This is a genomic window from uncultured Rothia sp., assembly GCF_916715725.1.
GTDB lineage: Bacteria > Actinomycetota > Actinomycetes > Actinomycetales > Micrococcaceae > Rothia.
Genome location: NZ_CAKAPD010000004.1, coordinates 115344 through 166930, shown reverse-complemented (window position 1 = coordinate 166930; position 51587 = coordinate 115344). Strand labels below are relative to the sequence as shown.

Sequence of the window (51587 nt, the reverse complement as noted above, 5' to 3'; positions counted from 1 at the left end):
TCCCGTGGGGAGGAGCCGCCGCTTGCGTGTCTGAAGGTTTACAGGTTTGGGGTTTGCTGTTTGGAAGTTAAAAGGCGATGCCCCCGACCCATACTATCGGGGGCATCGTGGAGTGGCGGTGCGGGCTATGGCATTCCGCGCACTCTCTTCACCGCGGGTAGAAGAGCTCGTCCTCTGCCGGAATCAGGACGGGCGGCGGTGAAGTCTGGGTGAACCTACCGGTGATTGTCTGTCTCGGGTTCATGTGTGGAGGCAGGAGGTGGTTCAAAGCTTTACTTGCGGCGCGCGGTGATCAGCGCGTCGATGGAGAACTTGCCTGCGCCGGTGTATTTCATGGTGTTGTTGTTCATGCCTTTAAGCTTGATAGGTAAAGTTTTACGTTTCAAGTAAGTTTAGTTTGTAGAGAAACAGAGTGCAAAAAGTGGCGAAAATGGGCTCAAGAAGTGACGTGCACCTCAAAAATCGAGGCTTTAAATGACGTTTTGTGACGGGGATCCACGCCCCAAAACACCCGCGAACCGTCTTCCGGAGCTCAAAAAACGTGAGACCCTATAAAGAGACACCGCCACAGACGCACCCCCGCCTGAACGGGGTAGCAGAGTCAGAAAGGCACAGCATGCAGACTAAGCCCTCAATTATCGCCGTCGATATGGATGGAACCTTCCTCACCGACTCCAAAACCTTCGACACCGAACGGTTCGCGCGCATCCTGCCCCGCCTGCAGGCGCATGGAATCCACTTCGTCGTGGCGAGCGGAAATACTCATGCCAAGCTGCAGGATTATATGCGTGGCTTCGAAAACCAGGGCCTTACTTACATTGCTGAGAATGGCGCGTATCTTGCCGATGATAGCGGTCGGCTGGCGGTGCATCCTTTCGTGGAAGAAGACGTACCGCGCATTATTGAAACCGTTCAGGGTCTAGACCAGATTGGTCTGTTGGTCTGCACTACCGAAGGTATTTACCTGCCCAAGGACCGTTGCGACCAGATTGTGCACATGATTCGCGGCTATTTTGAAGACACCGGCCAGGAGCTTCCCGAAACCCTCACCCTGGAGGACTTTGCCGCGTTTTTCTTCCCTGGTGCGGTCATGATTGACTCCATTGAAGACTTTGAGGGTGCCCCCATCAAGTTCCCGCTGTTGACTCCTCCGAAGCAGACCCAGCAGCTGAGCGTCTACCTGCGTGAGGTTCTTCCGCAGACCGTTACCCCGATGGTCAGCGGCTTTGGGGCCATCGACCTGGTGCGTACCGGCGTCAACAAGGCGACCGGTCTTAAGGATCTGTGCAAGCGTTTGGGTGCTGACCCGGCGGGTATTCTTGCCTTCGGTGACGGCGAGAATGACATGGAGATGCTCCGCTATGCGGGCTGGGGTGTTGCTATGTCTAACGCTCCCAAGGTTGTGCAGGATGCGGCAGATGAAGTGATTGGCACGAACGAGGAGCAGGCAATTCTGGGGTACCTGGAGCAGCTTCTGGATCGTTTGGAAGCCTCGCACTAGGGGCTTTATTGCAAGCCACGGAGGGGGCCTCCGTACAGGGGCGGTGTGAACCTGGGTAAACCTCAGGTAAACGCCACCCCGAAATATTCTGGCAAGGTCGACAGAAGCCCTTGCTCGTAACGAACAGGGCCCGTGAGCGCAGAGTCTATCCGATAGAATTAACAAAATTAGTTTTGTTCCATCTAAGGAGAGAATGATGGCGGGAAACCCGCTTATTAATTCAATGACGAAGAACGTCACCCAGGGTGACTCTCGCTTCGGTCGCTTTGGCGCTGGTGCGCAGGCTCAGCCGAACAACCAGCAGGCGTACGGTCAGCAGCAGGGCTACGGCCAGCAGACTTACGGTCAGTACGGTCAGCAGTCCTACGGCCAGTACGGCCAGCAGGGCTACGGTCAGCAGCCCTATGGCCAGCCCCAGTATGGTCAGCAGGCACAGTACGGCCAGAACGCTTACGGCCAGCCCCAGTATGGTCAGCAGGCACAGTACGGTCAGCAGCCCTACGGTCAGCAGGCACAGTACGGCCAGCCGTACGGTGAGGCTGACTACGGTGTAGCGGCTCCCACCTACTCGGAGTCCATCCCCGCCGGTGAGCGCCTGACCATGAACGATGTCATGGTTAAGACCGGCATCAACCTGGGCCTGGTCGCTGTCGGTGCCGCCGTTGCATGGTATGCACCGGTGCTGCTGCTCCTGGGCATGGTTGGCGGTCTGGTCCTGGGCCTGGTGAACTCCTTCAAGAAGAAGGTTTCCCCGGTCCTGGTCATGACCTACGCACTCATGGAAGGTCTGCTGCTCGGCGGTCTGTCCGCTGTTGTGGACATGCGCTACCCCGGCGTGGCAATTCAGGCGGTTCTGGCAACCCTCGTGGTTGCAGGTACCACCCTTGCTCTGTTCGCAAATGGCAAGCTGCGCGCAACTCCTAAGCTCAACAAGATCTTCATGATCGGCGCTATTGGTTACATGGCGTACGGCTTCATCTCGATTCTGGGTGCGGGTATCTTCGGTTCCTCGCTGAACAGCTTCTCTATCGGTGGTATTCCGCTGGGCCTGGTGGTTGGCCTGTTCGCTGTTGCGCTGGCAACCTACTCGCTGCTGCTGGACTTCACCACCACCTCCGAGGCTGTGGAGGCTGGCCTGCCCGAGCGTGAGTCTTGGCGCCTTGCTTTCGGCCTGACCGCTTCTCTGGTCTGGCTGTACGTTGAGATCCTGCGTGTTCTCATGTACCTGGCAAGCATCTTTAGCAACGACTAAAGCTCACTTTGAGGCGGCGGTACCGTGATGGTGCCGCCGCCTTTGCCGCTTTACTTCCCTGCTGTATCGAGGCGCGGGGGAGAGCACACAATAACAACACCACACACCGCCTCCGATGGGGTAGCTGAAGCTACCCCGCACGAGTGCGACACCGATAACGATTTGGAGACACCGTGAAAATTACACCTGTTGCAGAAGAACATGTAGCCGAGGAGGAGCGCGGCTACCGGGTTCCTTTTGCCATGGAAGTTGCCGGTGCTTGGGCGTGGCGCATCATTATGATTGCCGGTGCCGGCTGGATCCTTTGGAAGGGTCTGGGGCACGTCTCCCTGCTGGTTATTTCTCTTCTGGTGGCTTTGCTTCTGGCGGCTCTGCTGAGCCCCGCTGTGATGCTTCTGCGTAAGAAGGGTGTTCGTGCCGGTGGCGCGGCGGCTATTGCCGAAATCGGTATGATTCTGGTGCTCGCCGGTATTATTTCGCTGACCGGTCAGCAGATTCTGCGTGGTTTTGTGTCCATGGCGGATAAGGCGGTGCAGGGTTACCAACAGCTGGTTGGTTGGCTGAAAGGGCTCGGCTATGAGTTTGGTGCCGATCAGCTGAATCAGTTGCTGGATCAAGCAGAAAGTGCCGTCAGCAATAACCCCAGCTCCGTGCTGCACGGTGTGTCTCAGGTGGGTTCGACTGCGGCTGAGGTTGCGACCGGCACCCTGCTGACTCTGTTCACCCTGGTCTTCTTCCTGATGGAGGGCGAGCGTATCTGGCTGTTCGTCACCCGCCTCTTCCCGAAGGATGCGCGTGCCGCAGTCAACGGCGCGGGTCGCGCGGGCTGGAAGTCCCTGGGTGCGTACGTGCGCGTTCAGATTCTGGTGGCGGCTATTGACGCTATCGGCATCGGTATTGGTGCCGCAATTCTGGGTGTTCCGCTGGCTATCCCGCTGGGTGTGTTGGTCTTCCTCGGTTCCTTCGTTCCGGTGATTGGTGCCCTCATTTCCGGTGCTGTGGCTGTGCTGCTGGCGCTGGTTGCTCTGGGGCCGGTGCAGGCGCTGATTATGCTCGGTATTGTTCTGCTGGTTCAGCAGCTTGAATCCCACATTCTGCAGCCGCTCATTATGGGTAAGGCTGTCTCCCTGCACCCGCTGGCGGTTATTTTCTCGGTGGCTGGTGGCTCCATGATTTTTGGTGCGGTGGGTGCTCTGTTCGCCGTGCCGACTCTGGCTGTGGTCAACTCGGTGGTGCGTTACCTGGCGAACCGTGACTGGGAGAAGGAGGCGCCTCGTGAGGAGGAGTTCCTCTTCCCGCATGAGTTGGAGCGCCGTAAGAAGGCTGAAGAGTCTGAAAAGGCGAAGGAAGCTAAGACTTCCGAAAGCTCTGAAGAATCTAAGGAATCTGAGAAGGCTTAGAACTCAAGTCAATGTGACTAACCGCGGGCTAGACGCTCGCACATCACCTAGAGTAGGGGCTGTTTCTGCACTATCTGTTGAGAGTGTAGGGGCAGCCCCTGCTTTATGCCTGTGCATCCTCTAGAATGGAGTGTGCACTGTGCCACCGCGCGTCTTTCAGCGTGCGGGGCTAGGTGCCGCCAGAATACGTACCATCAGAATGGAAACCTCGTGAGCGTAGATCTCGACTCCCTGCCCGTGACCCTCACCGACATTGAACGTGCCGCAGAGCTGCTCGAAGGCGTTATTGAACGCACCCCCGTCGCCCATTCGCGTGCGCTGAGCCAGCGCCTCGGTTCAGAGGTTTTCTTTAAGTGCGAGAACTTACAGCGTGCCGGTTCCTTCAAGGTGCGCGGTGCGTACGTGCGCATGGCGAAGCTCTCCGAGGAGGAGAAGAAGCGCGGCGTTGTGGCGGCGAGCGCGGGTAACCATGCGCAGGGTGTGGCTCTGGCGGCTGACCGTCTGGGCATTAAAGCCCGTATTTACATGCCGCTGGGTGCGGCGCTGCCGAAGATTACCGCGACCCGTGATCACGGTGCTGAGGTTGAGTTGCACGGCGTGACCGTGGATGAGGCTCTCGCGGAGGCAAAGCGCTACGCCGATGAGACCGGCGCGGTGTTCGTGCACCCCTTCGACAATGAAGACATTATTGCCGGTCAGGGCACGATCGGTCTGGAGATTCTGGAGCAGGTTCCGGACGTTGACACCGTCATTGTGGGCGTCGGCGGCGGCGGTCTGCTGGCTGGTCTGTCCGCTGCTATCCGCGCGAAGGAGCAGAAGCTCGGCAAGAAGATCAAGATTATTGGTGTTCAGGCGGAACACGCGGCAGCGTACCCGCTGTCGCTGGCAGCGGATGCTCTGGTGCCGCTGAAGAAGGTTTCCACCATCGCTGACGGTATTGCGGTGGGCCGCCCCGGCCAGATGCCTTTCTCCATCATCAAGGAGCTGGTGGACGATGTGGCGACCGTGAGCGAAGACGATATTGCTCGCGCTCTGATCTTCCTGATGGAACGTAACAAGCTTGTGGTGGAGCCTGCCGGTTCGGTGCCCGTGGCGGCGCTGATGAACGGCAAGCTGAAGGAAGAGTACGGCGACCTGGGTACGGTCGTGTGTGTGCTCTCCGGCGGTAATATTGACCCGATGCTGATGCTGAAGGTGATTCAGCGCGGTCTGTCTGCGGCTGGCCGCTACATGACCGTGAAGATGATGCTTTCTGACCGCCCGGGTGAGCTGGCGACCATCTCCCGCATCATCTCTGAGAACGACGCGAACGTGACCGGCGTGGACCACACCCGCGTGGGTGGCTCGCTCTCCATGGGCGACGTGTCGATTACCATCGACATGGAGACCAAGGGTGTGGAGCACTGCCGCCAGGTTATTTCTGCCCTGGAGGATGAGGGTTTCAAGCCCATCATCGTTTACTAAGCCGATATATTTATTAGCCGACGAGCTGTAATAGGTGCGTCTGAGCTTTATCGGCAGAACGCAAGAATAGACAAAAAACAGTGCGGGGTGCTGACCGTTATAGTCAGCACCCCGCACTGTTTGTTTTAAATCTAGTGCTGTCTCGCAGTCCTAGCTTCTTAGCTAGTCTCTTAGCCCTGGTAAGGGGTCACGGAGACAATCTTGGCGCTCAGTTCCTTACCGTTCGGAGCGGTGTAGGAAACCTCGTCGCCCTGCTTAGCACCCATAATTGCTGCGCCGAGGGGAGACTTCTCGGAGAAGACCTTCAGGTCGGTGCCGGCAGGGAGGGTGTCCTCAATTTCGCGGGAGCCGAGCAGGAACTTCAGGGTGCGGCCTGCAACCTCAGCTTCGATGACCATGCCGTGGCTTACCACGCCGTCATCAACGGGCGCCTCACCAATCTGTGCGGTTTCGAGCAGGTGCTTGAGCTGCTTGATACGCGCCTCGTTCTTAGCCTGCTCATCGCGTGCTGCGTGGTAGCCGCCGTTCTCGCGGAGGTCACCCTCATCGCGTGCCTGCGCGATGCGGTCAACGATTTCCTGGCGGTACGGGCCGGAGAGGTGCTCCAGCTCCTGGGTGAGGCGGTCGAAGGCGTCCTGAGTGAGCCATGCACCGGTGTTTTCAGCCATGCGTGTCCTTTGCTTATGCGCCGGCTCTGCCGGTGCGAAACGAATAAACCCGCTACCGCGTGCCGCGTTCAATGCGCGGCGGTGCCGGTAACGGAATGAATCAACAGACCTATTCTAGAGCACCGGAGGATTTTCGGCTGTTATGCCGGTCGTATCTTCCCCTCTGAACGCATCTTCGTCGGTACGCACGCCGGTAGCTGAACACTCCGCCAGCATCAGCCTGTTTCATGCCCGTGAATCTGCTGATATGACGGAACGTTTCACGACGTCACACGGCGTCATCTGCGCTAGTGCACCGGCGCTATCCTTGGGTATCATACGAGAAGCTACAACCGTAAAATTTCTGCCGTGTAGCGCTCGTATTCGCGAGTCACAGACACATCATCGACCCCTGGCGCATCACCTAAAGGAGACCACCGTGAGCGAAGCCATTGAACAGCTGAAGGCAAACCTGCCGACTCACCCTCCCGTGGACTCCCTCAAACCGCTGGAGGAGGACTACACCGGTCTGCGCATCCTCGCGGTGCACGCCCACCCGGATGACGAGTCCTCCAAGGGTGCCGGTACCGCCTCGGCGTATATTGCTCGTGGCGCCCGCTTCATGGTGGCGACGATGACCGGCGGCGAGCGCGGTGACATCCTGAATGAGGAGATCGATAAGAGCCCGCGTGCGCACCGTGACCTGCCGGGTCTGCGCCGCGCTGAGATGGCGGCTGCCCGCGAGATTATGGGTATTGAACACCGCTGGATTGGCTTCTTCGACTCTGGTCTGCCCGAGGGCGACCCCATGCCGCCGCTTCCCTTCGGTAGCTTTGGCACCATACCCCTGGACCGTGCCGCCGCGCCGCTCGTGCGTCTGGTGCGTGAGTACCGCCCGCACATCATCATCACCTATGACGAGATTGGCGGCTACCCGCACCCCGACCACATCATGACTCACAAGGTTGCCGTGGAAGCATTCGAGAAGGCAGGCGACCCGGAAGCCTACGTGGGTGAGGGCGATCCCTGGACCCCGCTGAAGCTCTACTACGACCGCGCATTCAACCCCGAACGCACCCTAGCCCTGCACGAGCATCTGCTCGATACGCACGGTGAGAGCCTGCTGAGCGGCTGGATTGAGAACCTCGCGCACCGCGCCTCCTCGGGGGAGGCACCTCGCCACGAAACTACGACCCGCATCCTGGTGACCGATCACTTTGAGCAGCGCGATCAGGCTTTGCGCGCGCACGCCTCGCAGGTGGACCCGAACGGCGTGTTCTTCGCCGTTCCCAGTGAACAGCTGAAGGACATTTGGCCCTGGGAGGACTACACGCTGGCCGCCTCGCATACTGAGGTTCAGCTGCCCGAATCTAGCCTGGACGAGGGCCTGAGCGACTACTACGTTATCTAGGCTGGGGTGCATCGCCCCGCGCGTTACAATGATGCCCTTCACCCACGATATGAGTCGTGGGTGAAGGGCATCATCCATTCTTAGGCACGCGATGTGTGCAGCCCCTGTATGCAACCTCGCCTGCCGCTACCAGCCGCCACAAATTTTGAGCCGATTCTCAGCCCATCCGTGATGCCGATTGCCGCGAAGGTACGGCGCGGCGGCGTAGAATAAGAGCTCGGGCTCTTTCGTGATGAGCCCGCTGAATTATCTGCCACGACAGCCGAATGAGGTATGAGCTATGAGCGCCAACGCCCTGCCCGTGATTACTGTGCACGGCCACGCCAGCAACCCCGGCACTGTCACTGAGCCTACCGTCTATGAGCAGGCTCTGGCGCGCTCGCTGAGCCCCGAATCCCTGCCGGCACATATTGGAGTACTGGTGGACGGTAACCGCCGCTGGGCGGCTCAGCGCGGCTTGAGCACCCGTGAGGGCCACGCCGCCGGTGCGGAGCGAATTATTGATTTTCTGGCGTGGTGTACTGAGCTGTCGATTCCGCAGGTGAGCCTGTACATGCTCTCCACTGAGAACCTGAAGCGCCCCGAGAAGGAACTGACCGGTCTGATCGCTGTGATTGATGCGTTCCTGGTGCGTCTGGTGGATTCCGCCTGCGGCCCGGTGCGCGCCATCGGCAACATTGACCTGATTCCTCGCCAGCTGCACGAGCGCCTGGACTGGGCGATTGAGCAGACGGCGCACCTGCCCGGCGTTCGCGTGAACATTGCGGTCGGCTACGGCGGTCGCCAGGAGATTGTGGACGCGGTCCGTTCGGTTCTGCGTGAGGCCGCCGCTGAGGGTGCCTCCTTGGAATCGCTTGCTGAACAGCTGAGCGTGGAGGATATTTCTTCGCACCTGTACACCGCCGATATGCCCGACCCGGACCTGCTGATTCGCACTTCGGGCGAGCAGCGCCTGTCCGGTTTCATGACCTGGCAGAGTGCGTATTCTGAGTTTTATTTTTGCCGTGCCCTGTGGCCGGATTTCACGCGCGTTGATTTTTTGCGTGCCCTGCGGGATTACGCGAACCGTTCCCGCCGCTTCGGTTCCTAGAACTTAGATGCTCTAGCATCTATGTACTCTGGTGCCGCTGGCTAGTAGTTACCGGTAGTACAGCCTCCAGCAATACAGAATGGACGTTCTATGCTCGCTGAGCTTTCCCGCCTCTACAACGCAGGCGGCGCCTCCGTTATTGCCGCTCTGGTGCTCGGCAGCTACCTGCTGTATTTTCTGTGGTGCGCCCTGCGGCTGTGGCGTATTGACGTGCGGGAGCACCGTCTGCCGCACCGCATCCTGATTCCTTTGGCTATTGCCACCTATACGGCGTTGCCGGTGTCTTTGCTTTTTGCCGGTCGCCCCGCCGATATTTGGCGTGTGATGGGTGCCGGTCTGGTGCTGTGGTTCTGCTACGGGCTTCTGCGTATTCTGTCGTTCGGGGCGCTGGGCCGCGGGGATGTGAAGCTTGCCAGTATTCTGGGCGGCGTGCTCGGGTACCTGTCCTGGGCGAACCTGGGGTGGGCGTCGCTGGTGACGTTCCTTGCCGGTGGTCTGGTGTCTTTGGCTCTGGTTCTGTTTACGAAGGTGCGCGGTAGCACCCGCATTGCCTTCGGTCCGTTTATGCTTCTGGGTGCGCTGGTGGCGTTGGCGGCTCCGGTATATTCTCTGTGGTAGATTCCGAAGTGGGGTGACCGCCCGGCTACGTGGCGGGCTTGTTCTTCGTATGGTTCATTCTCCGTGCGGCTCGCGGCTGTTTGCTCTGCTCTCTAGCACCTATTTCTCGGCAGAACTGCCGGGGCTTTTGAAAGGTTGATGTTATGCCTACTCCTCCCTATATCCGTAAGCTGCGTGAGCGGATCGGCTCGGATTACCTGTGGCTGTCCGGTGCGACGGCTGTAGTGTACCGTGAGCAGGATTCTAAGGTGCTGCTGGTGCGCCGTAGCGATAACGGGGCGTGGACCCCGATTACGGGCATTGTGGACCCGGGGGAGAGCCCCGCACTGACCTGCCTGCGTGAGGCGCAGGAGGAGGCGAACGTGCAGATTGAGGTTCTGGAGTTGGCGCAGGTGAAGGCTGACCCGCCGATGCAGTTCGGTAATGGTGACCGCTGCCAGTTCTTGGATCATACGTTCTTGTGCCGCTGGGTTTCTGGCGAGGCGAAGGTGAACGACGAGGAGTCTTCGCAGGTGCGTTGGGTGGATGTGTCTGACCCGGCGGAGCGTGCGTTGCTTTCGGAGCGGATGCTGGACCGTATTGATGCGGCGCTAAACTATGACGGCCACTGCCGTTTTGGGTTGGAATCGGTGCCGCCGGAAGAACTTTAGACCGGCTACTAGACTCCGTAAAAGCCGCCGAATGAGGCGTGTAGATACAGAAGGAGGGGCGACCCGCCGTCATGGCGAGTCGCCCCTCCCAGCATTTTTACAACAGTTTGTTACATGTTATTGGGTGGTTCTTCCTGCTTTTCTGTGGGAGTGAGGGGCTGGAGGCCTAAAATTTGCCGTGGCTTTATTTTGTTTTTGTCTTTTTTACTTTAAGTTGTGCCTATGTGTCGAGTTATGGGTGGTGCGCATGAGATGCTTTATATATGACGCGGGTTACATTGGGAGTGACGGCCCCGTATTAGTCAGTAACCCGAAAAAATCCGTTCACGTGATGTTCTGGTGAGCGTGGTCGCTTTCCTTTTACTCTGCCTATAAATCTTTAAGGCATGCCATTTTTCTGTGAACTAGGCTCATTGTGTTCATCGCAATTCTTGGTCGCTATTTTGACGCGCCCTGGAAGGAGTAAAGCATGACAACACACAAAATACCCTGGAGAATCTACGTAGCCCTTATCGGCTCTCTGGTAGGTACAGGAATATATTCCTTCGCCCTACCCATCGCGATTCTCGCTAGTACAGGCGAAATTGGGCTGGCTGGCGTGATGGCAGTAGCCATGCAAATCCCTAATATCGCCTTGGCATATCCACTAGCAACCCTATCTGATAGTCTGCCTCGAAAACCTATGATCGTGATTGCCGGGGCAGTAAACATCCTCAGCATCCTTACCTTGGCGTTGATGATTGAGCAGCATATGCTGTCATGGTTCACCATCGCCGCACTAGGATTTGTGAGTGGTGTCTTCTCTGAACTGGCTGCTGCCTCAGAAGCAGGATATATTCCGCAGCTTCTCGGACGAGAAAACCTTCTTTCGTACAACGCACGTCGTGAAATTTGCGAGGGAATATCCGCAATCATTGCGCCCCCTACAGCAGGATTTATTGTTCTTGTCGCGGGCGCAACGGTCGGTCTTATTGTCCCGGTGCTCCTTTTCGGGGCGGCAACTATTTCATACGCAACGTTGCCTTCCGTAGAGATGGAAACTAAAACTGAGCAACGCGAAACCGCACAACATGGGTTTATTCACCGGATGTTCGACGGCATCCAATACATGTTCTCCGGCGCCCCGCAGAGACTTATCCTTGTCTACACGTTTTTCTTGGCGGCAGCTACGGCATCGTATTCACTCATCATTATTTACCGCCTGTATGAGGAGCTCACTTTTGAAGCCTCAGTGGTAGGCATGATTATGGCCTGCAGCGGTATCGGTGGTATCGTCGCGGCGCTCATCATCGATCGTTTCCTCTCTTTCGAGAACACACGAGGAATGCTGCTGGTCGCCAATGTCGTATCCCTGCTCGGAATACCGCTCGTCACCATCAGCAATAACCCCGTAGTGCTCGGAGCCTTGCTCTTCATTCTGGACGTAGGATGGGCATCAGCTTTCATCTTCTCCAACAATCTGCGTGACTGCATTACACCGAATGAGCTACTGGGGCGTGCCAGCTCCCTTGACGGTGCCGTGTTTGGATTAGGAACGCTGTACTCCATGGGCGCGGTAGCACTGATGCTTGACCATCTCGGCTCCTTCAACGCTGCGCTTGTCGTCAGTATCCCGGCTGTACTCTGCCTCATCTACACGCTGGTCCACTATAAACAGTTCAAAGTGTTCAATATTGTTGAACAATAGTGAGAACCCGCTACCAACTCAATGACGGGGCAGAGAACACATACAGAGGGAGGGGCGACCCGCCGTCATGGCGAGTCGCCCCTCCCTCTATGGTTAAGCCGCGAACCTCAGAGGAGGTTCAGGCGGGGTGAGATTAGAAGTTGCCCAGCATCTTGGTGACGTCCAGAGCCGCATCCAGCTGCTCCTCAGTCACTTCGCCGCGCTCCACATAACCCAGAGCCACAACTGCCTCACGGACAGTCACCTTGTGAGCCACCGAGTACTTAGCGATCTTCGCAGCAGCCTCGTAACCAATCAGCTTGTTCAGCGGGGTCACGGTCGACGGCGAAGCCTCAGCCAGGAAGCGGCAACGGTCAACGTTAGCGGTCAGACCGTCAATCATCTTCTCAGCCGAAACACGGGAAACATTAGCGAGCAGGCGGATCGACTGTAGCAGGTTAGCAGCCATCACCGGGATACCCACGTTCAGCTCAAACGCGCCGTTAGTGGAAGACAGAGCAATGGTTGCGTCGTTACCGATAACCTGAGCGGCAACCATGATGGTAGCCTCACAAATCACGGGGTTGACCTTACCGGGCATAATCGAGGAGCCGGGCTGCAGATCGGGGATGTGCAGCTCGCCGAGGCCGGTGTTCGGGCCCGAACCCATCCAGCGGATGTCGTTGCTGATCTTCATCAGGCCGTACGCCAGGGTGCGCAGCTGACCGGAAACCTCAATCAGGCCGTCACGGTTAGCCTGAGCCTCGAAGTGGTTACGAGCCTCGGTCAGGGGCAGGCCGGTCTCCTCAGCGAGCAGCTCAATCACGCGAGCGGAGAAGCCGTCCGGGGTGTTAATGCCGGTACCCACAGCGGTACCGCCCAGGGGAACCTCAGCCACGCGAGGCAGGGAAGCGTTCACACGCTCAATGCCGTAACGCACGGTTGCGGCGTAGCCGGAGAACTCCTGGCCCAGGGTGATAGGGGTTGCGTCCATCAGGTGGGTACGACCGGACTTCACAACGTCCTTGAACTCTGCGGACTTGCGCTCCAGGGACTCAGCGAGCACCTCGAGAGCGGGAATCAGGTCCTTCACCAGAGCCTCGGTCACAGCAACGTGCACGGAGGTGGGGAAGACGTCGTTGGAGGACTGGGAAGCGTTCACGTGGTCATTGGGGTGAACCTCAATGCCCTTGGATTCCAGAGAACGGGTTGCCAGGGTTGCCAGAACCTCGTTCGCGTTCATGTTCGAGGAGGTACCGGAACCGGTCTGGAAGACGTCAATGGGGAAGTGGGCGTCGTACTTACCGGTTGCTACCAGATCCGCTGCGTCGCGGATAGCCTGGGCGCGCTCAGCGTCGAGCACCTTGAGTTCCTCATTGGCGGTCGCGGCTGCCTTCTTCACGAGGGCAAGCGCACGAATATGAGCGGATTCGAGGGTCTGACCCGAAATCGGGAAGTTCTCGACTGCGCGCTGGGTCTGTGCACGGTAGAGTGCATCAGCCGGAACGCGAACTTCGCCCATGGTGTCATGTTCAATGCGGTATTCAATGTTTTCAGCCATACCTCTAGGATAGGCGTTCAAAGTGGCTTACGTCGCCTCGAAAAGGTGTCAAAAGAGGAAAAACGCTCATAAATTTTGAGGCGTGAGAAGGCACGTAAAAACCCCGCCCCGGTAGATGTGCGAACACGCTACCGTGGCGGGGGTATCCCATAGAAAAATCTGTTCTTAAGTGCGAGCATGTGGGTTCTCGCGCTAAGGCTCGTAATGAGCGGAGAAGAGGAAACCTAGTCCAGGTTCTCGGCAACCACAACGCGCGGGGGAGTCTTCACGACCACCGGAAGCGTCTGAGTCGGCGGGTTCTGCGCGTCGTTCTTCTCCTCCGGCAGGGTCAGGTCCTGCGAGCTGAACACCAGCTCTGCCTTACCTTCCTTCAGATGGTAGAAGACACCAATCACGGCGACCTTACCCTCAACCACTGCATCCGAAATGATGTGGGACTGCTCAATAATTCGGATGGCGGTCTGGCGGGTGTGCTCACGCACCATGTCGTTGACGACCGGGTTCTCCGGCAGCTTCGGGGACATCACCGAAGGCAGGATGTGCTGCACCAGGTTACGGATGAAGCCGTGCGGCATCTCACCGGACTCCAGGGACTTGCTGGCCGCAGTCACAGCACCGCAGGAGTCGTGACCGAGAACCATCACGATAGGGGTCTCAAACTCATCAACCGCGTACTCCAACGAACCGAGCGCGGCATTCTCCAGCACATGACCGGCGGTACGCACCACGAACGCGTCGCCCAGGCCCAGATCAAAAATAATCTCTGCCGCGAGGCGAGAGTCACCGCAACCGAAAATCGAGGCGAACGGGAACTGACCCGATGCCAGGTCGGTACGGCGAATCGTGTCCTGGTTGGGGTGCTCATTGCTACCCTCAACAAAACGGCGGTTACCGTCCTTCAGACGCTTCCATGCTTCTGCGGGAGTCGGTTGGATGCCAGCCATGTGATGCTCCTTAGCGGACAAATACAGATAACGCCTGCGCCAGAGCAAACGAATCTGCGAACGGGTATGTGGGGCTTCAGGCGCTCGTGCTGAAGCTCAGCTCCTTGCCGGGAGCCTCCCGGAGAAAGAACCTACCTCAAATATGCCTTAAATATGCGAAAAATAGCTAGTTTGGCACGCCTTCACAACACCCAAAATCAGCGCCTCAGAGCACAAGAAACGTCGAAGAGAGACGCAGCCCTCACCGATTTGCCGCATCTGCTCACCTTAAAGTCAACACGCACGCAAACTCGTTCAGAACAAGAAAAACGAAGCCTGAGCGCGCTATCCTGAAAGGAGCACTACTGCGTCGGCGACTTCGTGCTGGAAAGAACCAGCCAGCCGACGGTGTATTCAGAAATCTCGAAGGTGAGTCTATGACTACGAACAACAACCACGGCGATCGCAACCTCGCAATGGAACTGGTCCGCGCGACTGAAGCAGCAGCAATTGCTGCAGGCCCCTGGGTCGGCGCAGGCGAAAAGAACCTCGCAGATGGTGCAGCCGTAGACGCAATGCGTTACCGCCTCTCCACCGTCAACTTCAACGGCACCGTCGTCATCGGTGAAGGCGAGAAGGACAAGGCTCCCATGCTGTACAACGGCGAGAACGTCGGCGACGGCTCCGGCCCCTCCCTCGACGTCGCGGTTGACCCCATCGACGGTACCCGCCTGACCGCACTCGGCATGGACAACGCCCTCTCCGTGATTGCTGTGGCAGATGGCGGCACCATGTTCGACCCCTCCGCAGTGTTCTACATGGAGAAGCTGGTCACCGGCCCCGACGCCGCAGAGTTCGTGGACCTGCGCCTGCCCGTCAAGCAGAACCTGCACCTGGTCGCTAAGGCTAAGGGCAAGAAGGTCAGCGAGCTGACCGTATGCGTGCTGGACCGCCCCCGCCACGCCAAGCTGATCCAGGAGATTCGCGAGGCAGGTGCCCGTACCCGCATCATCCTCGACGGTGACGTCGCCGGCGCTATCGCAGCCTGCCGCGAAAACACCGGCGTGGACCTCATGCTCGGCACCGGCGGCACCCCCGAAGGCGTTGTCGCAGCGTGCGCTATCAAGGCAACCGGTGGCGTTATCCAGGGCCGCCTGGCACCGACCGACGAGGCAGAGCGTGAAAAGGCACTGGAAGCCGGTCACGACCTGGACCGCGTGCTGACCACCAACGACCTGGTCACCAGCGACAACTGCTTCTTCGCCGCAACCGGTATCACCGACGGCAAGCTGCTGCGCGGCGTGCGCTACAGCAAGAACGTTGTGACCACCCAGTCGCTGGTCATGCGTTCCTCCTCGGGCACCGTGCGTACCGTTGAGGCTGAGCACCGCCTCTCCCGCCTGCGCGAGATCCTCTCGCACACCAAGAGCCCCGGCGAAGCCTAAGCCTTTGAGGTAGCCCCCAAACATACGGAGCCGCCCCCAACCGAGTGATTCGGTTGGGGGCGGCTCCCTTGTATATTTAAGCCCATATATTGGCTCGTATATTTAGCTTTTAGCTCTCAGAACCTACCCAGATTGGGGCGCCTGAAGTCGTTAGCGAGAGCGGAAGGACTGAACCTTTGCCTTCGCCTTTGCCACTGCATCGCAAACCGCAGGACGAGCCTTGTACGCCAGGGTGTAGGCGCGGTAACCCAGCGAGGTGACCGGCACATCCCAGGTACCCGGGTACTCCACGGACTCGCCGCCGAAGGACTTCTTGAACTTCGTGAAACCGGCCCACTCGTGATCCGGCTGATCCTCCGGCGCGATGCCGAAGAGGTCAACGTACTTCAGGCCCTTACGCTTAGCGTCCAGGATTAAGTTCGTCATCACCACAACACCGGCACTAAGGGTGCGGTGCTCGAAGGATGCCGCCGCGTGCGCGTAGGTGCGGGTATCGTCCGAATCGTACACGAACGCCGCCGCAATCGGGGTGCTTTCGCCGTTCTCGCCCGCCAGCTTCGCAATGTAGAGCGACGCCGCACCGGCGGGCATCAGCACGCGAGCCGCCTGCATCAGGTAGTCGTCGTGCTGACGGTTGAAGCCGTTACGCTCCGCGGTCTCCTCGAGGAAGCCGAAGAGAATCGACATATCCGAGGGATTGGTCGACACCTCAACGGTCACGCCCTTCTTGTGGATATTACGATGACGAGTACGATAACCGGAAATCATTCCCTTGATGATCTCATCCTCGGTGCCCGAGAGGTCAATAATCTGCGTGTGCGAAGGCTGCACCTGGCGAGGAGCCAGAACCGCACCGCGACGAGCCAGGAACGCCGCAGCATCCTGATCGCCCCAGATGGCGGACTCAGTAGGCTCAATACGCACAAACAGACAACGAAGCTTCGCGGCCTCTTCCTTCAACGAGGCAAGAGCCTCGTCGAAGGCCACAGCGCTCGAAGCAACCGGTCCGTACGGGCTGTACAAGTAGCGGCCGGTAGCACCGCCCTCAACGGTCGCAAGGTACGACCAGCCGTTACCGCTCTTACGAATTACGGTGTGACCATTAGATTCCTGAAAACGTGCCCAAATATCGGACTGAAGAATATTGCTCATACTTCTAGTGTATCCGAGCTTAGGGAACGTAAGCCTGCGGCTCCGAGGAAGCCTCGGGAGCAGGTGCCGGGCGAGTCGAGGAGGTGCTCTCCTCAGCCTCATGCTCGGCAGCAGCCTTCGCCTTCGCCTCGGCTACGCGGGTGCGCAGGGCGGCGCCCTTGTCCATAGCGCTCTGACGCAGATCCTGAGAGAACTGACGCAGGTCGTCATGCACCTGGCGGGCGAAAGAATCAGTACCCGAACCCAGGATGCGCAGGGCCAGCAGACCCGCATTGCGAGCACCGTTAATGGACACGGTAGCCACCGGAACACCGGCGGGCATCTGGACAATCGACAGCAGCGAGTCCATGCCTTCGAGGTTCTTCAGGCGCACCGGAACACCAATCACCGGCAGAGCGGTGACGGAGGCGAGCATGCCCGGCAGGTGAGCGGCACCGCCGGCACCGGCAATAATCACGCGGATACCGCGGCTGTGAGCCTTCTTGCCGTACTCAATCATGTCCTCGGGCATGCGGTGAGCCGAGACGACGTCAGCCTCGTAGGGGATGCCGAACTCGTCCAGAACCTCGGCTGCGGCCTCCATGACCGACCAGTCCGAATCCGAACCCATCACAATGCCAACGATGGGCTGGGAGGAATCATAGGGAGACTGAGACATAATCCTCATATCCTTTCAGGATGCGGTGGCGAACCACCATCACTAGGGGGTACCGGATATGCAGGATGCACTCACCCCGCGCACCGGCTAAAACAGGGGCTACAGGGGGCGGCCGTCACGCAAAATGGAGGCGGCATTCGCGGCGCTGTGGCGCAACTCGTCAAGCTCAGCCACCGTGCCAGTAATGTTCACGTGACCAATCTTGCGTCCCGGACGGGTTTCCTTGCCGTAGAAGTGAATCTTTGCGCGCGGCTCAGCCGAAAGCGCCAGCGGGTAGACGCCGAAGATATCCTCGTTCTCGCCGCCCAGGTAGTTCTTCATCACTGCAACGCCCTCCAGCACGGAGGTATCGCCCAGCGGCAGATCAAGCACCGCACGCAGGTGCTGCTCAAACTGGCTGGTCACCGAACCGTCCTGAGTCCAGTGGCCGGTGTTGTGCGGGCGCATCGCCAGTTCGTTGATGTAGAAGCCTGCGGGGGAGCCGGGCACCTCAAAAAGCTCAGCAGCCATCACACCGGTGACACCCAGCTCGGAAGCAATAGTCACGGCGGCGGAAGCGGCAGCCTCAGCAATCTCGGGGTCCAGATTCTGCGCGGGGGCAATGACCTCGTCACAGATGGAGTTCACCTGGATGGTCTCAACGACCGGCCAGGGGCGCACCTCGCCGCTTTCACGGCGAGCAACCAGCGCGGAGAGCTCACGGGTGAAGGGCACCTTCTCCTCAGCGAGCAGGGCGGAGAAATCAGTGCGGGAAGGCAGCTGCTCGAACCACTCGGCGCTGCGCTCGCGAGCATCGGCGGGGGAATCCAGAACGAGAACGCCCTTGCCGTCGTAGCCGCCGCGCGGGGTCTTCAACACCACGGGCCAGCCGATCTCATCACCGAAGGCGAGCAGCTCGTCCAGGGTAGAAACCTGAGCCCAACGCGGGTTCGGCAGACCCAGGCGCTCAACGGCCTGGCGCATCAGGAGCTTGTCCTGGGCGTACTGCAGGGCTTCGGGGCGGGGCTGAACGTTCACGCCCTCTGCCATGAGGGTGCGCAGAAATTCGGTGGGCACGTGCTCATGGTCGAAAGTGATGACATCCTTGCCGCGAGCAAATTCGCGGAGGGTGTCCAAATCTTTGTAGTCCCCGACGGGTGCGGTACGTACCGCCGCCACGGCGCCGACGGTGGGCGCCTCCGCAAGAATCTGCAGGTCGAGGCCAAGGTTAGTTGCTGCGGGTGCCATCATGCGGGCCAGCTGGCCTCCACCGATGACGCCAATTACGGGTCCAGTCACAGGGTAAGTCACAGCACCTAAGTGTACCGGTTTCAGAGTGCTTATGGGAGCAAGACCACATTAAGGTCACAGAATGGGTGTCAGAGAGGTGAAACGATCCAACGCATAGATTCTTGCGCGGTCGATGTAACGCGGCGGATACGCGGGTAAAGCCCTCAAGCTTGCCTCTTTGGCATCATCAGGGGCGAGGTGAACGGAGGCGTCCCGATAGCTGGGAGGTCCATGGAAAAACTCTCAGAGGTACAGAGAAGACAGCAGGACTGTATTAACATATAAGAGCTTGTAAAAGAGGCTGAAGCATTCGACCGTCGCCGCGTAACTAGCGCCCACCGTCGCATATCGCCCCTTTTTCCCGATAAAACTCCGCTAGATAGGCCCCGTATGAGCGCACAGACGAAACCGACCCTCACCGAACGCTTGAAATCCCTCTGGGACAGCTACGGTATTGAGGTGCTCAAATTCGGTACCGTGGGCGGCGCCGCCTTCATCGTGAACTCTGTGACGGTGTGGATGCTGATGATGACCATCATGTCGGAGTCCCACACTAAGGCGAAGGTCGTTGCAAGTGTTGTCGCAACCATCTTCTCCTGGCTCATGAATCGCCTGTGGACCTTCCGCGACTCCCGCTCCGAGAACTGGAAGCGCGAAGCTATCGAATTCGGCTTGGTCAACCTGCTCGGCATCCTCGTTGAGGCAGGCTGTGTGGCATTCAGCACCTACGTGCTGAACCTGCGCACCCCCGAGGCGTCCTTCATCTCCGGTACGATCATCGGTACCATCCTGGGCACCATCCTTCGCTACTTCCTTTACCGCTTCTGGGTGTACGGTTCGCACCGCCAGAAGGTTGACGAAGGTGAAGGCACCGACCACGAGGAGCTCGGCCGCATGTTTGACGATGCCGCCGCTATCCTCGACGGCGAAGAGCCCGCAGCACGTAAGGCAACCTCTGAAGCGGCTGCATCCGAGGCGCAGTCGAAGCCCGGTTCGCAGAACTCCTAGACCCGCCTAAGGCCGACCATCAGCTAAGACTTGTTCCAAAAACTTATCCCCCGATACACGCTGTATCGGGGGATAAGTTTTTTAAAAATCTAGAAACTTTGGAAGACTCACTAGGCGCGGGAAACTAGCTGCGGGGAATCTCCACTGCACGCTCGGAATCCATCAGAGACGCCAGCTGCTCATCCTGCCAGTCCACGCTCGGGTCAGCCACAAACACCGCATGACCGGAGAGCAAAATCGCCAGAACCTCCAACAGGGCGCTCATGGTCGCCTCCGACGCATCAAAAGCGTAATCGGGGCTCAACTCCAGCGCGAGCGCACGCTGACCCGAAGGCAGCGCATAACCCGCCGTGCGATAAATCTGCGCCTGTGCAAGCGCCTGCTCGTACGCCTCTGCGTATGTGAAGCCCTCAAGCACCTCTGCCGAGTCATCCGGAAGCATACCGGAGTACTGGTCGCCAAAGCTACGCACCAGCGCGCAATAATCGAGCACCTCATCGGCATAGGAGGACAGCGCCTGCAGGTCACCGGTGTAAGAAAGCGCCAGCGGGGCACGATCAACCGCCAGAAGGTACGCGGGGTCGTTCGTGTAGCCAGCCTCCTGCTCGGTGCAGACTGCGGCAACCAACGGCTCATCCTGGTTCAGCAGAGCGCCCACACGCAGCGCCGCCAAGCCCAGAACAATAGTGCGCCAGTGCAGGGGAGCCTGAAGGTCAAAGTCCTCACCAGGCTCCAGTTCGCATTCTTCAACCAGCAGGTTTGCGCTCTTATCAACCCAATTCATGAGGACCCTGCCGGAGAGCTCGATGCGCTCGCCATTTACCGAATACCAGATGAGGGCGGGAGTCTGCTGGCTGCTGAGCTTCTCAAAGAAGCGGTTCAGAGTTGTGGGCACGGAGGCGCCGGTGGGGGAGAGAGTAACCATGGGTTTCACTCTACCGCACCGTGTGGTGGGGCGCGTGGAGAAGCCGACGCGGGAGTAAAAGATACAGGGGTAAAGTAAAAACGCCTAAGGATGCCTTAAAAAATCTAATGGCTCAAAATGTTTGACAGCCCTAATGTCTCATTTTGGAATGTGGCATAAATATAAATTGGAAATGTAAATGGTTCGCAATGCCTCGAAAAATATTCAGAAACCGCATGGTGAAAAAGATAAGTTTTTCTTATCTAATTATTAGAATCTTTCCTCGCACTCGAGATGGGGTGGGTGGGGTGGTCGTCGTGAACCCTTATATTTGCGGTCAGCATGCGGAATTTACGGGCGATGGAAACCACTCCTGGAGAAGGGAAAACCTGGGTGTCCCTTAGGTGTGAGCGAGGGTAAGTGGTGCGTGGGAAAATATATAAAGGTCAAATTTACATTAAATATGACGCCCCTAACACATACATCTAAATATTGTTTAAGTCTAGTTTGACGAAACGGCGTGTCGCACGTCTAATAGATATATAAGCGTGTTTGCCTTGGAGGGACCGTAGAGGCCAAAGCGAACCATGCCACACCATACACACTAAGATTCCGTCGACGACGGATCCGCAGACTCATTAAGCTCACAATGAGAACACGGAAGGAAAACCCATGGGCTCCTACATTGCATCGGACCGCTCCATCGCGGCCGCGCGCGCATCAGGCGCTCAGCACCGTAGCATGAATCCCACTCAATCTCTCGAAAAAGCCACCGACACCTTTCTCGCAGACGCAGAACGAAACATGCCTGCCTGCACCGACGTATGGACCGCAGCGGCAGGACTCTACGGAACCGAAGGCGAAGACGGAGAACTCGCCTGGCAAGCTGAAGCACTCTGCGCCCAGACCGACCCCGAAGCCTTCTTCCCCGAGAAGGGCGGCTCCACCCGAGACGCCAAAAGGGTATGCGGTGTATGCCCCGTGCGCGAAGAATGTCTACAATATGCAATGGACAATGACGAGCGCTTCGGAATCTGGGGCGGGCTGTCAGAACGTGAACGCCGCCGACTGCGCAAGCAGGCGAGCTAAGCCAGGAAGGTACCATCTACATGCAGACCGCACGACTGTGCTCCCGCCAGACCTGCCAGCGAGAGGCGACTGTTACTCTCCACTACTCCTACGCAGATTCCACGGCACTCATTGACGCGCTCTCTGAATTTCGCGAACCCCACGCCTACGACCTCTGCGACGACCACGCCGCACGACTGACGGCACCTCAGGGTTGGCGAGTGGTCTACAAGGTACCCCTCCAGGGTGCGGACACCACCGAATCCTAGAATTCGAACCCAAGATTTAAACACCCGAATGCAAAGAACCTTCCGTGAATTCACACGGAAGGTTCTTTGCGTATGAGAAACTGGCAGATAGTACAGACACCCGCAACTCACTCAAACACCATTCACTCGAAGAAGAACGCGAGATCAATGAGCAAAGAAACACACCGAGGAATGTGGGGCGCACTGCGCCCGGCCATCCGCCGCAATAGCGCCGAAGAACTTCTCAAGGCCCGCCGCGCAGAGACCGTCACCAGCGAACCGGCACCGCACACCGGCGCATTCGGTCGCATCGCAGCAGACGTACCCACCGTCGCTGAAGAACCCGACCTGCCCACCGGTTCCGTACCCGTCGTCCCGGCACGCAGCAAACTTCGTGAGCAGGGCGTCGGCACCCGCGTGCGCACCCGCACCAACGTCTCCACCGGCTTCGTACCCCTCGTCCGCGATTCGAAGAGTACCCCCAAAAACCCGACCCTCAGCGACCTCAACCGCGAAACCATGCAGCGCGCCGCCGAAGCAGAAGCAGCGGCAGCAGCAGAAGCCGAAAAGGCCGCTGAAGCAGAAACCGTCGCCACCGCGGAGGCGGCAAGCGCCTCCACCGCCGGACGCAAGTACCGCACCGAAACCACCCGCACCGGTCACACCCATGCGGTCGCAGACCCCAACGCGCCGCTGTCCTCCCTGGCAGCCTCGCCCGAAGCGGCAGAACGCGCCGCAGCACGCGAAGACGCCGTGGAAGACACCCCGCGCTTCCTCAAGCTCCGCGCAACCCTCATCGCGCTCACCGTACCGCTGACCGTACTCATGATCGCGATCCGCGCCGTAGCCTCCGCACCCTTCCTCTGGCTCGAATACCACCGACCCGGATTCCCCGAAGACAGCTACGGCTACTACCTGGTCGAGAGGATGCGCCTGGGCTCCTACGGCGTGGACTACATCAACAACTTTGCGCCGCGAGAATACCTTGCCCGCGTCACCACCGGCGCCGACAATACCCTTGCCTTCACCGAAGCAGAAGTGAACCACATGCACGACGTGAAGTGGGTACTGCTCATCGCCACCGTAGCCGTTGCCGTGCTCTTCCTGCTGACGCTCTTTAGCAGCATCTCCCTGCGCGAGCGCGCCCCCGGAACCATCCGCCGCAGCCTCTTTAGCGGCGCATGGATTACTCTGGGACTCATTATGGTGCTCGGCGTCGTGGGCGTCTTCGGCTGGGAATGGCTGTTCACCACCTTCCACCAGGTATTCTTCCCGCAGGGCAACTGGGAGTTCTCCGTGCGAAGCTCCCTCATCCGCCTCTACCCGCCGCAATTCTGGATCGATGCAGCAATCACCGTAGCGGTCCTCGTTGCCGCGCAGATTACCCTCCTGCTCGTGACCACCTGGCCCACCAAATACCGAAAGCTCAAGGCAGAACGCCGCCGCCAGGAACGTCAGGAACTGCGCGTCAAGCTCGCCTCCGCACGCGTCGGCGACAACTAAAAAACATCAGCCACTTCACCGCACGAACCAGCGCGGAAAGGGCACAACAAAGGGGGCTGGGCTCTACCACACGGTAGAACCCAGCCCCCTTCGCTATACCCAAGCTCGCATCGCCCGATCCTAAAACCCCAGCCTAAAAACCGAGCCTAAATCCAGGACTTAAACCACATATGCGAATACCACTGCTCATACGGAATTACCTGAGCAGTCCACAGCGGCATAAAGTACGCGCTCAACACCAGTACACCCACCAGGTAAATCGCCACCAGCGTCACGCCCAAACGAGCACGCAACACCGAACCACGAGCACCCGACAGCGCCAGACCCAAAACACCCGCCAACAGCAGGATCAGGAACGGCTCAAAAGACAGGGCGTAGAAGTAGAACATCGTGCGATTCGGGTACATAAACCACGGGAAATAGCCAGCACCGAACACAACCAGCAGCGCACCAAAACGCCAATCCCGCTTCAGCAGCAGAACCAGAAGCGCCACAATAATCGCCGGAATAAAAGCCCACCAAATCGCCGGGTTACCGATATTCAAAATAGCCTCGGAACAGGACTTCACGGTACAGCCAGAAGAACCCAGCTTCGGCGACTCATAGTAGTACGAGGTCGGGCGGCCCAAAACCAGCCACTGCCACGCCTGCGAAGAATACGTATGCGGGCTGCTCAAACCAGAATGGAACTTAAACGCCGACACATGATACTCCCACAAGGAACGCAGATCCTCAGGAAGCCACATGACGCCCTTGCCCGGGTTCTCAACAGCCCAACGGCGGAAATACGCATTCGACGACTGGAACCAGCCCGCCCAAGTGCTCAGATACACCAGCAGACCCACACCAATCATCTGGAAGAACGCGGGGATGCCGTCACGCACCAGCGCCGTCAAACCCCACTTGTCCAGGCCAACAATACGGCGAGCATTAATATCCCAGAACACCGTCAGCAGACCCATCGCCGCAATAAAGAACAGCGAATTCCACTTCACACCCACCGCAGCACCGGCGCACACACCGGCAGCAAAACGCCACAGGCGCAGACCCATACTCGGGCCCCACGGCATCGGCGGAAGCACACCGCTATTCTGGCGTGCCGCCTCCGCAATATTGCGCGCCAACACGCGCCGCGCCTGAATACGGTCAAGCACCAGGCACACAAAAGTCGCCAAAATCCAGAACATCTGGAAAATATCCAGCAGAGCCAGGCGAGACTCCACCAGCATCAGGCCATCCACAGCAGCCAGCAGAGCCGCAATAGTCGCCACCGTCATCGAACGGAACAGCAGCCAGCCAGCATACGCAATCAACGCCACCGACAGGGTGCCAATCACCGCAGCAGAAACACGCCAACCAAAGGGATTATTATCACCAAAAATCGCCATGCCCGCGGCAATCATCCACTTACCCAACGGCGGATGCACCACATACTCCGGCGAATCCGTCAACAGACCCGACGGGTGACCCGCCGCAAAGGAAGCATTAGCGTCCTTCGACCAGCTCAACTCATAGCCATAATGCACATACGAGTAGGCATCCTTGGCGTAGTACGTCTCATCAAAAACAATGGCATTCGGATGCGCCAAATTATAAAAACGCAGAATGCCGGCAACCAGCACAATCAATGCGGGCGCCAACCAACCCCATCGCGGGGCACGAATATAGGCAACAGCGAGCGCATCCAGCAGAGAATCGAGGCTGTAACGACCACGCTCAGACGAAGAACGGGCAGAACCAGCCGAACCAGCCGGAGCGGCAGATGCGGGAGAAAGTAGCTTAGGTATCTTCACCCCATCAATCCTAAAGGGTCAGAACGCACGATGCACCATTTCAGCCCGTGAACGGCTTATATGAAGCACCCTGAACCTGCTCCTGACGCAGCGCCCCGCCCGGTGCCTCACCCGGCAAGATCACCCGGCGCCGGATTGAGCGCGGGCGTTACACTTAGTGGGTACACGAAGACCAGACACAGACACGAGGCCTGCCATGACCGCACCCGCAGAATACACCGAAGAGATTGTCGACCCCTCAGAAACGGTCGAGGCACCCGAGACTGACACCGCTGACGCTACTGTCACCTCTGAAGAAGGCGGCGTGCTCATCCTCGGCGGCACCCCCATCGGCAACCTTGCCGACGCCTCCGACCGACTGCGCTCGGCTCTTGCCACCGCAGACCTCATCGCCGTTGAAGACACCCGCAAGCTACGAACCCTCGCCTCCGGGCTTGGCGTGCGCACCCGCGGTCGCGTCATCGTCAACCACGACCATAACGAAGAAGAACGTAGCGCAACCATCGTGCAATCGGTACAGGACGGTCAGCGCGTGCTACTGCTCTCGGATGCGGGCATGCCCACCATCTCCGACCCCGGCTACGTTGCCGCCGCAGCCGTCGCGGAAGCCGACCTGCCCGTCACCGTGGTGCCCGGCCCCTCCGCTGCACTGACCGCGCTCGCGCTCTCCGGCCTGCCCACCGGACGATTCACCTTCGAAGGCTTCCTCGCCCGCAAGGGCTCCGAGCGCACCCGCCGCCTTGCATCGCTGGCGGGGGAGGAGCGCACCATGATTTTCTACGAATCCCCGCACCGCACCGCCGCAACCCTGGCAGACTTCGTGCAGACCTTCGGCGCTGACCGCCGCGGAACGGTCAGCCGTGAGCTAACTAAGCTTCACGAAGAGGTTCGACGCGGTACCCTGGCTGAGCTTGCCGAATGGGCTGACTCTGAACGCGTCCGAGGCGAAATCGTCATTATTGTTGAGGGCGCACAAGCCCCCGAAACCCCCGAAGCGCAGGACGTAGTGCAGCTGGTCCTCGACCGCGTGGCTGGCGGCGAGCGCCTCAAGAGCGCCTGCACCGCGGTTGCCGCCGAGACCGGCACCTCCAAGCGTGACCTGTACGAGGCGGCATTGGCTGCCCGCTCCGAATAACCCAGAAACACCCCGCAGCTTTACCCCGCAGTTTTATCCCAAGGATTTATCAATGTGTCAGAGCCACCCCGGTCCTGAAATCACCCAGGAGTACCTGAATTCCCTCGCCGCCCTGGCGAACTACACCCTGCCCACCCCCATGGCACTCCAGGCAACCGCACTGCCTAACGGCTGGGAACCGGTGCCCGGTGAAGTACCCGCACCCTATAAGGCGGAACTCTACACCGGCATCAGCGACGCCGAAGGCGGAGAAGGAACCCGCCGCCGCTCCACCACCGGCGAGAACGGCCGCAGCCGCAACCTGGTCTTCCCGCCCGCCCCCGAGCCGCTACCGTACCCGATTGTGGATAACCACACCCACATGGACCTGCTCGACGGCGAAGTAGAAATCAGCGCCCGCGACGCACTCGACGCCGGCGAGAAGCTCGGCATCGCCGCCATCGTGCAGGTCGGATGCGATATCCCCTCCTCCCTGTACGCGGTCGCCGCCGCGCAGGCTGATGAGCGCGTCCTCGCCGCCATTGCGATTCACCCCAACACCGCCCCCGAACTGGCTGCAGCCGGTCAGCTGGAGGCGGCGCTCGCCACCCTCGATGAGCTCGCCGCCGCCGACCGTGTGCGTGCTATCGGTGAGACCGGCCTGGACTATTTCCGCACCGGTGAGGAAGGCAAGGAGGCGCAGCACTACAGCTTCCGCGAGCACATCCGCCTGGCGAAGAAACACAACCTGGCACTGCAGATTCACGACCGTGACGCCCACGAGGACGTCGTGCGCATCCTGGATGAAGAGGGCGCGCCGGAACGTACCGTGTTCCACTGCTACTCGGGCGGCCCGGAGCTTGCCGCGATCTGCAATGAGCGCGGCTGGTATATGAGCTTTGCCGGCACGGTGACTTTCAAGAACTCGAAGGGTATTCAGGAATCGTTGGCGATGGCTCGCCCGGAGCTGATTCTGGCTGAGACGGATGCACCGTTCTTGACCCCGCATCCGTTCCGAGGCCGCCCGAATGCCTCCTACATGACGAACTACACGGTGCGTTTTATAGCGGCTCACCGCGGTGAGGAGCTGGAGGCGCTCTGCCGCCGTATTCGTGAGAATTCTGAGCGGGTTTACGGTCAGTGGTAGGCGTGCACAGCATGTAGCTGATAGCTACTCCGGATCGCCTGCGTATTGCCTTGGCTCCAAAGATGCGTTTGGCGAATGCAAAGAACGCCCTGGACGCCACCATTGATGAGGTGAAGCAGCGGCTGGGCAAGGCGAAATAAGTAGGCCTCTTTGAGAAAGCCTTTCTTTGCCATATATGTATGGCGGGGAGAGGCTTTTTTGTAGCTATTTTCAGCTCTAGTGCGTGAGGTAGCGCGTAACGTGCGAGATATAACAGGGGGCTGTACGCCAATTGTTGGGTGCTATCTTCACTTGAGTGATAGTGTATTTCATACATACGATTCATCACTCACTGACTAGGCGACGTGTTATCGTGCGTGCATATTTTCTGCGCGCTTTGTGTTTGTCGTTGCCAAGTCAATACGCGGCACTCATGCGTGGCTTCTGTCGTTTTAGATAAGGACTGTGTGGGTGTGCCACAGCAAAGGGAAAATTATGGCAAAAATCCTGAAATACGTTCTGGGGCTGGATGACGCTAACCGGTTTGATTCTTTCTTCTCGGTGGGGGCACCCGCTCAAGGTTTTCAGCGTTATTCTGCGGTGGATAACCGTGATAATCACGTCACTGATGCACAATTCGATAGCAAGCTGTTCTTGACTCGTTACGGTAAAGAGCCGAGGCCTGCCGAAAAGGGTTGCGCTTTGAGCCACTACCACATGTGGAAGGACTTCCTCGCTTCGGATGCCGACTGGGCTTTGCTGGCAGAGGACGATGTTCTCATTTCCCCTGACCTGCAGCCTGTAGTGGAGAGGATTATCGAAAAGTATCCTCACGTGCAGATGGTTAACCTGGGCGATATCTACGCTTCTGAAGCTGGCAAGCTCAACCCGCAGGTTGATTACCCCCGTCTTTCGTTGCTTTCTCCTTTTGTGTACGGCAAGTACCGTATGGGTAGTGCCTATGGTTCAAAGCCTCTGTATGGTGCTGCCTTGTATCTTCTTTCGCGTTCTGGGGCTGAACGACTCGTAGAATGTTATGGCGAGACGGTTCCCGGCGTTGTTGCTGATGATTATTCTCTCTACCGAGAATGGGGAGTGGACGTATATTTGGTGCAGCCCGGCCTGTGCGGTTGGGAAGGTACCAGCCTCATTCAAACTTCTGGCGTTCGTCACTTGGAAAGTCTCAAGAGCACGCAGCATGGCACCGGTTTTATCGACCGGTTGCGCATCGCTCTGGCGCCGAAGAAGCGTATTGCGAACGCGAAGAATATTCTGGATGCCACTCTCGAAGATGTGAAGCAGCGTCTAGGACGATAATCCAGAGACGGTAACCCAGAGACGGATTGGGCTACTACTATCGCATAAAAATGTGAATACGTGGATCTTCTGCCCTGTCATTTATCCCCTCCCTATCGTGTATATGCGGTAGGGAGGGGATTGTTTTTGCTGTGCACTGGTACACGCGTGCCGTACCGCGTTTTAACCTGCGGACACAAGAGATTGGTGCATGGTGAATGATAGAATTTTTTCTACGTTGCACAGTAGTGTGCGTATTTATCACACGCTCAATATTCAGACTTCATGCCATTAACGCACCGATTTTTAAGATGGATGAACTTTCCTGTCGTGCAGGGGGTCTGATGTTCTGAAAGCTCGCCAATAACCGACGCAATCTTCTATTGCTTAGGTTTTCTGGATGAGCTGTTGAAAGGAAAAAATATGGCAAAGATTCTGAAGTATGTTCTGGGCCTGGACGGCGCGAACCGTTTCGATTCGTTCTATTCGGTGGGTGCGCCGGCGCAAGACTTTATCCGTTATTCTGCGGTGGATAATCGCGATAATCACGTCGCTGATGAAGAATTTGACGTTGAGTTTTTCCGTAGCCGTTGGCATCGTGACCCTAGCCCCGCGGAGAAGGGCTGCATGCTCAGCCATGTGAATATGTGGCGTGACTTTATTGCAAGTGACGCCGATTGGGCGCTGATTGCCGAAGACGACATCCTTATTTCTCCGGATGCTGAGGCGGTCGTGAACGCAATCATCACGAAGTACCCGCAGGTTCAGCTGGTGAACCTCAGCGATTCTTTTGCAAATGATGCCGGCAAGCTGAACCCGCATGTGGAATACATCCGCCTGTCCCTGCTGTCTCCTTTTGTGCACGGTAAGTACCGTATGGGTAAGCCGTACGGTACCTGGCCCCTGATTTGCACCGGCTTGTATTTGATTTCCCGTTCGGGCGCTGAGCTGCTGCTCAAGCAGCTTGAGGACAAGGTGCCGGGTACCGTGGCTGATGATTACAAGCTGTACCAGCAGTGGGGTGTGGATGTGCGTTTTGTGCAGCCGGGCCTGTGCGGCTGGGAGGGTAGTAGCGTCATCTTGGAATCCGGTAAGCGTCATCTGGATAAGGTGAATAGCCTCCAGCACGGTACTGGTCCTCTGGATCGACTGCGCATTGCTTTGGCTCCGAAGAAGCGTATTACAAACGCTAAGAACGCTCTGGAAGCCACTCTTGATGAGGTAAAGCAGCGTTTCTCGCGGTAATCTAAACTGTAACCTCCCCACCATCCACCTATGTGAAGGAACGCTGTGAACGATCTGCCCCTGCTCGGCCCTGCTGAGATTCGTGAGCTTGCCGAGATGCTCGGGATTCGCCCGACGAAGACTCTTGGGCAGAACTTTGTGATTGACCCCAATACGATTCGTCGTATTGTCAGCGCGGCAGAGATTTCACCGGAGGAGACGGTGCTGGAGGTCGGTCCGGGCCTGGGCTCGTTGACCCTCGGCATCCTGGATGCGGCGAAGGATATGGTGGCGGTTGAGATTGACCCGCCGCTGGCTCAGCAGCTTCCGCACACGATTGAGAAGTTCCGCCCCGAGAAGGCGGGCGATATTGACGTGGTGCTCATGGATGCCCTGAAGGTCACCGAGCTGCCCCGCACCCCGGATGCACTGGTCGCTAACCTGCCCTATAACGTGGCTGTTCCGGTTCTTCTTCACCTGTTTGCGCAGTTCCCGAGCATCCGTCACGCCCTGGTGATGGTTCAGGACGAGGTCGCCGACCGCCTGTCGGCGACCCCGGGTTCGAAGATTTACGGTGTGCCCTCGGTGAAGGCTAACTGGTACGCCGAGGTGTACAAGGCGGGCGTGATCGGTAAGAACGTGTTCTGGCCTGCCCCGAAGATTAACTCGGGCCTGGTGGGTTTCCGCATGCGCGAGGAGCCGCTCTCTACCGTTGACCGCGACCTGGTGTTCACGATTATTGATGCGGCATTCGCTCAGCGCCGTAAGACTCTGCGCGCCGCGCTGAGCTCCTGGGCGGGCTCGGGCGCGCGTGCGGAGCAGATTCTTGTGGCTGCCGGTATTGCCCCGACGGAACGCGGTGAGAAGCTGGACATTCACGGCTTTATCCGCATTGCGGAGGCTTCGCTGACTGTCCCGGCTGAGCCTGTAGCGGAGTAGCTTCGCCCGCTGCGGAGTAGTTTCTACCTGCTCTGAATTTTCACTGACGTTCTCACGCGATTTCCCGCACGAAAGGTGTATGCGCTGATGAGTACCGCCTCCCAGACTGCTATTTCGGTTGATGCTCCCGGTAAGGTCAATCTGTACCTTGCCGTGGGAGATGTGCGCCCGGACGGCTACCACCCGCTGACTACGCTTTTTGCTGCGGTCTCTCTGACGGAGACCATCACGGTTTCTGAAGGGGCAGCACCGGGGCTGAGCTTGAGCATGGATATTGTGCCCGGCTCCCTGGTGGACCAGCAGATGCAGGCGGGGCAGTTCGACCCCGCCGCTGTGCCGATGGATGAGCGGAACCTCGTCTACCGGGCCGCCGAGCTAATTCTTGCTGAGCACGGTATTGATTCCGCTCCGGCGCTGCACCTGCATATTGCGAAGGCTGTGCCCGTGGCTGGCGGTATGGCGGGCGGCTCAGCGGATGCGGCTGCCGCCCTCATCGCCACGGACCGCTACCTGCACGCAACCGGCCGCACGGCTACGCTCCTGACACCGGCCGATTATGAGCGCCTCGCCGCACAGCTAGGCGCAGATATTCCCTTTAGCGTGCGTGCCGCGCTCGGGCAGACTCTCGCCCTGGGGCATGGGACCGGAACCGAGCTGCAGAACGTTGCGGCGCCTCAGGAACCTCTGCATCTGGTGATTGTCGCCGCGCAGTTTGGTCTCTCAACCCCCAGCGTATTCAAGCAGCTGGACGCCGGCCGCACCTCGGGTCTGTACCCCGCCTCCGGTGAACTGGTGGAACCCGTAGAGCTTCTTGAAGCTCTGAACTCTTACGACGGTTCGGAGGCGGCGCTCGCCTCCATAGCACCCCTGCTGCGTAACGACCTGCAGGCTCCCGCGCTTTCGTGCGCGCCGCAGCTGGAGCAGACCCTGAGCCTGCGCGATAGTGAGGGCGTGTACGCCTCCCTGGTGTCTGGATCCGGCCCGACGGTGCTTCTGCTGGCTTCTTCGCAGGCTCGGGCGGATGCTCTTGCGTCCGCTCTTCGCGATACGGGCAACCACGCTGTGAGCGCAGTCATTGCGGTTCTGTATCATTAGTATTTGACACATATATACGATCTAATATTCATTCGCTTCCGCTAGCTACTATTCACTGTCTTGAAAAGTCTCGCACTTTCTCTCCCGAATATGTTGTTCGGCATTGGGAGAAGCTTTTCGAATCTATTCACCGTTAGTAGCCGCTGCAACGGATAACCGAATATATACAGAATGCCGGTTCTAGATTGAATCTAGAACCGGCATTCCTCTATATCAGTAGGCGTTAGCCCAGCAGTTCGGAGAGTTCGAGCCAGCGCATTTCTAGCTCGTCAATCTCGTCCTGAAGCGCCTGCTGCTGCTCACCGAGTGCCGCCAAACCGGCGTAGTCCGAGGCATCGTGCGCGCTCATCTGCTCGGAGAGTTTCTCCTGCTCCGTGGCAAGCTTCGCCAAGCGGCGCTCAATTGCACCGGATTCCTTCTGCGCCGCACGCTGCTCGGCACCGGAAACCTTCGGCTTAGCAGCTGTCTCAGCCTCCTGCGCTGAAGCTTTCTGCGTCGGGGAGGCGGAACGCGCCTGTGCGGAACCGGCGGCAGAGCCACCAGCACCTGCCGCCGAGAGCGCCAGGTACTCGTCCACACCGCCGGGCAGATGGCGGAACGAACCGTCAATCACGGCGTACTGCTGGTCGGTCACGCGCTCCATGAGGTAACGGTCGTGGCTGACCACCAGCAGGGTGCCCGGCCAGGTGTCCAGCAGATCCTCCATCGCGGCGAGCATATCGGTATCCAGGTCGTTGGACGGCTCGTCGAGAATCAGTACGTTCGGTTCATCCAGCAGAATCAGCATGAGCTGCAGGCGACGCTTCTGACCACCCGAAAGGTCCTTGACCGGGGTAGACAGCTGTGCACTGGTGAAGCCCAGACGCTCCAGCATCTGCGAGGGGGACAGCTCCTTACCATCGGCAATGTAGCTACGCTTCTTGCGACCAATCACATCCGAGACGCGGTCGTTAGCAACCTCGTTGAGTTCATCGAGCTGCTGGGTCAGGGTCGCAATCTTCACAGTCTTACCGTGCTTGACGCGGCCCTCGGTCGGCTTCAGATCGCCGGTCACCAGGGAGAGCAGAGTGGACTTACCTGCGCCGTTCACGCCCAGGATTCCGGTGCGCTCGCCGGGGGCAATACGCCAGGTGACCTTTTTCAGCACGGGACGCTTACCGCCGGGCATTGAGGGGTCGTCGTAGACGACGGAAACGTTTTCGAGGTCGACCACGTCCTTGCCGAGGCGGGAGACCGCCATCTTCTTCAGCTCCACGGTGTCACGCACCGGCGGAACGTCCGCAATGAGGGCGTTGGCGGCATCAATGCGGAACTTCGGCTTGGAGGTACGCGCGGGCGCACCGCGGCGCAGCCAAGCGAGCTCCTTGCGCATCAGGTTCTGACGCTTCGCCTCCGCTGCGGCTGCCTGACGGTCACGCTCCACACGCTGCAGGATGTACGCTGCGTAGCCGCCCTCGAAGGGCTCGACGATGCGGTCGTGCACTTCCCAGGTGTCGGTACAGATTTCGTCGAGGAACCAGCGGTCGTGGGTGACGACCATGAGTCCGCCAGCATTCTTGGACCAGCGGGACTTCAGATGGTTAGCGAGCCAGGTGATGGCTTCAACGTCCAGGTGGTTGGTGGGCTCGTCGAGCATCAGCACGTCCCACTCCTGCGCGAGCAGGGAGGCGAGCGCTACGCGTCGACGCTGACCGCCAGAAAGAGAAGAAACCGGCGCGTCCCAGGGCAGGTCGGAGACCAGACCGGAGATAACGTCGCGGATGCGCGCCTGCGACGCCCACTCATATTCGGGGGTGTCGGCCACAATCGCGTAGCCGACCGTGTGGTCGTCGTCGAGTACGTCGGATTGGTCGAGGTAGCCGATGCGGGTGCCGCCGCGCACGGTGACGCGGCCGGAGTCTGGTTCGAGCCGGCCGGCAAGGATCTTCATGAGGGTGGACTTGCCGTCGCCGTTACGGCCGACAATACCGATGCGGTCGCCTTCGTTCAGACCGACCGTGATGCCTTCAAAGATGGTTCGGGTAGGGAATTCGAGGTGCAGCGATTCGCCGCCAAGTAGATGTGCCACGCCTTCTAGGGTACAGGGTGAGTCTTCGGTTCAAGTAGCGCTCCAAGCTTTGATGAGGGGCTACATCAGTGTTGAGAAATGCCGCGGGGTTTTGCCTGGGTGCGCGGCGAGGTTGAGGACAGATATTTGATAAACTGAGGAAAGCATTTCCTGCATTGCGCTGTTCTGTGCCCAAAATGGCGGCTAACGACGGTGGGGACCTTCGGGGGACTATCGGCGATGTATGGATAATCCGCCATGGTGTAATGGCAGCACAGCGGCCTTTGGAGCCGTTTGTCTAGGTTCGAGTCCTAGTGGCGGAGCGTAAGCACTCAACGGCACCGTTGATTAGAGAGTTAGCGGTCCGCGCTCGCTCCTCGCTCTTACAACCTCGTCTAAGGAGTCTTCCCAGTGAATACTGAACTGGCACCCTCTGCGGTAATTGTTCTCGCCGCAGGCGCTGGTACGCGCATGAAGTCCGTTACCCCCAAGGTTATGCACGGCATTGGTGGTCGTTCCATGGTTGAGCACGCTGTCGCCGCTGCACGTGACCTGAACCCTGAGCGCCTTGCTGTTGTGGTGCGCCACCAGCGCGATAAGGTTGCTGAGCACGTTTTGGCTTTTGATTCTGAATTAACCATTGTTGACCAGGATGAGATTCCCGGTACCGGCCGCGCTGTTGAGGTCGGTCTGAACGCTCTGGATGCTCAGGAAACCGTTTCCGGTACCGTTTTGGTGACCTACGGCGACGTTCCTCTGCTGCGCCCCGAGACCCTGCGTGAACTGATTGCTTTCCACGAGGAAGATAAGAACGCTGTCACCGTGCTGACCACCCACGTGGATGAGCCCGGCGCTTACGGCCGTATTGTCCGTAACCAGGCTGGCGAAGTCACCGCCATTGTTGAGGCGAAGGACGCTTCCCCCGAAGAGCTCGAAATCACCGAGATCAACTCCGGTATTTACGCTTTTGATGCTGCAGTCCTGCGTGAGGCGCTGCTTGAGGTGACCACCAACAACGCTCAGGGCGAGAAATACATTACTGACGTTCTGTCCATTGCTCGTTCGAAGGGTCACCGCACCTCCGCTCTGGCTATTGAGGACCGTTGGGAGGTCGAGGGCGCTAACGACCGCGTGCAGCTGGCTCAGCTGGGTCGTATGCTCAACAACCGCATCCTCGAGGCTCACATGCGTAACGGCGTGACCATCGTTGATCCTGAGAACACTTGGGTTGACGTCACCGTCACCATTGAGAACGACGTAACCCTGCTGCCGGGCGTGCAGCTGCACGGCTCCACCACCGTCGCTACCGGCGCCACCATTGGCCCGGACACCACCCTGACCGACATGACCGTTGAGGCTGACGCTACCGTCATCCGCGCTCACGGTTTCGGTGCTGTCATTGGTGAAGGCGCAACTGTTGGCCCCTTCGCATACCTGCGCCCCGGTACCACTCTGGGCAAGGACGCTAAGCTTGGCACCTTCTGCGAGGCTAAGAACTCGCAGATTGGTGATGGCGCAAAGATTCCGCACCTGTCCTACGTTGGTGACGCCACCATTGGTGAGGGCGCAAACATTGGTGCTGGCTCTATCTTCGCGAACTACAACGGTCTGGTGAAGAACCGTTCCGTTATTGGTGCTCATGCTCGCATGGGCTCCGCAGGCATTTATGTTGCACCTGTTACCGTCGGTGACGGTGCCTACTCCGGCGCGGGCGCGCTGATCCGTAAGGATGTTCCTGCGGGCGCCCTCGCCTACTCTGAGACTTCCCAGCGCACCATCGATGGCTGGGTCCTGAAGAACCGTGCCGGTACCGAACCCGCCGAGGTAGCTAAAGCTGCTGGTGCGCAGGAACCGGCAGAATCCTAATTCGAGGAAAGAACAACACCATGAGTAGCGAGATTACCAACCCCGGTGAGCGCAAGCTTGTAGTGGTCTCCGGTCGAGCACACCCCCAGCTTGCCGAGGAGATTGCACAGGCACTTGATCACGACCTGCTGCCCACCTCCGCATACACCTTCGCCAACGGCGAGACCTACGTTCGCTTTGAGGAGTCGGTGCGCGGTGCGGACGCTTTCGTGATTCAGTCGCACCCGGCACCCATCAACGAGTGGCTCATGGAGCAGCTCATTATGATCGATGCGCTCAAGCGCGCATCCGCTCGCTCTATTACCGTGGTGTCTCCTTTCTACCCCTACGCTCGTCAGGATAAGAAGCACAAGGGTCGTGAGCCTATCTCGGCACGTCTGATTTCTGACCTGTACAAGACTGCTGGTGCTGACCGCCTGATGTGCGTGGACCTGCACACCTCGCAGATTCAGGGTTTCTTCGACGGTCCGCTGGATCACCTGTTCGCAATCCCGGTGCTGGCTAAGCATATCCGTGAGCGCGTTGAGGACCTGTCGAACGTGACCGTGGTTTCTCCGGATACCGGTCGTGTGCGTGTGGCTGAGCACTGGGCTGACCTGCTGGATGGCGCACCTCTGGCATTCGTGCACAAGACTCGCGACATTAATGTCCCCAACCAGGCTGTTTCTAAGACTGTTGTAGGTGACATTGAGGGTCGCACCTGCGTGCTGATTGACGACATGATTGACACCGGCGGCACCATTGCTGGCGCTGTGAAGGTCCTCATGGACAAGGGCGCGAAGGAAGTTATCATCGCAGCAACTCACCCGGTTCTGTCTGACCCGGCTGCTGAGCGTCTGTCTCAGTGCGGTGCTGTGGAGGTCGTCGTGACCAACACCCTGCCTGTGCCGGAAGAGAAGCAGTTCGATAACCTGACTATTCTCTCCATTGCTCCGTTGATTGCTCGCGCTATCCGCGAGGTCTTCGACGAGGGTTCTGTGACCGAGATTTTCGATCACTAAGCTTCTAAAGCCTAACGAAAGTCCCCCGCTGACTACTGTCGGCGGGGGACTTTCTACTCTTGAGGCTAAGTTGTAGAGGCTAAAGCTAACCCGGCTGGAACAGATATCTGTTCCAGCCGGGTTAGCGCTGTATTTAGCCTCGTATGGTTAGCGATGCGCCTGTGCGAGCCAAGGCAGAATCACGCGCAGGGACTGCTCCACCTCGTCCACTGCGACCTTAGCGGCTGCGGGGCCACGGCGGTAGGGGTCTTCCAGCTTGTCGGTATCAAGCGGGCGGGCGCCGTAAGAGTAGAGGTAGGACAGCGGTTCGGCGCGGCGAGCATCTTCGCGGATACGTGCAACCTGCTTGAGCAGCTTAATCTTGGAGTGGTGTTGGGGCCACTCGCGCACAATCCAGTCGGCATGCACCTTCTCAGCCACCAGGATGATGGTGGCGTTCTCAATAATCTGGCCGTTGAGCTGGCGGGACGCGAAACCTTCGGGGTTGTAGCCGCGCTCAATGAGTTCGTTGGCCACGTGTTCGTAGACGCCGTGGCCGACGAGGGCACCGGTGCCTGCGCTGGCGAAAATCCACTTGTCTTCCAGACCGTACTCGGCGGCAAGGTGCTTGGAGATGACCTCGCCGGATGCGCTACGGGCAATGTTGCCGGTGCACACGAAGAGCGCTTCGAAGGGGCCGTCCTTACGTGTGCTGTCAGCCTGGTTGAGGGTGCTGGGGGAGAACTTGAAGAGGGAGGGGCGTTCGCTGCGGGGTTTCGTTGTCTGGCGGGAAGCCTGCGTATTCTGGCTGTTGGCTTCTTCGGGGTTGGCAAGCTCTTCGGCATCAACGGTGGGCGCGTTGCGCTGACCCACGCGGATAATGTTGGGTCCTGCGGGCTTTTCGTCTACGTCGAGAATGTCACCGGGGGTAGCCTCGATATCGGTGTGGGTGAGGGGCTGCGCGGAGACGGTTGCGGTGCCGTCGGCGCTGAGCTCTTCTTCCGGGGTGACTTCCTGTACGGTTACCTTGGTGGGGGAGTGATCTTTATAGTCCTCGATGGCTTCGCGGAGCGAACCGTCGGGGGTGATGGTACGACCGGCTACCCCGCGGCGGTTCTTGCCTGCCAGTTCGGGGTTGCTCTTAATGAGGGAACGGACTCCATCGGCAATATTCGCGGAGGAAGAAGCGGGGGGTGCCGGGTGCTCCTCGGCGGTTTCTGCGGAGTTGGTTTTGTCCTCGGAGGACCCCCACGCGTACTTGTCCTTGAGGGACTTAATGTTGAAGATGCCCATCAAAAAGCCTTTTCTAATTGACGTACCCAACAGTGAACAGGGAAGCCGGAAGTGTCGGGTTGGTTGAATGAATAGTATCTATCATACCGAGTTACTTGCACCTTCAACGGTTCCTTTTCCTGCGTGTGGCGAATACCCTACAGATGTACATAATGTTGACGTAACTATTGAGTATTCTCGAACGAAAAATGACCTAAAGTACAGAAAACTTTCTGAGGGCGAGGAAAGCCTGCGTGTTAGAATTATGGCTAGCATCTACTCATCACTCCTCAAACTCATGGGCTCGTCTATATCTTGTGACGGGTCGAGAAAGGCATCATGAACCTTCTCTCAAAAATCCGCTCAGAATTGGGTCAGCTTAGTTATTCCTTTAAACGGCGAAACACCCCTAAACTCTGGCGAGATCAGGTTGAAGCCATTCGTTTTCTCAAAGTCCATAACCTTCCTGCACCGCGTCTTAAAGGTCCTCGTCAGGAAGTGTGGGCTGTTTCTGTCGTTAAGAACGAGCTAGATATTTTGCCCTCTGTGCTCGACCATCTTTTTGCCCAGGGAATTGATCGGATTATTGTCGCTGACAACCTCTCGACTGATGGTACTCGTGAGTACTTGCGTCAGCGAGCAAACGAGGATTCGCGACTTATCTTTGCTGAAGATAACTGCGACCGGCATATTCAGTCTGAGAAGATAACCTATCTTTCGCACTTGGCTTGGCGTAGTGGCGCTCGCTGGATTATTCCTTTTGATGGTGACGAATTCTGGTATGCGGAGGATGAGAAGCTTGGTGATTTCCTGCGCAACGCACCCGATAACATGGGCATCTACTATGCAGGATTCCACCACACTGTACCTACCGTTGATTCGCCTGAGAACATCGTGGACACCGAATTGGTGATGGACGCTTCCTACCCCTTCCCGGGTAAGTGCGCTTTCCGTTCCCACCCCTTCGCTGTGGTCATCCCAGGTAATCACGATGTGTGCCGTCTTGGCGATATTGAGCAGCGACTTGAGATTGTTCACCTGCAGTACCGAGGCATTGCTCAGATTGCCCGTAAGGTACGCGTGGGAACCGAGACCTCCCGTCGTACTGGTGAGGATTTGAGCTACTTCGCGCCTCACTGGGAAGCGGGTAGCAAGCTCAGCGATGCTGAAATTGCTGAGGTATGGGAGAACATTTCGCATGGCCGTCCCGATGAGCGTATTAAATTCGTAGCTAAGGGGCCGATGGTGTGGGGCAAATTCCTACAGTGGCGTTACTGGAATGAAGACGGTTCGATTGCTAAGGGAGATGCTTAATGACAGCGCCCGTACGCCCAGCATCCAGGATTATGTTGGATTCTCTGACTGCTGTGCGCGGTCCGGCGGCACTTCTTGTGTTCGGGTACCACGTTATCCACGGGACTCAATGGGCTAACTGGCTTCCGGGTGCGCGCCTCGGTTATGTGGGTGTTTCGCTCTTCTTTATTCTTTCTGGATTCGTGTTGGCATGGTCGTATAACAAGAACGCTGGGGCGAAGAACTTCTATCTTCGCCGCTTTGCGAGGGTATACCCTCTGCATCTCTTCTTCTATTGCGTGGCGTTGCTGGGTCTTCTACTGTTCGGAGTGTCTAACTCTGCTGGAGACCTCAACCCGCTGAGTGCATTGCTGAATCTGGTTCTGTTGCAGGCATGGGTACCGTCCTGGGAAGTTATTTTCTCAAATAATGCGGTGAGCTGGTCACTCTCCTGCGAGGCATTCTTCTACCTCATGACCCCGTTCGTACTGAACCGCCTGGATGGTATGCGCTACCGTGTGAAGGCTGCTCTACTGGGTGGCTGGTTCCTACTGATGGCAACGGTCTCCTATATTCTGGCCGCCCAGTCGAACTTTATGGACGTGGTGGTGTACGCTAACCCACTTCTGCGCTCGGGCGAGTTCGCACTCGGCCTGGCTCTGGGCCTCTTTGCTCTCAAGGTGCGTGATGGTTACCGCGTTCCCGTGATTCACGGTTACCACTGCTTGGCCATGATTGCTATAGCTCTCGGCGCCATGTACGTCAGCTCGAAGTTCTACCTGCTACAGACGGCTCATGGCCTGCTACTGGCACCGGTCTGGGCGGTATTGATTCTTGTATTGGGGCTCTGGGATATCCAACGTTCCGCTCAGCCTCGCGAAAAGAACGTGTTCTGGAAGATTGGGGTCGTTGCTGGTGAAGCAAGTTTCGCATTCTACCTGGTGCATGAGCTGGTGCTGGCTTACGTGCGATCGGTACCTTCGGCTGCATCCGCTCACGGCGGTATAACGGGTCTGGTGTACGTCGTAGTTTCTCTTATCATCGCGAGTATTCTCGCGCTGCTGGCTCATTATTATATTGAGCGTCCAGCTCATCGTTTCATTGTGAAAAAATATTCACAGAAGGTATAGGTTTTATTGTGAAGAGTGTTTACTCTAAAATTCGGGTTTTTTTCCCGGGTAAAAAGTTTAGGCTCTTGGTACTAAACATTTTGGGTCTCTTTGCGGTATCGCTTTTTGAGATGCTTGGTGTGGCTCTCGTGCTTCCTCTGGTGAACCTCGCTATGGGAACCCCACGTGAAGGCTTCATCCTGAAAGTTTCTAACTTCTTCGGCGATCCGGATACCCCCACCCTAATTGTTATCTTCGGCGTGGCTCTCGTCGCAGCATTTGTTTTCAAGGGTGTCTTCTCCCTAATTATTCGTCGCTGGAGCCTCGGCTTCATCGCCACCCAGCAGAGCGCTGTTTCAGTGACTCTGCTAAACCGCTACATGCGCGAGCCCTACCTGGACCACCGTAAGCGTGGTACCGCCCCGGTGCTGAACTCCGTAAATGATGTGGTGGGTCAGGCCTACGGTACCTTTGTCAACGGTGTGCTTGGCTTTATCGGTGACTTACTGTCAATTATTGTGTTGATGGTAATGCTACTAGTCATTATGCCGGTGCCTGCTCTTCTCGCCTTTATCTACTTCGGTCTGGCTTCGTTCGTGCTACAGGCTGTGCTCAAGCGCAAGAACCGCGAACAGGGCGTCATCGTACTGAATGCGACTAAGGGCGCGCTGGACGCGGCTATCGAAGCTGTAGTGGGCTTCCGTGAAATCCGCATGTACGGTGTGACTGAACGCTACACCTACCGCTACCAGGAAAAGCGAATTGACTCTGTTAATGCGTCAATGCGTAGTGCTTTCCTCTCCGATTTCCCGAAGTACACCTTGGAAATCATCTTCATTGTTGGTATTGCTGCTCTCTTGGCCTTTATGAGCGCTACGCAAGGTGCTGATAGCACTGGCTATTTGCTTCTCTTTGCTGGTGCCTGCATTCGTATTTTGCCTAACTACACCCGTATGGTTGCCTCTCTTGGTAGCATCCGTGCAGGTGAACATGCGAGTGATACACTGCTGGAAGAGCTTGAACACCTTACCCCTGAAGAGCGTATGTTCAAGATGCCCTCCGCACCGGTCGTCCCGAAGGATCACGACTACATCAACAAGAGCATTGAGCCTGTTAATATTCAGATTGATAATCTGACCTTCCAGTACCCTGACGGTGATAAGCCTGTGCTGAAGGACATCACTCTTGATATCCCGATGGGCTCCTCAATTGCTTTTGTGGGTGGTTCTGGTTCGGGTAAGACTACTCTGATTGACCTTATTCTGGGTCTCTTTGCACCGACCCGTGGTCAGGTGCTGCAGAATGGTGAGTCGATTCTGAAGGACCTGCGTTCCTGGCACCAACATATCGGCTACGTTCCCCAGGATGTCTTTATCGCAGATTCCACTGTGCTGGAGGCTGTAGCATTCGGACTAAAGCCTGAGGAAATTGACGTGGAACGTGTCAAGTACTGCCTCGAAGTGGCTGCTCTGACCGAGGTTATCGACTCTCTGGAGAATGGCCTGGAAACTAAGATTGGCTACAACGCCACCCGTTTGTCGGGTGGTCAGAAGCAGCGCCTGGGTATCGCCCGTGCACTGTACCGTAACCCGAGTGTGTTGATTCTGGATGAAGCAACCAGCGCATTGGACAACGAGACCGAGCACAAGATCACGAAGACCATCGAGCGTATTTCTAAGGACATTACGGTCATTATCGTGGCTCACCGATTGTCGACGGTTCGTAATGTTGACCAGCTGGTTTATCTCTCCAAGGGACAGATTGCTAATCAAGGTACCTTTGTGGAGGTGCAGCAGGCCAACGCTGAATTCGCTAACCTGGTGAAGCTGGGCCAGTTGCCGGATTAGTCTCATAGGTTGCATATCTAAAGCAGAAGGGGCTCTCGTCATGAACGAGAGCCCCTTCTTTTGTTTATGTTGTATTTTTTACCGTCTGGAAATATCCGTGTTAAATACCTGTAGCCGTCTTTTCTTTGAGCAAATGAACGATTTCTTTAAACTCTTGAGGTAAAGAGCCAATAGATGTAAGAGGGCCAGTTGGATGCCAAGTGACGGTTTCATGGTTAACTTCGCCGCGCAAAAGTGCTTCCCATAGGGGGGTAGCACTTTCAACGGTTATATCACCATTACGTCTCCAATGGTATCCCATCTCTTCAGGCAGATTGGTGGCTTCCAACGCCTTAGCCCCTTGACGTAGCTTGCGCGTAAATTGTTCTTTTGAACGCCAGGGGTAGTGGATGATAGCAACTTCATTAAGCTTCTGCTTACCCGGTGCAATGACCTCATGGTTGCCCATTTTGATAACTGCATTCTCCCAGCGTGAGAAACACACTTTCAGATCCCAGTGGGGAGTTGGATCAATCCTGAGAGTAGGTCCTTCAATACTGGGAAAAACGTTGTACAGCTTCGTCAGCTCGACAGTATGACCCTTTTGCGAGCGTAGGACTTCCGATAGCGGAGCAGAAACACCATACCAAAATTCATCAGCGTCGAAAGGGATAATCCATTCAGCGCCCGCTTCCATCACCCGGTCAGCAAGCCAAGTCATTTTCTCTGACTGGTAGTAGGCTAGCTCACGGTCCTGAATAACGTGCACCGGTAGATTCTTGCTGAGTTCGAGCAGCAGCTCATAGGTCCCATCAGAAGAGCCATTATCGGCTGCTAAGATATGGTCCACACCTTGATTGAGTAGATGTCGGATCGTCTGCTCGACGATATCTGCTTCGTTTTTCACCATGGTTATGCCCCAGATGAAGGGACCAGAGGGGAGATCCGCGTGGGTAAATGTTTTGTTGAGTGAAGCGTAACGCTCTTTAAACTCAGCACTCTCACGGAGCTCAATCGCTTCGCGTTTTTTATCACGATTAATTTTTAGCAGGAAAAGCTGATGCTTGAGGGATTTAAGAGCGTTAATCACAGCAGTTCACCCGTAATCCAGTTTTTACCTTCGGGATGATGCACAGCAACCCAATGAGTGCGGTGCATCTTTGGGCGGCTCTGATAGGCACGATCGTCTACAGGAATAACTTGATGAATATCAGGGGAAAGGACAACCTTCTGAGCTAACAACTCACCGATGTAAGCCCCCCAATAGCCGAAGGTCGTATTGGTTAGAATCAGGTAAGGCGCGCTAGCCACAAGGGCCAGGTCATCGAACATGCCAGATCCCTGCTTTTCGAAAATGCAGGGCGCAACTGAGCTCAGATGTGAGAGATTTTCCTCGCACCACTGAAGATCATCTGATACAAAAATAATTTTTGAAGGAGTAACGGTATCCTGAAGCTTCTTCAGTGCTTCCTCCACATAGGTCACCGTATCAATTCCGAAAACCTCACTAATTTGAGGCACGGAATAGTAATCGCCTCGGCGAACATTAATGACGAGAGAATTTTCATCCACTACATTCTGCATTCTTGCAAGGCGCTCACTAAAGGCCTCTGAAGAAAGAAGATATTCGCGAATAAAAAAGTGCAAATCTTCTTCGCTGATATCTTTCTCAATATCCGTCGGGAAGTAGCCGCTACGGCGGGTGAAGAACGTGTACTCTGACAAAGGAGCCGTAATAGAGGCAAGTTTCGGGAATTCCTCGGTCCATGCCTCCATACCGGGACCGTAGAGCAAAGATGCTTTATCGGTACCGTGATGGCGCAGAGTCGCAGCGCGGGCCCATAGATACAGCCAATTGCCTCCCCGGGAGATAGGGTAGGAAAGGAGAATAAATTTTTCACCGCGACGTAGAAGGTTAATATATTTCCCCAAATACTTATGGCGAATAGAGCTGTAAGCTGCAGTGACAGCACGTTTGAAAGCGGGTTGCTGAACAGTGTATACGGCGACCCTTTCTGATTCATTGATGGGTTGGATATCAGAATCCACGAGAAAGTCCCCTTTCGAATGTGTAAGATGGCGAGTTGATAGTGGGTGAGTATTTGTTACCTGTATAGGTAATCGAAAAGTGCAGCTGAAAAAGTAGTGAAGTTGTATAATCCTAGAGACGATAGCACCCACCGCTACGGTGGTTTCTATTATCCCTCTCACTCAAGAAAGATTGTAATACATGACCTTCCTTCCCCGCGTTTCTGCGGTTATTCCTTTCTACGGCGAGCCGGAACCGGTTCTTGCCATTATTGACACTCTGCGTACTCAGCAGGGCATTGACCCCGCCGATATCGAGATTATTGTCTCTGATGATGTTTCTCCCACCCCCTTCCCCGAGGTTGAGGGTGTGACCGTGGTTCGCCGCCCCGTCAACGGTGGTTTCGGTAAGGCTGTGAACTCCGGTGTTGCTGCCGCGACCGGTGAATGGGTTTTCATCCTCAACAGCGACCTGGAGCTGGATAACAGCTTCGTCTCGCGTATGCTTGCAGCCGTGGAACGCCACGGCGAGATCCTGGCTAGCCCGCAGATTATTGGCCACGACGGCAAGCAGCAGTGGGTGGCTCGCAAGTTCCCCACCGCGGCACATGTGGCATGGGAATGGTTCACCCCGCTGGCTCGTTTCAAGCCGACCAACTGGTGGCACCGCGGTGTTGGCCACGATGTTGAGGCCTGCACCGGCACCTCGGACGCGAAGGTCGACTGGGTTATGGGTGCGTGCATGGTTGTTCCTCGCGCGACCTTCAACCGCCTTGGCGGCATGGATGAGCGTTTCTACATGAACAGTGAAGAGGTGGACTTCCAGTATCGCCTCTCGAACGCTGGCGTGGACCGTTACCTGATTCCTTCGGTGACTGTAACCCACGAGGGTGGCGGATCTTCGCCTTCTGAGCGTCGTGTACAGTGGCTGACCACTGCTCGTTTCATTTATGCGGATAAGTGGGGCTGGGAGAAGAAACTTGCTGTTGCTCTGCGTGCTACCAGCTACGCGAACTTCCTGGTGAACTCGGTACGCGGCCTGCGCAATAAGGACGTGGATGCTCGTGGCTTTCTCGCCACCGAGCTGGAGCGTATCGCCAAGGCAGAGCGCCGCGAGAATTAGACGCGAAACGTGCGGGATCTACAGCGGTAGTTACGCAAGATTTTGAACGCGACATCACAGAAGGCACATATAGAACGTAGGAGGCGACACAGTGCACTCGAGTGTGTCGTCTCCTGCTTTCGTTGTAAAATTTCAGTAGGTATGTTTTGCCTCAAGTTCTAGGTGAAACTTTCCGTTCCTCTTCACTCCAACACATAGCACCGCACGGTTTTACCCTGCGGGTTCGTATAGCAAACGCCGACAGGATTCAATCCTCATATGACTCAGCCCAAACTTCTACTGCTCTCGCCCGCATTCCACGGGTACTGGAAGGCAATTCAGGCATCTCTGGAAGTGCACGGATACGAAGTGCGCACCCACATCTACGATGCGCCGGGTACTCTGCCCGAGCGTATCCTCAACAAGCTTGCCCACGAGCTGCCCGAGAAGTACCGCCCCGAAAGCTTCGCAGCGCAGGCAACCCGTAAGGCTATTGACGCTTTCAACGAGTTCCGCCCCGATATTGTGCTGGTCATTAAGGGCGATATGCTCTCCCGCGAATGGTGGGACCTGCTGGAGACTTCCGGTGTTCGCTACGGCACCTGGCTCTACGACGAAATGCGCCGCATGAGCTACACCGAAGAGGACCTGCACCACCTGGGCGCGCTGGCAAGCTACAGCCCGCTGGATGCGCAGCACCTGCGTGAGCAGGGTTTCGAGGTACTCGACATGCCTAACGCCTACGACACCCACTGCCCGGTTGTCCCCATGCGCGAGGACTCCATCAACTTCGTGGGCGCTAAGTACCCCAACCGTGAGGAGACCCTGCAGGCCCTCGTCGCCGCCGGTCTGCCGGTTCGCGCGTACGGCCGTGCCTGGTCGCGTCACCCCTACGATATTCTGCGCACCAAGCAGTTCAAGGACTCCGGTGTTCCCGCCGGCCGCGACATCGACCGCTCCGAGGCGTACGGCATTATGGCGTCCTCCCCGGCAACGCTGAACATCCACAATAACCAGGATGGCTTCACCATGCGTACCTTCGAGGCGCCCGGCGTTGGCGCCCTGCAGGTGATTGACCGCCCCGACGTGGACCGCTACTACATTCCGGGTGAAGAGGTTTTGGTGTACGAGAGCATCGATGAGCTCATCGAGATTTGTACCCGCATTTTCCGTGACCCGAAGTGGGCGCGAAAGATTCGTGAAGCCGGTCAGAAGCGTACTCTGGCCGAGCACACCTTTGATCAGCGCGTCAAGATTTTGGAGCAGCTATGGGCCTAACCTATCCCCTCGACATTGATGCATGGGCCGCCTGGCAGAAGCGCCAGAATACCCTGCGTTGGGCTAAGGGCGAGGCCCGCAGCCTTATCGGACGTCTGCGCGGGGGCGCGGCTGAACAGGAAGCACCTGTTGGCGGTGTTCTCTACACCCGCGGCGCTGTACCCCGCGTGCTCATCGTGCTCGATTCTTTCTCCCCGACGAGCCGTAACTCCCTGCTGGAGCCGCTCAAGTACCTCGAGAACGTGGGCGTGGCCCTGTGGGTCCCCGAGGACGCCTCGGAGTACCTCAACGGCCAGTACGCCACCGAGCGTTACGGCCGTGATGCCTGGACCGAGCAGGAAGTGACGGGCGACCAGCTGCAGGGGCTCCTGCCCGGTGTGCGCGTGGTTCTTTCCCTTGGTCATTACCTGGCACGCGGTGCGGCAGCCTATGAGTTCTCTCGCGCGATTGGCGCTGAGTACTGGGTTGTTCAGCACGGCCTGCTGGTGCCTCAGGCACCGCCGCTACCGGTTGGATGCACCCTGCTGGCTTTCAGCGAAGCGGACGCCCAGTTCTGGGCATCGGGTCGCCGCGATGTCACCACTCACGCGGTGGGTTCGCAGCTACTCTACCTGGCGGCACAGAAAGCTGCCGGTGCTGAAGCGCAGAAGCAGAACGACCTGGAACCGATTTTCCTGGGACAGATGCACGGTGCGGAACTGCCGCGCGCATCCTTCGCGTACGCTTCGCACTCCTTCTTGAAGAAGTTTGGTGGAACCTACCGCCCGCACCCGAGCGAGAAGGACAAGCTGTCGGTGCTGACCCACAAGCTGTGGGAGAAGGAAGGCATCCGCATTGACCGCTCCGGCACTCCGCTGAACGAGGTGCCAAACCCGGTGGTGTCCATCTTCTCTACCGGTGTTTTGGAGGCTGCAATCCGCGGTATCCCGGCGTGGGTTTACCACCCGGCACCGCCGGCATGGCTTGTGGAATTCTGGGACCGCTACGGCATGAACCAGTGGGGTCAGGAACCGACCCCGGCACCGGTTCAGCCGAAGAAAGAACCGGCACAGCGTATCGCTGAACTCATGATTGAAACTTTGGAGGCATAATGCGTATTCTCTGCGTCATCCCCGTGCGCGGTGGCTCAAAGGGCATTCCGCGTAAGAACCTGCGCCCCATCGCGGGTAAGCCGCTGGTCGCATGGACCATCGAGCAGGCACTGGCTGCTAAGGAAGAAGTAGCCGGCGAGCACGAGCTGCGTGTTGTCCTCTCCACCGACGATGCTGAGCTGGCTGATATCGCCCGCGAGTACGGTGCTGAGGTACCGTTCATTCGTCCGGCACACCTGGCTGAAGACACCACTGCAACCGAGCCGGTCATCGAGCACGCCATCGAGTTCTACACCGAAAACGGTTGGGAACCCGAGGCTGTCATGCTGCTGCAGGCAACCAGCCCGGTGCGTCTGCCCGGTACTCTGGCTCGTGCGGTCCGCCAGTTTGCGGAGAACGGTAAGGACTCCATGGTCGGTGTGATTCCGATTGGTCCGTTCATCTGGACTTGGCACGCTGACGGTGAGCCCACCGCAGCGTTCGAGATTATGGCTCGCCCGCGCCGCCAGGAGCTGACCAAGGAAACCTTCCGCTACCGCGAGAACGGCTCGATGTACATCACCAAGACTCACGTGTACATGGACCACCACAACCGCCTTGCGGGTTACCCCGGCGGTACCATTGACTTGTTCATGCTGGACGAGGTCGAGGGCGTCGACATTGATGCACCGATTGACTTCTCCGTGGCAGAGCACCAGCTCACTCAGATCCTGGCCGAAGGCAAGTAACCTTCACCAGCGGCAGTACCTCGTCTGCCGCTCCCGGCTTGACCGGCACTCAGGCATTCAACTAAACACTCAAACGAAAAGGTCAAAATCGTGATTATTGAACGCAATATTGCCCCCTACGTGGTCTTCGCTGAAGACCCGATTCTCAACGCACTGCAGAAGATTTCTGCTAACGGCCAGCGCATCATCTTCCTGGTGAACGAGTCCGGTATTCTGCGTGGTTCGCTCTCTGACGGCGACTTCCGTCGTTGGCTGATCGCTAACCCGACCGCATCCCTGGAGACTAGCGCCCTGGACGCTGCGAACACCAACCCGCAGACCGCACCGGCTGACGCTGACCCCGAGACCCTGCGCGGATACTTCGCGAAGGGCATCAACCACGTTCCGCTGACCGACGAGCGCGGTCACCTCGTGGCGCTGGCAATGGACGAGCAGGACGTTCTGCGCATTGGTAAGCACACCATCAGCGAGGATTCCCCCTCCTTCATCATTGCTGAGATTGGTAACAACCACCAGGGTAGCGTTGACTTCGCTAAGGAACTGGTGGACCTGGCTGTTGAGTCCGGCGCGGACGCTGTGAAGTTCCAGCTGCGCGACATGGACGCTCTGTACCGCCAGCGCGGCGCAGCAACCGCAGGTGAGGACCTGGGCGTTCAGTACACCCTGGACCTGCTGTCCCGCTTCTCCCTGACCGTTGACCAGATGTACGAGGTCTTCGACCACGTCAAGCAGCACGACATGGACATCATGTGCACCCCCTGGGACGCACCCTCCGTTCAGGCACTGGTTGACTACGGTATCCAGGGCATGAAGATTGCTTCTGCCGACCTGACCAACCACGAGCTGCTGCGCGACGTGGCTTCCCGCGGCCTGCCCATGCTGGTCTCCACCGGTATGAGCCGCGAAGAGGAAATCCGCGAGTCGGTTGCCCTGCTGCGTAACGCTGGCGCATCCTACGCTCTGCTGCAGTGCCAGTCCGCATACCCGGCACCCTTCAAGGACGTCAACCTTGCGTACATGGACCGCCTGGCTGAAATCGGTCAGTGCCTGGTCGGCTACTCCGGCCACGAGCGTGGCTACCACGTGCCGATTGCTGCTGTTGCTCGCGGCGCGAAGATTATCGAGAAGCACTTCACCACCGACAAGACCCTCGAGGGTAACGACCACACCGTCTCCCTGCTGCCCGAGGAATTCAAGGCAATGGTTCAGCAGATCCGTGAGGTTGAGACCGCTATTGGTTCTGCTGCTCCTCGCGAGGTGTCCACCGGTGAGCTGATGAACCGCGTGAACCTGGCAAAGTCCCTGGTTGCTACCCGCCACATCGCTAAGGGCGAGGTCGTGACCGAGGCTGATGTTGCTGTGAAGTCCCCCGGCCGCGGTCTGCAGCCGAACTACCTGCCGCAGCTGCTGGGCCGCACCATGCAGCGCGACGTTGAAGAAGGCTCGTTCTTCTTCGAGGGTGACCTGAAGGACGACCTGGTGACCCGCCGCGACTTCAAGTTCGACCGCCCCTGGGGTCTGCCGGTTCGTTACCACGACTACAAGCCGCTGATTGAAGAGGCTAAGCCGGACTTCCTGGAGTTCCACTTCTCCTACAAGGACCTCGAGATTAACATCGACGACGTCTTTGACTCCAAGCTGGACATGGGCTTCACCACCCACCTGCCCGACCTGTTCGCAGGTGACTTCCTGGTGGACCTCGCGTCCAAGGATCCTGAGGTGTGGGAGCGCTCCATCGCTGAGGTCCAGCGCACTATCGACATCACCCGTGACCTGACCCGCTACTTCACCGTAGACGAGGACCCGGTCATGGTTGTGACCATGGGTGGCTTCACCAAGGACAAGCACATCCCCGCTGCTGCACGTGCTGAGAAGTACGAGCGTATCGGTGAGGCTCTGAAGCGTCTGGACGCATCCGGCGTTCGCCTGGCTGCTCAGACTCTGCCCCCGTACCCCTGGCTGATGGGTGGTCAGCAGTACCACAACCTGTTCCTGGATCCGAAGGACACCGCAGAGTTCTCGCGTGCATTCGATACCGCACTCTGCCTGGATATCTCCCACACCATGCTTGCATGCAACTTCCTGAACATTCCGCTGTCGGAGGCTGTTGAGCAGCTGGCACCGCTGTCCATTCACCTGCACCTGGTGGACGGCACCGGCGTTGACGGTGAGGGCGTTCAGGTTGGCGAAGGCGATGTCGACTGGGCATCCCTGGGTAAGCAGCTGCGTGAGCTGGCGCCGAAGGCATCCTTCATTCCCGAAATCTGGCAGGGCCACATCAACAACGGTGAAGGCTTCTTCACCGCACTGGACCGCCTCGAAAAGTGGCTGTAGGATTAGCGTCTATGGCCAAGTCTCAGACCGTAAAAGCTCGGGAGGGTGAAATTCTGGATCAGAATTTCATTACTCCCGGGCGTTTCCGGGAGCTAGACGGGTTCCGTGGCCTGGCTGCTATTACCGTGGTGATTTATCACCTGGGTATTCCGGCTACTCAAAATTACCCGCGAACCGCCCCCTCGCCTTACGATATTCCTCTGGGCGAGCTGGGTGTTCAGCTCTTCTTCATTATTTCTGGCTTTGTAATCCTGCTCAGCGCTATCAAGAGCGGGTCGGCACTGAAGTTCGCGGTTTCGCGTTTTTCTCGTATTTACCCGACATACTGGTTTGCGCTGGCTGTATCAGCGCTGGTGTATTTCATCTATGGAAACCCCGGACGCCATATTACGATTCCGCAGACCCTAATCAACACAACGATGTTGCAACGCTTCCTGCGTGTGGATAACGTGGATCAGGTGTACTGGACGCTGGCAGTTGAACTGCAGTTCTACGTGATGGTCGCCCTGTACCTGATTATCAGGAAGGGAAAGATTTACCGTGGGGAGCTGACTACGATTCTGCTTACCTGGTCGGTTATCGGTACGGCTCTGTGTCTGCTTTTCCAC

General features: G+C 57.8%; 43 protein-coding genes and 1 tRNA gene (1 of these 44 only partly in view). 32 read left to right on the top strand and 12 right to left on the bottom strand.

Annotation, left to right across the window (positions count from 1 at the left end):
• The first annotated feature begins 616 nt into the window (after nt 1–616).
• The 4 genes from QZ822_RS04255 (at nt 617) to ilvA (ending at nt 5617) form a co-directional block, all read left to right on the top strand.
• Nucleotides 617–1501: an HAD family hydrolase gene (locus QZ822_RS04255; RefSeq protein ID WP_294642838.1), complete on the top strand. Its 885-nt coding sequence runs from the start codon at nt 617–619 to the stop codon at nt 1499–1501.
• Between the two features lie 196 nt (nt 1502–1697).
• Complete coding sequence (locus QZ822_RS04250) at nt 1698–2753, top strand: Bax inhibitor-1/YccA family protein (RefSeq protein ID WP_294642842.1); 1056 nt, start codon at nt 1698–1700, stop codon at nt 2751–2753.
• Nucleotides 2754–2926: 173 nt separating this feature from the next.
• Nucleotides 2927–4153, top strand: coding sequence for an AI-2E family transporter (locus QZ822_RS04245; RefSeq protein WP_294642836.1), 1227 nt, complete (start codon nt 2927–2929; stop codon nt 4151–4153).
• A gap of 210 nt (nt 4154–4363) precedes the next feature.
• Nucleotides 4364–5617, top strand: coding sequence for a threonine ammonia-lyase (ilvA, locus tag QZ822_RS04240; protein WP_070614679.1), 1254 nt, complete (start codon nt 4364–4366; stop codon nt 5615–5617).
• A 170-nt stretch (nt 5618–5787) separates the two neighbouring features.
• On the opposite strand, the gene greA is transcribed toward ilvA, so the two are convergent.
• Nucleotides 5788–6285 carry a transcription elongation factor GreA gene (gene greA / locus QZ822_RS04235; protein ID WP_049327910.1) on the bottom strand — a complete coding sequence of 166 codons (498 nt, stop codon included), beginning with the start codon at nt 6283–6285 and terminating at the stop codon, nt 5788–5790.
• A gap of 418 nt (nt 6286–6703) precedes the next feature.
• Here greA and mca point away from each other — a divergent pair, with 418 nt between their 5' ends.
• From mca to QZ822_RS04210, 5 genes are all read left to right on the top strand, one after another.
• Nucleotides 6704–7675 carry a mycothiol conjugate amidase Mca gene (gene mca / locus QZ822_RS04230; protein WP_294642834.1) on the top strand — a complete coding sequence of 324 codons (972 nt, stop codon included), beginning with the start codon at nt 6704–6706 and terminating at the stop codon, nt 7673–7675.
• 280 nt (nt 7676–7955) lie between these two features.
• Nucleotides 7956–8765: a polyprenyl diphosphate synthase gene (gene uppS / locus QZ822_RS04225; protein WP_294642831.1), complete on the top strand. Its 810-nt coding sequence runs from the start codon at nt 7956–7958 to the stop codon at nt 8763–8765.
• A gap of 90 nt (nt 8766–8855) precedes the next feature.
• Nucleotides 8856–9383 (top strand): prepilin peptidase, encoded by a 528-nt coding sequence (locus tag QZ822_RS04220; protein WP_294642828.1) that lies wholly within the window; start codon nt 8856–8858, stop codon nt 9381–9383.
• 143 nt (nt 9384–9526) lie between these two features.
• Nucleotides 9527–10033: an NUDIX domain-containing protein gene (locus tag QZ822_RS04215; protein WP_049354996.1), complete on the top strand. Its 507-nt coding sequence runs from the start codon at nt 9527–9529 to the stop codon at nt 10031–10033.
• A gap of 469 nt (nt 10034–10502) precedes the next feature.
• Nucleotides 10503–11720, top strand: a complete 1218-nt coding sequence (locus QZ822_RS04210) for an MFS transporter (RefSeq protein ID WP_070482926.1) — start codon at nt 10503–10505, stop codon at nt 11718–11720.
• A 133-nt stretch (nt 11721–11853) separates the two neighbouring features.
• Here QZ822_RS04210 and QZ822_RS04205 read toward each other — a convergent pair whose 3' ends face one another.
• Both QZ822_RS04205 and QZ822_RS04200 read right to left on the bottom strand, forming a co-directional pair.
• On the bottom strand, nt 11854–13260 hold the full coding sequence (locus QZ822_RS04205) for a class II fumarate hydratase (RefSeq protein WP_049338717.1): 1407 nt from the start codon (nt 13258–13260) through the stop codon (nt 11854–11856).
• A gap of 224 nt (nt 13261–13484) precedes the next feature.
• The gene (locus tag QZ822_RS04200) at nt 13485–14204 is read right to left on the bottom strand and encodes a carbonic anhydrase (protein ID WP_005508935.1); all 720 of its coding nucleotides are present in this window, start codon (nt 14202–14204) and stop codon (nt 13485–13487) included.
• 416 nt (nt 14205–14620) lie between these two features.
• Here QZ822_RS04200 and glpX point away from each other — a divergent pair, with 416 nt between their 5' ends.
• Nucleotides 14621–15628 (top strand): class II fructose-bisphosphatase, encoded by a 1008-nt coding sequence (gene glpX / locus QZ822_RS04195; protein ID WP_049342937.1) that lies wholly within the window; start codon nt 14621–14623, stop codon nt 15626–15628.
• A 150-nt stretch (nt 15629–15778) separates the two neighbouring features.
• On the opposite strand, the gene QZ822_RS04190 is transcribed toward glpX, so the two are convergent.
• The 3 genes from QZ822_RS04190 to QZ822_RS04180 form a co-directional block, all read right to left on the bottom strand.
• Nucleotides 15779–16780, bottom strand: a complete 1002-nt coding sequence (locus tag QZ822_RS04190) for a peptidoglycan bridge formation glycyltransferase FemA/FemB family protein (RefSeq protein ID WP_294642822.1) — start codon at nt 16778–16780, stop codon at nt 15779–15781.
• Nucleotides 16781–16799: 19 nt separating this feature from the next.
• The gene (purE, locus tag QZ822_RS04185; protein WP_294642820.1) at nt 16800–17438 is read right to left on the bottom strand and encodes a 5-(carboxyamino)imidazole ribonucleotide mutase; all 639 of its coding nucleotides are present in this window, start codon (nt 17436–17438) and stop codon (nt 16800–16802) included.
• A gap of 99 nt (nt 17439–17537) precedes the next feature.
• Nucleotides 17538–18728, bottom strand: coding sequence for a 5-(carboxyamino)imidazole ribonucleotide synthase (locus QZ822_RS04180; RefSeq protein WP_294642818.1), 1191 nt, complete (start codon nt 18726–18728; stop codon nt 17538–17540).
• A gap of 369 nt (nt 18729–19097) precedes the next feature.
• Here QZ822_RS04180 and QZ822_RS04175 point away from each other — a divergent pair, with 369 nt between their 5' ends.
• Nucleotides 19098–19715, top strand: a complete 618-nt coding sequence (locus tag QZ822_RS04175) for a GtrA family protein (protein ID WP_294642816.1) — start codon at nt 19098–19100, stop codon at nt 19713–19715.
• A 124-nt stretch (nt 19716–19839) separates the two neighbouring features.
• Here the strand turns inward: QZ822_RS04175 and QZ822_RS04170 are convergent, their stop codons facing one another.
• Nucleotides 19840–20640, bottom strand: a complete 801-nt coding sequence (locus QZ822_RS04170) for a TIGR03089 family protein (protein ID WP_070604210.1) — start codon at nt 20638–20640, stop codon at nt 19840–19842.
• A 651-nt stretch (nt 20641–21291) separates the two neighbouring features.
• Between QZ822_RS04170 and QZ822_RS04165 the strand changes: the two genes are divergently transcribed.
• From QZ822_RS04165 to QZ822_RS04155, 3 genes are all read left to right on the top strand, one after another.
• A complete protein-coding gene (locus QZ822_RS04165) occupies nt 21292–21708 on the top strand; it encodes a WhiB family transcriptional regulator (protein ID WP_294642814.1) in 417 nt (138 codons plus the stop codon).
• A gap of 20 nt (nt 21709–21728) precedes the next feature.
• Complete coding sequence (locus QZ822_RS04160; RefSeq protein ID WP_294642812.1) at nt 21729–21956, top strand: DUF3499 family protein; 228 nt, start codon at nt 21729–21731, stop codon at nt 21954–21956.
• 147 nt (nt 21957–22103) lie between these two features.
• Nucleotides 22104–23438 carry a TIGR01906 family membrane protein gene (locus QZ822_RS04155; protein WP_294642810.1) on the top strand — a complete coding sequence of 445 codons (1335 nt, stop codon included), beginning with the start codon at nt 22104–22106 and terminating at the stop codon, nt 23436–23438.
• A gap of 146 nt (nt 23439–23584) precedes the next feature.
• Here QZ822_RS04155 and QZ822_RS04150 read toward each other — a convergent pair whose 3' ends face one another.
• Nucleotides 23585–25231 carry a dolichyl-phosphate-mannose--protein mannosyltransferase gene (locus tag QZ822_RS04150; protein ID WP_294642807.1) on the bottom strand — a complete coding sequence of 549 codons (1647 nt, stop codon included), beginning with the start codon at nt 25229–25231 and terminating at the stop codon, nt 23585–23587.
• A gap of 196 nt (nt 25232–25427) precedes the next feature.
• On the opposite strand from QZ822_RS04150, the gene rsmI reads away from it, so the two are divergent.
• The 6 genes from rsmI to QZ822_RS04120 all read left to right on the top strand — a co-directional run bounded on the left by rsmI (nt 25428) and on the right by QZ822_RS04120 (nt 32025).
• The gene (gene rsmI / locus QZ822_RS04145; protein WP_294642806.1) at nt 25428–26366 is read left to right on the top strand and encodes a 16S rRNA (cytidine(1402)-2'-O)-methyltransferase; all 939 of its coding nucleotides are present in this window, start codon (nt 25428–25430) and stop codon (nt 26364–26366) included.
• A gap of 52 nt (nt 26367–26418) precedes the next feature.
• Nucleotides 26419–27492 carry a TatD family hydrolase gene (locus QZ822_RS04140; protein WP_294642804.1) on the top strand — a complete coding sequence of 358 codons (1074 nt, stop codon included), beginning with the start codon at nt 26419–26421 and terminating at the stop codon, nt 27490–27492.
• A gap of 474 nt (nt 27493–27966) precedes the next feature.
• Nucleotides 27967–28788 (top strand): glycosyltransferase family 25 protein, encoded by an 822-nt coding sequence (locus QZ822_RS04135; protein ID WP_294642802.1) that lies wholly within the window; start codon nt 27967–27969, stop codon nt 28786–28788.
• A gap of 402 nt (nt 28789–29190) precedes the next feature.
• Nucleotides 29191–30012, top strand: a complete 822-nt coding sequence (locus tag QZ822_RS04130) for a glycosyltransferase family 25 protein (RefSeq protein ID WP_049338737.1) — start codon at nt 29191–29193, stop codon at nt 30010–30012.
• 45 nt (nt 30013–30057) lie between these two features.
• Entirely contained in the window at nt 30058–30930 is an 873-nt protein-coding gene (gene rsmA / locus QZ822_RS04125) for a 16S rRNA (adenine(1518)-N(6)/adenine(1519)-N(6))-dimethyltransferase RsmA (RefSeq protein WP_294642800.1), read from the top strand.
• An 87-nt stretch (nt 30931–31017) separates the two neighbouring features.
• A complete protein-coding gene (locus QZ822_RS04120; protein ID WP_294642798.1) occupies nt 31018–32025 on the top strand; it encodes a 4-diphosphocytidyl-2C-methyl-D-erythritol kinase in 1008 nt (335 codons plus the stop codon).
• Between the two features lie 223 nt (nt 32026–32248).
• Here the strand turns inward: QZ822_RS04120 and QZ822_RS04115 are convergent, their stop codons facing one another.
• On the bottom strand, nt 32249–34093 hold the full coding sequence (locus tag QZ822_RS04115) for an ABC-F family ATP-binding cassette domain-containing protein (protein WP_294642796.1): 1845 nt from the start codon (nt 34091–34093) through the stop codon (nt 32249–32251).
• Nucleotides 34094–34324: 231 nt separating this feature from the next.
• On the opposite strand from QZ822_RS04115, the gene QZ822_RS04110 reads away from it, so the two are divergent.
• The 3 genes from QZ822_RS04110 (at nt 34325) to QZ822_RS04100 (ending at nt 36939) form a co-directional block, all read left to right on the top strand.
• Nucleotides 34325–34395 (top strand) — tRNA-Gln (locus tag QZ822_RS04110).
• A gap of 88 nt (nt 34396–34483) precedes the next feature.
• Nucleotides 34484–35938 (top strand): bifunctional UDP-N-acetylglucosamine diphosphorylase/glucosamine-1-phosphate N-acetyltransferase GlmU, encoded by a 1455-nt coding sequence (gene glmU / locus QZ822_RS04105; protein WP_294642795.1) that lies wholly within the window; start codon nt 34484–34486, stop codon nt 35936–35938.
• A gap of 20 nt (nt 35939–35958) precedes the next feature.
• Nucleotides 35959–36939 carry a ribose-phosphate diphosphokinase gene (locus QZ822_RS04100; RefSeq protein ID WP_294642793.1) on the top strand — a complete coding sequence of 327 codons (981 nt, stop codon included), beginning with the start codon at nt 35959–35961 and terminating at the stop codon, nt 36937–36939.
• A 147-nt stretch (nt 36940–37086) separates the two neighbouring features.
• Here QZ822_RS04100 and QZ822_RS04095 read toward each other — a convergent pair whose 3' ends face one another.
• Nucleotides 37087–38211 carry a low molecular weight phosphatase family protein gene (locus QZ822_RS04095; RefSeq protein WP_049346761.1) on the bottom strand — a complete coding sequence of 375 codons (1125 nt, stop codon included), beginning with the start codon at nt 38209–38211 and terminating at the stop codon, nt 37087–37089.
• Between the two features lie 477 nt (nt 38212–38688).
• Between QZ822_RS04095 and QZ822_RS04090 the strand changes: the two genes are divergently transcribed.
• The 3 genes from QZ822_RS04090 to QZ822_RS04080 all read left to right on the top strand — a co-directional run bounded on the left by QZ822_RS04090 (nt 38689) and on the right by QZ822_RS04080 (nt 42439).
• Nucleotides 38689–39504 carry a glycosyltransferase family 2 protein gene (locus QZ822_RS04090; protein WP_239663441.1) on the top strand — a complete coding sequence of 272 codons (816 nt, stop codon included), beginning with the start codon at nt 38689–38691 and terminating at the stop codon, nt 39502–39504.
• Between the two features lie 32 nt (nt 39505–39536).
• Nucleotides 39537–40613, top strand: a complete 1077-nt coding sequence (locus QZ822_RS04085) for an acyltransferase (RefSeq protein ID WP_049346759.1) — start codon at nt 39537–39539, stop codon at nt 40611–40613.
• 152 nt (nt 40614–40765) lie between these two features.
• Nucleotides 40766–42439, top strand: coding sequence for an ABC transporter ATP-binding protein (locus QZ822_RS04080; protein WP_239663442.1), 1674 nt, complete (start codon nt 40766–40768; stop codon nt 42437–42439).
• A gap of 100 nt (nt 42440–42539) precedes the next feature.
• Here QZ822_RS04080 and QZ822_RS04075 read toward each other — a convergent pair whose 3' ends face one another.
• The gene (locus tag QZ822_RS04075; protein ID WP_053089017.1) at nt 42540–43508 is read right to left on the bottom strand and encodes a glycosyltransferase family 2 protein; all 969 of its coding nucleotides are present in this window, start codon (nt 43506–43508) and stop codon (nt 42540–42542) included.
• The gene (locus QZ822_RS04070) at nt 43505–44467 is read right to left on the bottom strand and encodes an alpha-1,2-fucosyltransferase (RefSeq protein ID WP_049355022.1); all 963 of its coding nucleotides are present in this window, start codon (nt 44465–44467) and stop codon (nt 43505–43507) included. The genes QZ822_RS04075 and QZ822_RS04070 overlap by 4 nt, the downstream gene beginning before the upstream one ends.
• Before the next feature lie 181 nt (nt 44468–44648).
• On the opposite strand from QZ822_RS04070, the gene QZ822_RS04065 reads away from it, so the two are divergent.
• From QZ822_RS04065 to QZ822_RS04040, 6 genes are all read left to right on the top strand, one after another.
• Nucleotides 44649–45569: a glycosyltransferase family 2 protein gene (locus tag QZ822_RS04065; protein WP_294642786.1), complete on the top strand. Its 921-nt coding sequence runs from the start codon at nt 44649–44651 to the stop codon at nt 45567–45569.
• A 258-nt stretch (nt 45570–45827) separates the two neighbouring features.
• A complete protein-coding gene (locus tag QZ822_RS04060; RefSeq protein WP_294642784.1) occupies nt 45828–46826 on the top strand; it encodes a glycosyltransferase in 999 nt (332 codons plus the stop codon).
• Nucleotides 46817–47917 (top strand): RNA-binding protein, encoded by a 1101-nt coding sequence (locus QZ822_RS04055; RefSeq protein WP_294642782.1) that lies wholly within the window; start codon nt 46817–46819, stop codon nt 47915–47917. Before QZ822_RS04060 ends, QZ822_RS04055 begins: the two co-directional genes overlap by 10 nt.
• Complete coding sequence (locus QZ822_RS04050; protein ID WP_294642780.1) at nt 47917–48645, top strand: cytidylyltransferase domain-containing protein; 729 nt, start codon at nt 47917–47919, stop codon at nt 48643–48645. The genes QZ822_RS04055 and QZ822_RS04050 overlap by 1 nt, the downstream gene beginning before the upstream one ends.
• A 90-nt stretch (nt 48646–48735) precedes the next feature.
• Entirely contained in the window at nt 48736–50979 is a 2244-nt protein-coding gene (locus QZ822_RS04045; RefSeq protein ID WP_049355027.1) for an N-acetylneuraminate synthase family protein, read from the top strand.
• Nucleotides 50980–50990: 11 nt separating this feature from the next.
• Nucleotides 50991–51587 carry the 5' portion of an acyltransferase gene (locus QZ822_RS04040; RefSeq protein ID WP_294642776.1) on the top strand. Its footprint extends 489 nt past the window's final position, so only the first 597 of its 1086 coding nucleotides appear in the window; it begins with the start codon at nt 50991–50993; its stop codon lies off the right edge, out of view.

Bases quoted from the DNA above. Each gene is read 5' to 3' on its own strand.
- QZ822_RS04255 (WP_294642838.1), top strand. From the start codon at position 617: ATGCAGACTAAGCCCTCAATTATCGCCGTCGATATGGATGGAACCTTC.
- QZ822_RS04250 (WP_294642842.1), top strand. From the start codon at position 1,698: ATGGCGGGAAACCCGCTTATTAATTCAATGACGAAGAACGTCACCCAG.
- greA (WP_049327910.1), bottom strand. From the start codon at position 6,285: ATGGCTGAAAACACCGGTGCATGGCTCACTCAGGACGCCTTCGACCGC.
- uppS (WP_294642831.1), top strand. From the start codon at position 7,956: ATGAGCGCCAACGCCCTGCCCGTGATTACTGTGCACGGCCACGCCAGC.
- QZ822_RS04220 (WP_294642828.1), top strand. From the start codon at position 8,856: ATGCTCGCTGAGCTTTCCCGCCTCTACAACGCAGGCGGCGCCTCCGTT.
- QZ822_RS04215 (WP_049354996.1), top strand. From the start codon at position 9,527: ATGCCTACTCCTCCCTATATCCGTAAGCTGCGTGAGCGGATCGGCTCG.
- QZ822_RS04210 (WP_070482926.1), top strand. From the start codon at position 10,503: ATGACAACACACAAAATACCCTGGAGAATCTACGTAGCCCTTATCGGC.
- QZ822_RS04205 (WP_049338717.1), bottom strand. From the start codon at position 13,260: ATGGCTGAAAACATTGAATACCGCATTGAACATGACACCATGGGCGAA.
- QZ822_RS04200 (WP_005508935.1), bottom strand. From the start codon at position 14,204: ATGGCTGGCATCCAACCGACTCCCGCAGAAGCATGGAAGCGTCTGAAG.
- glpX (WP_049342937.1), top strand. From the start codon at position 14,621: ATGACTACGAACAACAACCACGGCGATCGCAACCTCGCAATGGAACTG.
- QZ822_RS04190 (WP_294642822.1), bottom strand. From the start codon at position 16,780: ATGAGCAATATTCTTCAGTCCGATATTTGGGCACGTTTTCAGGAATCT.
- purE (WP_294642820.1), bottom strand. From the start codon at position 17,438: ATGTCTCAGTCTCCCTATGATTCCTCCCAGCCCATCGTTGGCATTGTG.
- QZ822_RS04175 (WP_294642816.1), top strand. From the start codon at position 19,098: ATGAGCGCACAGACGAAACCGACCCTCACCGAACGCTTGAAATCCCTC.
- QZ822_RS04170 (WP_070604210.1), bottom strand. From the start codon at position 20,640: ATGGTTACTCTCTCCCCCACCGGCGCCTCCGTGCCCACAACTCTGAAC.
- QZ822_RS04165 (WP_294642814.1), top strand. From the start codon at position 21,292: ATGGGCTCCTACATTGCATCGGACCGCTCCATCGCGGCCGCGCGCGCA.
- QZ822_RS04160 (WP_294642812.1), top strand. From the start codon at position 21,729: ATGCAGACCGCACGACTGTGCTCCCGCCAGACCTGCCAGCGAGAGGCG.
- QZ822_RS04155 (WP_294642810.1), top strand. From the start codon at position 22,104: ATGAGCAAAGAAACACACCGAGGAATGTGGGGCGCACTGCGCCCGGCC.
- rsmI (WP_294642806.1), top strand. From the start codon at position 25,428: ATGACCGCACCCGCAGAATACACCGAAGAGATTGTCGACCCCTCAGAA.
- QZ822_RS04140 (WP_294642804.1), top strand. From the start codon at position 26,419: ATGTGTCAGAGCCACCCCGGTCCTGAAATCACCCAGGAGTACCTGAAT.
- QZ822_RS04135 (WP_294642802.1), top strand. From the start codon at position 27,967: ATGGCAAAAATCCTGAAATACGTTCTGGGGCTGGATGACGCTAACCGG.
- QZ822_RS04130 (WP_049338737.1), top strand. From the start codon at position 29,191: ATGGCAAAGATTCTGAAGTATGTTCTGGGCCTGGACGGCGCGAACCGT.
- QZ822_RS04120 (WP_294642798.1), top strand. From the start codon at position 31,018: ATGAGTACCGCCTCCCAGACTGCTATTTCGGTTGATGCTCCCGGTAAG.
- QZ822_RS04100 (WP_294642793.1), top strand. From the start codon at position 35,959: ATGAGTAGCGAGATTACCAACCCCGGTGAGCGCAAGCTTGTAGTGGTC.
- QZ822_RS04095 (WP_049346761.1), bottom strand. From the start codon at position 38,211: ATGGGCATCTTCAACATTAAGTCCCTCAAGGACAAGTACGCGTGGGGG.
- QZ822_RS04085 (WP_049346759.1), top strand. From the start codon at position 39,537: ATGTTGGATTCTCTGACTGCTGTGCGCGGTCCGGCGGCACTTCTTGTG.
- QZ822_RS04080 (WP_239663442.1), top strand. From the start codon at position 40,766: ATGGGAACCCCACGTGAAGGCTTCATCCTGAAAGTTTCTAACTTCTTC.
- QZ822_RS04065 (WP_294642786.1), top strand. From the start codon at position 44,649: ATGACCTTCCTTCCCCGCGTTTCTGCGGTTATTCCTTTCTACGGCGAG.
- QZ822_RS04060 (WP_294642784.1), top strand. From the start codon at position 45,828: ATGACTCAGCCCAAACTTCTACTGCTCTCGCCCGCATTCCACGGGTAC.
- QZ822_RS04055 (WP_294642782.1), top strand. From the start codon at position 46,817: ATGGGCCTAACCTATCCCCTCGACATTGATGCATGGGCCGCCTGGCAG.
- QZ822_RS04050 (WP_294642780.1), top strand. From the start codon at position 47,917: ATGCGTATTCTCTGCGTCATCCCCGTGCGCGGTGGCTCAAAGGGCATT.